The sequence below is a fragment of the Exiguobacterium sp. SL-10 genome (genome assembly GCF_004337025.1).
In the GTDB taxonomy this organism is placed as follows: domain Bacteria; phylum Bacillota; class Bacilli; order Exiguobacteriales; family Exiguobacteriaceae; genus Exiguobacterium.
Window position 1 is genome coordinate 1 of the sequence record NZ_SJUP01000012.1, and the last position, 56724, is coordinate 56724.

The following is a 56724-nucleotide window of genomic DNA, read 5'->3' on the forward strand; positions in this document are numbered from 1 at the left end:
CATCGTCCTTCGAAAAGAAAATACAGGATGAGGGCAAGGAAAAAGAGCGATCGTCCCGACTTGAGTCGGTCCAATCGCTCTTTTTTCTGTCCACGCTCGGATAGAGCGGAGGTTTTTCAGTGCCCTCCACTGACTGTAGGAGGGATTTATGATGAAAATTGAAGTTTGGTCAGACTACGTCTGCCCGTTCTGTTATATTGGCAAGCGTCGTCTAGAAGAAGCACTCGAACAGTTCCCGCATGCGGATAACGTCGAGGTGGAGTTCAAGAGCTTCGAGCTCGATCCGAACGCCCCGACGACGGACTCGCGTTCGATTTACGAAGCGCTCGCGAAGAAATACAGCATGCCGCTCGAGCAGGCGAAAGGCACGACGGCACAAGTCGCTGCCCAGGCCCGCACCGTCGGACTCGAGTACGATTTCGACAACATGGTCGTCACGGGCACACTCGACTCGCACCGATTGACGCACTATGCGAAGACGGTCGGCAAAGAGAAAGAACTGTCAGAAGCGCTCCTCAAGGCGTACTTCGTCGACGCGAAACATATCGGCGACCACGACGTCCTCGTCGAGATTGCAACAAGTGTCGGACTCGATGCTGACGCCGTGAAAGACGTGCTCGCTTCAGACGTATACACGGAAGACGTTCGCGCTGAAGAGAAGCGTGCAAGCGACCTCGGTATCACCGGCGTCCCATTCTTCGTCTTCGACGGAAAATATGGCGTCTCTGGCGCGCAACCGACCGAGGCGTTCACGCAAGTACTGGAGAAGACGTGGGCTGAATCGGCACCGACGCTTCAAGTGCTCTCGGGTGGCGCGACGTGCACGGATGATAACTGCGATATTTAATGCTAAACGAACAAAAGCAAAGCATTCGCCCATATTTGGACGAATGCTTTTTAGATTCAATTTACTTGTCTAAGTCCTTGACCATGGTTTCAAATGAAACTGCCTCGGAATGCTTCTGGTGCACGCTTATCGCTTCATTATAAAGTTTTAAGTCGTGCTCATCCTCGATTCGTTTCAAGACAGCATCGCGAACGAGAGTCGAGAGGGACAGGTTGTTAGACCTCGCATACGCTCTAATGAGGCGTTCATCCTCCTCATTGAGTCGTACAGATATCATTCCCACACGATTAGCCTCCTTTATACACATTGTATTACGAAATGAAATGCTCATACAGTCAGTTCGAAATCTTGGCTCCTTTTTGTAGCTTTCTAAATCGTTCTGAAGGATAATTATTATTACCTAATAAGAATCGAGGACTTAACCATATGTGGAAAAATCGCAACGTCTGGATTATCTTGACCGGTGAGTTCGTCGCCGGTCTCGGGCTTTGGCTCGGCATCATCGGCAACTTGGAGTTCATGCAGGAGAAAGTGCCGTCTGACTTCGTCAAGGCGCTCATCCTCGCTGGTGGATTGCTCGCCGGGGTCGCCATCGGGCCGCTCGCCGGCCGTCTCACCGATCAGGGCTCGAAAAAGAAAATTATGCTCATCTCAAGTATTGTCCGGGCGCTGAGCGTTCTATTCATGTTCGTCGCCATCGAGACGGGAAGCGTGCTGTGGATGGTCGTCTTCCTCGTCTTCTTGCAAGGGTCGGCCGCGTTCTATTTCCCGGCGCTCCAAGCGGCCATCCCGCTCATCGTCAAAGAACGAGAGTTACTCGCCTTGAACGGGGTGCATATGAACGTGTCGACACTGTCCCGGGTCATCGGGACGGCCATCGCCGGCATCTTACTCACGCTTATCTCGCTCCGGGACGTCTATGCACTCTCCCTCGTCGCCTATCTGCTCCTCGCCGTCGCGACGTGGTTCTTGAAAATCGACGAGACGACCGTCCCCTCTGCGAAGAAAGTGGACGCCAAGTCGTCCGGCGGGTTCAAGGACGTCTTCCCGATCATCAAATCGATTCCGGTCATCTTTATGACGCTCGTCATGACGCTCATCCCACTCCTCTTTATCGGCGGGTTCAACTTGCTCGTCATCAACATTAGCGAGCTGCAGGACTCGACGGCGATCAAAGGATGGATTTACACGGCCGAAGGAATTGCCTTCATGGTCGGTGCGTTCCTCATCAAACGGATCGGTGAGAAGTTCTCCGTGTTCTCCATCTTGTTCACGTTCTCGTTTTTGATTGGGGTCGCCCAGCTCATGCTCTACTTCGCGGACATCCCGGCCGTCTCGATCGCGGCGTTCGTCTTGTTCGGCTTCTCGGTCGGCTGCTTCTTCCCGACGGCGGTGACGATTTTCCAGACACGGATGCCGAAAGACTATCACGGTCGCTTCTTCTCGTTCCGGAACATGCTCGACCGCATCGTCTTCCAAGTCGTGTTGCTCGTCACCGGCTTCTTCCTCGACTTGATCGGCTTACAGCTCATGGTCGTCTTGTTCGGCGTCAGCTCAATCGCGATGACCGCTTCATTCCTCGTCTATACGCGAAAACACAAATTGCATATTGAAACGGACGAGACCGAACGAATCTCGTCGTAAAACAAGCGCTGACCGGACTCGGTCAGCGCTTGTTCATGTCTTCGATGTCACGCCACCACGCACGCGTGTCGTTGCGTCCGTCGAGCGTGATCCGTTCACCGATTCGCGGCGTGAGCACGTCCTCGCGTGGCAACAGCCCCACCATCTGCTCAGCTGGGTCGAACCAGGCATGGAACGATAACGTGAACGCGCCCCAATGAATCGGGAGCATCTTGTCGGCCCGCACGTCACGGAACGCCTGTGCCGTCTCAGTCGGTTGCATATGCACGTCCGGCCAACGCTCGTCGTATTGCCCGCACTCGAGCGCCGCGAAGTCGAATGGTCCGTATTCGTCCCCGATTTCTTTAAAGTGCGGTCCATATCCACCGTCCCCACTGAAGAACAGACGGTCCGTCTCACCGAGGACGACCCAAGACGCCCAGAGCGTCGCGTTGCGGTCCGTGAGCGATCGGCCCGAGAAGTGCCGGGCCGGCGTGCAGACGAACGTCCATGGACCGAAGTTGTACGTCTCACCCCAATCGCGTTCGACGATTCGTTCCGCCCCGACGCCCCATCGTTTCAAATGGCTACCGACACCGAGCGGGACGATGAAGACGGCAACTTTGTCTTTGATTGCTTGAATCGTCGCATAGTCCAAATGGTCGTAATGATCGTGCGTGAGTAGCACGACATCAATGTCCGGTAAGTCGTTGAGCTCGAATGGCAAGTCTTCACTGAACCGCTCGTTCTTCGCGAACGGGAGCGGTGACGGGCTTCGCCCGAACATCGGGTCGACGAGCATCGTTTTGCCGTCCATTTGGACGAGCAACGCCGAATGGCCGAGCCAATAGACACGCGTGAAGCTCGATCCGAGTTTCTCGCTAAAGTCGATCGGGACGACCGGTAACCGAACGCTCGGTTTCCGGAGCGAGTCCGGGTTCAAATATTCCTTCGACATCGAAATCATATCGTCCGATGAGAACCGCATCGGTGTATCGAGCTGATTCCGGAACTTGCCGTTCACGAGGTTCGGCGACCGGAGCGCTTTCGGCTTTTTACCAAGCGGTTTATATTGGGTGAGCACGGTCCCCGTCACGGCAGCCATGCCCATCAGTGAAAATAATAACGTCTTCTTCAAGTTCATCCACTCCTCTACGTTTTCATTATACTCCACTCGCACCGATTCCCCTGTTTTTGAATATGAAAAAGACGGCACGTGGCCGTCTTAAGACTTCTGTAAAATCTTGATATCGCTGACGATGTCCTCGATCGGCACGTCTTGGAATCCTTGATACGCTTTCATGATTTTCCCGTTCTGGTCGACGAGATAGAACCACGTCGCATGGTCGACTTGTGTGCCTTCATCAGGCTTTCGAACGAGCGCCTTGAAGTTCTGTTGCGCGAACGCCTCGATCTCGTCCTGCGAATAGCCCGTCAAGAACTGCCAGTCGGCCTGTGCCAAGTCGTAGTTTGCCATGAACTCTTTGATTTTGTCCGGCGTGTCGACGGTCGGGTCGACGCTAAACGATACGAACTGGACGTCTTCGACGCCTTCCTCGACGAGCGCCTCATTGAGCTTCGTCATGTTGTACGTCATCGGTGGGCAGACCGTCTCACAGCTTGTGAACACGAAGTCGGCCATCCATACCTTCCCTTTCAAATCATCGAGACTGACCATCTCTTCATTTTGATTCATATAATTGAACGACTCGATCTCCCAGTTGAGCGGGTCTTCAATCTCTTGGCCGCATGCAGCGAGCACCGCCATGAGGCTGATCAATCCGATGAGCATCCATTTCTTCACACGTTCCATCTCCTTCGTTGTCAGTTGCGTCTCACGCGCCAAACGAGGAGCGTGATTAAAGTAAATGCCGTCAAGGCGAGGAACGGGATTGTCACGAACCCGAACCAATTGATGTATTGCACGTTACACGGTACCCCTTGCACGCACGGTTTGATATCGGCGAACCCAGGTACTTTTTGAACTAAGTAATGGTACAAAGAAACTAGACCGCCGAGCATCGACAGCGGCAATACATACTTCTTCACCGCCCGGTCGTCCGTGAATACGGCGACCCCGAGCAAGATGACGAGTGGATACATAAAGATGCGTTGAATCCAACAGAGCTCACATGGAACGAACTCACGAATCTCACTGAAATAGAGACTGCCGAGCGTCGCCGTGAGAGCGACGAGCCAAGCGAGGTACAAGCCATAGCGGGTCAGGAATGACTGCTTCATGGCGTACCTTGCTCAATCAACCGCTCAATCGTCTCATAGTCGAACGGGTCTTCGAGCATGACGCCGTTAATCATGATTGATGGCGTGAACTGGACCCCGTGCTCTTTGACGAGCCCGTCATCGAGACTCACCTCGTCGAGCACCGTCGAGTTCTCACTCAAATCGTCCTCGAGCTTCGCTACGTCGACCGATGTCGTCTCGCTCGCAATCTCTGTCAACCGCTCGACCGTGACCCATGCCTCGTCGTGCTGCTGACTCGCCGGCTGTGCGTCATAAAGCGCCTTATGGAAGTCCCAGAACGCGTCCGGGTCTTGTTTATACACCGATTCTGACGCGAGCGATGCCAAGATCGACTCTTGCCCATGGAACAACACGTTGATGTAACTGAAACTGATTTTCCCTGTGTCGATGTAGTCTTGCTTCAACTTCGGATAGACCGTCTCGCCCCACTGTTTACAAGACGGGCACTTATAATCCCCAAACTCGACGACCGAGACCGGTGCGTCCGCATCGCCGAGCGTCGGTTGGCCTTCGGTTGATACATGCTCTGCCTTAGCCGGTGCAGCCGTCTCGGCTTGTTCGGCCGGCCGATTCAAGAGAACGACCACGACAGCAATGAGCGCAACCGCAAGGAGCGTCGCGACGACCAAAAGTTTGTTCTGTTTCATCTGTCTCACCTCTATTTGTATCGATTCGTCTTTCATTATAACGAAAGCGTTATCTGTTTCCACGAAATCGACCTTGTTTTTCACAACTTTGCTTCATGTCATGGAAAAGATGACGATGAACAGAGTGGAGATTGCTCACTCAAATCGGACAAGACATCATCGCATCCTTGTCCAAACCGATCGCTATTGAAAGCGGGACGACAGGCGTCGGGGCCAGTATCGGCGCCTCGCTCTGGCAGACAGAAATGGTACCTCACACCGCCATCGAACGGGAAACATCAAATCACGCTCGATGAATCGCTTACATAAAAAATCCATGTCGCGTCGGCGACATGGATTTTTGGCTTATGCTTCGAACAACAATTGTTCTGGATCTTCAATCATGTCTTTGATGTGCTTGAGGAACGTCACAGCCTCACGACCGTCGACGATGCGGTGGTCATACGAGAGGGCCACGTACATCATCGGACGGTTTTCCATCGTTTCCGCGTCGATGGCGATTGGGCGGAGTTGAATCGAGTGCATCCCGAGGATGGCGACTTGTGGTCCGTTCAAGATCGGTGTCGACAAGAGTGAGCCGAAGACGCCACCGTTCGTGATTGTGAACGTGCCACCTGTGAGGTCGCTTAACCCAAGCTTGTTGTTGCGGGCTTTATCAGCGAGGTGCAAGATGTCTTTCTCGATCTCACCGAAGTTCTTGCGATCCGCTTCGCGGACGACCGGGACGACGAGGCCGTCCGGAGCCGACACAGCGATGCCGATGTCATAGTATTTTTTCAAGACGATCTCGTTGCCTTGAATCTCAGCGTTCAAGTACGGCATCCGTTTGAGTGCCGCGACAGCCGCTTTCGTGAAGAACGACATGAAACCAAGTTTGACGTCGTTGTCTTTGATGAATTTTTCTTGGCGACGTTTGCGGAGCGCCATGACGGCTGACATGTCGATTTCGTTGAACGTCGTCAGCATCGCTGCCGTCTGTTGTACTTCGACGAGACGGTTGGCGATTGTTTGACGACGACGCGTCATCTTGATGCGCTCTTCTTCTTTTCCGCTCGCTGCCGGTTGTGGTGCCGTTGCCGGTGCTTTCGGCGCCTGTTGCTGTTGCGCTTGCGCCGGAGCTGGTTTGGATTCGTGGTTCGTCACATCGTGGACGTTGATGCGGCCGATCGGGTCGTTCGTTTGAATCGCTGACAAGTCGATGCCTTTCTCACGGGCCAATTTACGGGCCGCCGGTGTCGCGATCGGTCCTTTGCCTGGGCTCGCGACGTGTTCTTCACGGCGCTCGACTTTTTTCGCTTCACCGACTTCCTCGACTTTCGTCTCGGCTGGTGCCGGAGCAGCTTCTGTGGCTGTTTCCGTTTTCGTCTTCGTCGCGACGGCCGTGCCACCACCTGAACCTGAACTGAGGCGGGCGATCACTTGTCCGACTTGAACCGTGTCCCCTTCAGCCGCCAATTGCTCGTCGAGCGTGCCCGACTCATCCGCCGGCACTTCGATATTGACTTTGTCCGTCTCAAGTTCGACGATGGCTTCCCCTTTTTCAACGTGGTCGCCTGGCTGTTTGAGCCATGATGCGACCGTTCCTTCCGTAATGGACTCTGCTAATTCCGGTACTTTAATTTCGATCACAATGAGTTCCCCCTTAACTTATTTACGATCTTTTTGGTATGTGCTCGTGCCGGCAGCAGCCGAGACGGCGTCACGTGAGATGGCTTCACGGATGATGCGTGCTTGTTCTTGTTTATGGGCCGTCGGATTTCCTTCGGCCGGGCTCGAACGGCGGCGGCGTCCCACGTAACGGACGTTCAACCGGTTCGACGTGACCGCTTCGAGACGCGGTTCGATATATGTCCAAGCTCCCATATTTTTTGGCTCTTCTTGGACCCAAACGATCTCTTTCGCGTTCGGATAGCGGCTGATCACGTCACGGATTTCACGGACCGGGAACGGGTAAATCTCTTCAACGCGGATGATGTGCAAGAAGTCGAGTGACTCCTCTGACTTCATCGTTGCTTCTTGAAGGTCGATCGCCATCTTCCCTGAACAGAAGACGAGACGTTCGACTTTGTCCGGATTCTCGCCGAGACCGGTTTGCTCGATGATCGGGCGGAAGTTGTTGTCGGACAATTCCTCGACCGATGAGGCTGCAAGCGGATGACGAAGCAGGCTCTTCGGTGTCATGATGATCATCGGACGAACTTGTTCCGTACCGAGCATCTTCGCCTGACGACGCAAGATGTGGAAGTACTGCGCGGCCGTCGACAAGTTGGCGACCGTCCAGTTTTTCTCTCCGGCGAGCGTCAAGTAACGTTCCATCCGGGCGCTCGAGTGCTCTGGTCCTTGACCTTCATAGCCGTGCGGCAACAGCATGACAAGACCTGACTTCTGACCCCATTTGGCGCGACCGGCCGAGATGAACTGGTCGAACATGACTTGGGCCGAGTTGGCGAAGTCGCCATATTGAGCTTCCCACAAGACGAGCGTGTCTTGCGCGAACACGTTATAGCCGTATTCGAAACCGAGCACCGAACCTTCTGAGAGCGGGCTGTTGTGGACCGAGAACGAGGCGTTCGCTGTCGACAACTGATGGAGCGGCGAGAACTTCTTGCCTGTCTCGACATCGTTCAACATGATGTTACGTTGCGCGAACGTCCCGCGCTCCGAATCTTGGCCGCTCAAGCGGATTGGCGTGCCGTCCGAGATGATTGACGCATAGGCAAGCGTCTCGGCATGACCCCAGTCGACTTTTCCGTTGTCCGCGAACGCGTCACGACGACGGTCGAGCACTTTTTGCAGCTTATGGAACACGCCAAAGCCTTCCGGCCAGACGAGCAGTTCGTCATTCAATTGCTGGAGTACGTCACGTTCAACACCTGTCTCGACGAACGGGAAGCCTTTATGGACCGCTTCCGGCAAGATGATATCGGCATCTTCTTCTTCGGCCGGGACGAGGTCACGGGCCGACTTGAGACGGTCCTCGATTGATTGCTCAATCGTCGCCTTGTCTTCTTTCGTCATGACGCCTTCCGCTTCGAGTACGTCCGCATAGACGTGACGGACCGATTTGTGTTCTTTGATGGCCTTATAGAGCACCGGGTTCGTGTTCATCGGCTCATCCATCTCGTTATGACCGTAGCGGCGGTAGCCGACCAAGTCGACGAGGATGTCTTTATGAAACTTGGCGCGATACTCGCTGCACAGTTTGGCGACAGCGACACACGCTTCCGGGTCGTCTGCGTTGACGTGGAACACCGGAATCTCATACCCTTTGGCGATATCGCTCGCATAACGCGTTGAACGCGAGTCGCTCGGGTCGGTCGTGAAGCCGATCGTGTTGTTGGCGATGACGTGGACCGTCCCCGCCGTACGATACCCTTGCAAGTTCGTCATGTTGAGCGTCTCGGCGACGATTCCTTGACCTGGGAACGCGGCGTCCCCATGAATCAAGATCGATGCGGCCTTATCGTCATGTTGGACGGCCATCCCTTTTTCCGAACGATCGTCTTGCGCGGCGCGCGTATATCCTTCGACGACCGAACCGACAAACTCAAGGTGACTCGGGTTATTGGCTAGGTTCAAACGGACTTCTTTCTTCTCTTCTAACACTCTGCGGTCGAGACCGAGGTGGTATTTGACGTCGCCAGACCAACCGAAGTTGATGCCGATCGATCCTTCCGACGGAATCAATTCTTTGTTCGGGGCGTGTTGGAACTCAGCAAAGATCATCTCGTATGGTTTGCCGAGCACGTGTGCGAGCACGTTCAAGCGTCCACGGTGGGCCATCCCGATGTTGATATGTTCTGACCCGCTTGAGATGAGACCCCCGACCATGGCATCAAGGAGCGGCACCATCGCGTCGAGTCCTTCGATTGAGAAGCGTTTTTGTCCGACGTATGTCTTATGAAGGAACGATTCGAACAATTCTGTCTCGGCTAGACGCTCGAAAAGCTCGATTTTCTCGTTCTTCGAGTATTTCGTTTGGAGGGCGCCTTGCTCGATGCGTCGACGAATCCAACGTTTTTCTTCCATGTCGTCTAAGTGACGGAGCTCGATGGCGACCGTGCCCGTATAGACGTCAAGCAAGTGACGGACGAGTTCGAGCGCGTTCGCGCCCTGTTTCGGTACATCTTCTGATAACAAGTGGGCCGGTACTTGCTCGAGGTCGGCTTCACTCAATCCGTAGCGGTCAAACGCAAACAAGCCGTGTTCGCGCGGATGGTCTTTGAGCGGGTAAATATCGGCCGCTTTATGACCGAGTGCCCGAATGTCATTGACCAAACGTGTCGCTGCCACGACTTTTTCTAAATCAAACGAAGCGGCCGGCGCAACAGGTGCGCTCGTTTCAGGTGCTCCGTGTTCGTCAAAATATTGACGCGTCTCCGCGTCGACTGATTCTGGGTCTTCCACATATTGTTCGTACAATTCAACGATGTAGCCTAAGTTTGGACCATAAAATGCTTGTACTGCTTCGCGACCGTTCGACGACTCTCCCATTGAATAAATCCCCCTATCCGTTCCTGCGCGTCCGATGTGTGAACGCTTTCATTTTAACATTAAGGACGAAACAGTTCATCCATCTGATTCGACCTGCAAAAAGAGCCAATTCTTGCCTCTTTCTCTCCTCTTCATACTACACCTTTCGCTATGGAAAGACCCTTTCAAATTCACAATTCGTCCATACTATTTCAATAAGTTTTCCTTATCAACATATTGTGAAATCGACACTTTGTTTCATCAGTTTCAAAAAAAGGTGAAACCTTGTTTCAACCAAGCCCGTATATATGGGTGTCCAGGTGGAAAAAACTCTCAACGAAAGCAAGGTGACCTTATGTTATCCGTACAGAACGTACACAAAAAAATGGGCCAGACGAACGTCCTGACGAATGTCAGTTTTGACGTCACGCCCGGAGAAATCTTTGGCTTCCTCGGCCCGAACGGCGCCGGGAAGACGACGACGATCCGCATCATCACCGGCCTCATGCCAGCAACGCACGGCAAAGTGACCGTCGACGGATTCGACGTCTCGACAGAACGCCAACAAGCGCTCAGTCGCATCGGTGCCATCGTCGAAAATCCGGCCTTCTATCCGTATTTGACGGGCCGCGAGAATTTGATTCATGCGATGAACTTGATTCCTGGCTTAAAGAAAGTCGACTTGAATGCCCTCGGTGCTCTCGTCGGACTTGAGACAAAGCTCGATATGAAAGTGAAGCAGTACTCACTTGGGATGAAACAGCGGCTTGGCATCGCCCGTGCCTTGCTCCATAACCCGAAAGTCTTGATTCTCGACGAGCCGACGAACGGTCTCGACCCGGCCGGTATCGCTGATCTCCGTAACTACTTGCGCCACTTGGCCGACCACCGCGGCATCGCCATTTTAATCTCGAGTCACCTTCTCAGCGAGATGGAGTTGATTACGGACCGGTTCGCCATCATCGACCAAGGTCAAATCAAGTCGGTCCAAGGCGGCGACGGCGAGGCTAAAACGGAGAGTGTCATCCTCTGTAAAGTCAATCGCGAACAGATGAACGAGGCGCTCGATGTGGCGGCGCTCACTTTTGATGATGTGAAAATCATTCAACAATCAGCTGAGACGTTCATTGTCCCGCGTCCGGAATCCGATATCCCGCATTTGTTGAACCATCTCGTCGAACGTGGCATCGCCGTCTATCAGATTGGGATGAAGCATGAGACCCTCGAAGAGCAGTTCTTGAAATTGACAAAAAAAGAAGGAGGCACGAACAATGCGTTCATTACTAGCCAATGAGTTCATGAAATGGCGACGCACGATCAAACCGCTCGTCGCGCTCGGCATGTATACCGGGATTATCGTCTTGACGTACTTCATCGTCCGTAGCGGCAACAACCCAGGTGACGCGGAAACGTTCGTCAACTATGCGACGATGGCGGCGATGACATTCCTCGGTATCTTCACGATCGTCTTCACGGCCGAGATGATTGGGAACGAGTTGAAGTTTGATACGTTGAAACATTTACTCATGAGCCCGTACTCGCGTGACCGGATTTTACTATCGAAACTCGTGGCCGCACTTCTCATCATGCTCGCCCAGTTCGTGTTCATCCTTGCCGTCACATACGGCTTCGCCTTGACGCTCGACGGGGAGTTGACGCTCGAGCAGTTCCGCAACATCTTACTTAGCGTGTCGAGCGGTGTGTTCGTCATCTTCTTGACGCTCATGTTCTCGGTCGTCTTTAAATCAGTCGGCGTCGTGATCGGCTTCACCGTGCTCGCGAACTTCGTCTCGACGATGATCGGCGGTCTTCTCATCACATGGAAACCGGCCATCGCCAAATGGATTGTCTTCTTGCACACAGACTTGTCGATTTATTATCAAAGCCCAGGTTTCATGGAGACGATGGATGTGACGATTTGGTTCTCGGCGTTCTACGTCTTGATCCACATCATTGCCTTCTACATCATCACGGCGTTCATGTTCCGCAGTAAAACGTTCGCCGAATGACGCTTCATGTCTGAATGAGTGTGGGATTTGCTAGACACCGACACGTATATAACAAATACCAGGGTGTGATAAAAGCCTCTGACTGTTGGACACATAATCCCAACATTTCAGAGGCTTTTTCATCTTATATTCAGCTATGCTTGATATGAAGAAATCATGAAGGATGTGACAACATGTATCTCACAATTGGATTATCGCTACTCGTTTGCTTGATCGCCCTCGTCTTCACCATCATGGTCGGACTCGGGAAAGACAAATCAGACTATAGTCAAAAGAAAAGTTGGTCGATGGTGTCTTGGACGTATATCGTCTTGTTCCCGGTCTCATTTTTAGCGCTCGGCCTCTTATACTATTTCATTACCCGATGACCTCGTTCATCGGGGTTTTTTATGTCATCACGAGCGGACGAGTGTCGGCTTCACTGCCAAAGCAGCCGCTACGATACCAATGAGCGGAAAGACGAGCGAGTACCAAATAATCATCTCATAGTTCCCGAACAAGTCGTAGGCGATCCCGAATGGAAGCGGGCCGACCGCAGAACCAAGCACCATGACAGACGTCGCCAGCCCGCTGATACTGCCGAGCGCGGCGCGACCGAAGTAATACGGCCACACATAATTCAAGGCGATGCGTTCAAAACCGTTGCTGATCCCCCAAATGACCCCGAAGAGAATGGCGAGCGAGAACGTCGTCGTATACTGCAAAATAACCATGAAAACGATTTCTGTGACGAAAATCCCGATGAGCACGTAATTGATTTTCACGACATCGATGATCCTTCCGGCGATGAACGTCACCGGAAACCCGAGGATCGCCATCAAACTTAAGACAAGTGCCGCCGTGACAGGAGGCAGACTTTGCTCTTCAAAAATCGAAATCAGATGAAACGTGATGGCCGTGTTGACGAGTGCCGGGATTCCGATACACGAGAGAATCAGCCAAAACGCCCGTGTCTTGAGCGCTTCTTTGAACGTGAAGTCGACGTCGACGTGAATCGGTGCACCTGTCGTCTTTGGGCTCGGATGTGGGTTTGTCTCACCGTCCGGCAACAACCCCATATCCTCCGGTCGATTACGGACGAAGCGGTAAGCGAGCGGCGTGAACAAGACGAGCACGAGGAGTCCCCACACTTGCCACGTCGTCTGCCAGCCAATTAAACCGACGAGCCAGACGTTGAGCGGAGGAAAGACGGCCGAACTCAAGAAGCCGCCGATTGCCATATAGCTGAGCGCTTGTCCCCGCTTCGTGATGAACCATTGCGGGACGAGCGTGTTCGGGATGAGCGACATCGAACCTTGCCCGAACAAGCGTAGCATCCAAATCCCGAAAAAGAGCATCGTCAAGTTCGTCACATAACTATTGAACAAACAAGCGATGGCTAGAAGGATCGATGCGAGCACCATCATGATGCGTTGCCCGAACCGATCAATCAATCGTCCGACGAAGAATAGACACGCTGCCGAAGCGAGCGTTGCCGCCGAATAGATACTCGACACTTCTGAACGCGACCAACCGAAGTCGGTTATGTATTGATCGATAAACACCGAGATAAAATACGTCTGGCCCGGACCCGAGAAAAAGACGCCGAGCCCTGCAATCATGACCATGTACCATCCATAATAGGATGGTTTTTTGATTTTCCCCATATTGATTTCCTTTCCTGCTCTATGATTTCACAGCAACCACGATACCAATCGGATAATGGCGCGTACCCCGCTTCGGTTCGACGAGCACACCACGCTGGTAATAGAACTCGGTCGATGTGAACGGGGTGAACAGCGCCTCGAACTCGGCCTCCGTGAACTGGTGCGTGTGGAACGGCTCATTCGTCGGTTGCCCGACCCCTTGGCCGAATGGCGTCGACAACACCAAGATGCCGCCTGGCTTCAATAAGTCCCACACGTTCGCCATGAACGCCTCATATTCGGTCACATGTTCGATCGTCTCGAAGCTGACGATGCAATCAAACATTCCGAGTTTTTCCGGTAACGTCCGGTCGACGACATCACCGACGATATAGTTGACGTTCGGATGGTGATAGCGTCCTTTCGCATAGCGCGTCGCCTCTTCCGACAAGTCGAGGGCGACGACCTCGGTCACTTTCCCCTTCAAGTTCTTGGCGATCAATTGACTGCCATACCCGCTCCCGCTCGCAAAATCGAGGACGCGCCCGTTCATGTATAACAGAGCGAAATGATAGCGGGCGATATGTTCGAGCAATAAACCGTTCAATGGGTCCATGCGATCTGGGATGACCCGTTCTCCCGTATAGTCTAATGTCATAAGTTCTCCTTTTCTGATGTGCACTTCTTTCATCTTAGTCTTCCTAAGGCGCGACGACCACAAAAAAAGAGAAAAGATTGTCTCCAACCTTTTCTCTCCTCGTTATTGGTCTTGCTTGAAGCGGAGTAAATCTGAATAGATGAGTTGATCGTTCATCTCAAGGATTTTGTTCGCTTCTTCTTCAAGTGGCGTACATGCTGCACCATCTTCAGCGACTTCACCCGTCTCGGCGTCGTAACACATCGACTGCGTGAACAGATGGTCTTGTGTCACGACCGTCCCGTCGCGGAAAATCGCGCGGTCATAATGCTCTTTCGAGAACAAATCGTTCCCGAATCCGACCTGTTCAGACGTATCGATTCCGAGCAAGTGCTGAATCGTCGGGTTCATATCGACATGACTTCCGATCGTCTCGTGCACTTCACCTTTCTCTTGTCCCGGCAAATGGATTGCGAACGGGACCGCTTGAAGCTTGGCGACGTCATACGGCGTCAACTCGTCTTTCCCGAGCAGATCAGCCATGGCGGCGTTATGGTTCGTCGAGATGCCATAATGGTCACCGTAGACGACGAAAATCGTGTCTTCCCACATCCCGTTCGCCTTCAAGTCTTCGATGAACAAGCCGAGCGCGTAATCTTGATACGCGAGCGCTTGCGGGAAGTTGTTGAGCGTCGTCGAGTTCGTCTCAAATTTCGGGACGAGCTCATGCTTTTCACTCGGCATCGTGTAAGGGAAATGGTTCGTGAGCGTGATGAACTTCGCATAGAACGGTTCCGGGAGCTCTTCGAGCATCGGTACCGACTGGCGGAAGAACTCATCATCGAGCAGTCCCCACTCTGTCATGTCCTCTGGATTTCCGAGGTCATAGCTCGCTTCGTCAAAGAACTTGTCGACGCCGATGTTTTGATACATCTGGTCACGGTTCCAAAACGATTTGTTGTTGGCGTGGAACACGGCCGAGTAGTAGTTGTCTTCTTTAATGACTTCAGGTAATGCGTTGTATTCATTATCGGCGTTCGTGAAGTAGACTCCTCCACGCGAGAGGCCATACAGCGAGTTATCGAGGGCGAACTCGGCATCTGACGTTTTCCCTTGGCCGGTCGTATGGTAATAGTTCGGCCAGTAGTGGGACTCTTCAATCAGTTTGTTCAAGTTCGGCGTGATGTACTCACCGTTCGAAGCTTTCATGTTGTGCGTGAAGTTTTGGGCCGACTCGAATGAGACGACGACAACGTTCTTGCCTTTATACTTCCCGAACATCTCCGGGTCTGGAGCCGCATAGTTCTGACGCGTGAAGTTCTCGACTTCATCTAGTTCAGAACCGTCCGCGAGCGCTTTTTGGGCCGATGTCTTCGTTTGAAGCATGGCATCGTAGACATGGAAGTTGAACGTTCCTAAGTTTTTGACCAACAACTCCCGGTCAAACGAACGCGTGAGTAACTCCGGGCGCTCCGTCTCGGCAAGGACGAGGTTGAATCCGAACATAGCTGCTGCTGCCGTGAATGTGATCAACACACGGCGCTGTGACGCCTGACTCGTCTCGTTCATTTTCCATAACAGGAACGGAAGCACGACGAGGTCGCCTAACAAGAGCAAGTCTTTCCATTCGAGAAGCGACAGGAATGACGACGACAGCGTCTCCATGTTCGACGATTGGAACAAGACCGGTACGGTCAAGAAGTCCGTGAACTCACGGTAATACGTCGTATCCGCGAACAAGATGAGCGAAGAGACGAGATATAGGCTGTACAGTGCCCACTTCCGCTTATTCCCCCCGAAGAAGAAGCTGAAAGCGAACAAGAACAACGTGAAGCTGAGCGGGTTGATGATGAGAATGAATGCCTGGATCGCGTTCTCAGCCGGCATATTGAAGAAGAACTGATACGCAATCAGCGACTTCGTCCAAAGCAGGATCGTAAATATCCAGAACAGACGATGAGTCTTGAACGAGTCGAGCGTCGCCTGGCGGAAGCGGTCCATTTTTCCTTTCGGTTGATTCGTGTGATTCATGTAAACACTCCTTATATGAAATTCAAGTTGAAGGTTCGTTTTCTTTTTAGACGTATAACCTATATTTTAACGTTCCTGTGACCTCAATTCAACTAATTGACGTTTACAATTATACATAAACTTAACAATTTTATTGCAGGCTTTACACAAAAATGACCACCAAGTCGCCTCGGTAGCCATTTAACGTCGATTCGATTAACCGATGATGTCCATCCAAATTTTAACGGTGCTCGCTAAAATGAGGAGCGCCAAAATCATTTGAAGCGACTTCGTCTTCATGTTTTTACCTATATTCGCGCCAAGTGGTGCCGCAATCAAACTGGCGATGATCATGATGACGGCGGGTTCCCATACGATTTGGTCGGTGATGATTTTCCCGGCTGTCGAACCAATCGACGAGATGAACGTGATGGCGAGTGAACTTGCGATCGCCATTTTCGTCGGAATCCGGAGCACGACGAGCATGATCGGCATCAAGATGAACGCGCCCGCTGCACCAACGATCCCTGCGGCCACCCCGACGACAAACGCCGAGCTCGCCGCAATCAGTTTATTGAAAGTGACTTGGTCGAGCGGAACATCCTCGACATTCTTTTTCGGTAAGAACATCATGACCGTCGCAATGGTCGCGAGCACGGCATAGACGACGTTAATCAAGTTCTCCGACAAGAGCGTCGAACCATATCCGCCGATGAAACTCCCGATCAAGACGGCGACACCCATATACAAGATGAGCTGTTTGTTTAAGTAGCCGCCCTTCCGATACGCATAAATCCCACCGATCGTCGCGAAGAAGACTTGAATCGCGCTGATTCCCGATACTTCATGGGCGCTGAACGCCGCAAAACCGAGAAGCGGTGGAATGTACAACAGCATCGGATATTTAATAATCGATCCGCCAATCCCGACCATCCCTGAAATGAACGACCCGATGAAGCCGATCAAAAAAATGGTGATGATAAATCCTAGTTCCATGCTAACTCCTCCAATTCCCTACCCTCTATATAAGTAAGTTTTAGTTTTGTTCCCAGGCGATCATACCGCCCGAGACATCGTAAATTTCTGTGTACCCACGTTGTTTCAACAGTTGGGCCGCTTGGGCACTTCGATTCCCGCTTCGACAGATGACGTAAATCGGCTCGTCTTTCGAATAGGGCAATTCGATCTCATCTAATGAAGAAAGTGGTGCGTTCACCGCTCCTTCGATATGCCCCCCCTTGTATTCAGCCGCTTCTCGAACATCTAATAAGGATATTTCTTCGTTTTCCAATCTGTTTTGTAGTGTTTCGACGTCGATTTGAGTGATTCCACTCTCATTTGACGTAAAAAGAACGATTCCGATTGTCCCCAACACTAAAATGGATAAAAAAATGACGATTTTCTTCAATTTTCGACCTCCGATTCTTTTTCTTGCATTCAGTATACCTCAGGGGGTATATTAAAAACAACGAAAGAAACTCATTTCAAAAATTCGACAATCACAAAGGAGATTTCAAGCTTATGAAAACCATTTCGACAACTGAACTAGAAACGTTGCTTCAATCTGATGAGACGCTCAACTTGATTGACGTTCGGGAGACAGACGAATTTGCAGGTGGGCACATCAAGCAAGCGAAAAACGTTCCCCTCTCTGAATTCGGTACGAAAGTCGATGAGCTCGATCGTTCGAAACCGATTCACGTCATCTGTGCAGCAGGGGGACGAAGCATGAACGCTTCGGCTTACCTCGATTCACTCGGCTTCGATGTCATCAACGTCGATGGCGGCATGATGAGCTGGACGGGCGAAACCGTCTAACAATCTTCTATATATACATCTCAACAACCATAATCGTTTACAGTCAATTAATCTTAGGGGGTACTTTACATGTTATTACGTTATTTCTATGATCAAAAATTAGCACAAGCATCTTATATGGTCGGTTGCCAAATGACCGGCGAAGCCGTCGTCATCGACCCGGCCCGCAACATCACACCGTATCTTCAAGAAGCTGAAAAAGAAGGCATGAAGATTGTCGCGACGGCTGAGACGCACATCCATGCCGACTTCGTCTCAGGTTCACTCGAGCTTGCGAAACGTACCGGTTCAACGGCTTACCTATCAGACGAAGGCGACGCGTCATGGAAATATGCGTTCGCAAAAGACATCGACTCAAAACTCGTCAAAGATGGCGACACGTTCAAAGTCGGTAACGTCACACTCGAAGTCATGCATACACCAGGTCACACGCCAGAACATATCTCGTTCTTGCTTTACGACCGGAACCAGACACAACCGATGGGGATCTTCACAGGTGACTTCGTCTTCGTCGGTGATATCGGTCGTCCTGACTTGCTCGAAGAAGCAGCCGGTGTAAAAGGAACGACAGCCATCGGTGCCGAGCAAATGTTTGACTCACTCAAGAAATTCAAAGCTCTTCCTGACTTCGTTCAAGTCTGGCCGGGCCACGGTGCCGGAAGTGCTTGCGGTAAAGCGCTCGGCGCCATCCCGACATCGACGGTCGGTTACGAGAAAGCGACGAACTGGGCGCTTCAAATGACAGACAAAGACGCGTTCATCAAAGAGTTGACGACGGACCAGCCAGAACCGCCGAACTACTTCGCGATGATGAAGAAAGTGAACAAAGAAGGCATCCAAGTCACGAACGAAATCGCTCGTCCGGAAGTCGTCGGCACGGACCGCCTCGATACGCTCGTCGACGAGACACAAGTCGTCGATACACGTAAAGGGGAAGACTTCGCCAAAGGTCACGTCCCGGGCACAATCAACATCCCGTATAACACGAAGTTCGTCTCATGGGCCGGCTGGCTCGTCAACTTTGACAAAGACATCACGCTCATCGCAAGCGCGGAAGACGTCGATCAAGTGCAGACGGACCTCCAATCGATCGGTCTCGACCGTCTCCGCTTCGTCGTCCCAGTCGAAGAGCTCGGTCAAGAGTTGTTGACGGAAACGTACACGGACGTGACAGCGGAACAAGCGATTGAATCAGCTGAAAAAGGTGACGTCTTCATTCTCGACGTCCGGAATGCGACGGAATGGAACGCGAGCCACTACGAGAAAGCCGAACGTATCCTACTCGGTAAATTGGCACGCGACCACGAAGGTCTTCCAACCGACCAAACGATTGCCGTTCACTGTGCGTCAGGCGTCCGTTCACGGATGGCCGCGAGCGTACTTCAATCACTCGGCTACAAGGATATCCAAAACATCCTAGGTGGCTACGGTGCGATGAAGACCGTCCTCAATGCAACACAAATCGGCTAATGCTATACTACAAACAAAGAAAGCGCCCACTCGACTGGGCGCTTTTTCTCTAGGAGGGATTGTGTGATTGCGATCGGTCCATTGAACGTTCGACTCGATTTACTGGCCATGATGGCCAGCCTACTTATTCTCTATATCGGTTTTAAGAAAATCGGCTTGTCGGAAAAAGACCGCGACGCTGTCCTCGGCACCTGGTTCGCCGGTTTTCTCGCATGGAAAGGAAGCGCGATCGTCCTCGGTCTCGCCTCGACGGGGAGTTTGGCCTTATCCCTTTATGCGACCGGAGGCACGTGGTCGCTTCTCATCGCCGCCGGTGTGATCGCATTCTTCGTCTACCGGCTCGATGCTCACCTTCGCGGCTATTGGTTATTCTCGGCCTTGTTCCTTTGGCTGGCGATGACGCTCGTCGTCCCGAAATATGGGGTGCTCCCATTGCTTTCATCGCCACAACCGCTCCACATCTATATGGCCGTCCTCATCGCCTCGCTGCTCGTCATGACGTGGCGCTGGATGCGGACACCGACGCTCGGGGCGCTGCTTTGGACCGTGGTCGGTGCCATGGCGATTTGGTTGATCGGATCGACCGTCACCGGTACGTTCGAGTTGTGGTGGCTCATTCCGTTCTCCCTTCTCATCGCCGTCGCCATATATGCAGCGCGGCCATCTCAAAAGGCGGTTCAATATGGACTCGGGATTGTCGTCGTGCTCGCCGTCATCAACGCGAGCTTGCCGGACGAGACATTACGCCTCGAGGCAGACTCGTCTCAAACCGGGTTGAACATCGGTCAAGTGCCCCCGAACTTCGAACTGAAGCGGACCGACGGGACGACGTTCAACTTGAAAGATTTACGCGGTGAGCGGGTCGTCGTCAACTTCTGGGCATCATGGTGCCCACCGTGTCGGGCCGAGATGCCAGACATGGCCAAGTTTGCCCGTGAACAAGACGATGTGACCATCGTCGCCGTCAATACGACGACGAGCGAACGGGATGTCGAGGATGCGCGGACGTTCGTCGCCCCATATGAAGATGCGTTCAAGGTCGTCTATGACGAGGAAGGAATCGTCGGAAACGCCTACCGCATCCAGGCGATGCCAACGACGTACGTCCTCGATGAAAATGGAATTATCGTCGCCAAGCAGTTCGGCGCGATCGACCATGCCTGGCTCGATGCTCATACAAATTGAAAATAAAGAAGCGACTTTCTCTCGATCGAGAATAGCCGCTCCTTATTTGTTTCGCCGGTCATTCAACTCATCTTTTTTCGTAAGCTTCAAATTCTTTCGACCCTCGTTTTGGAGGATGTGAATCTTGTTGGATGGATAACCATCCTACGAGACCGGTGACAAGCGAGAACGGAAGGATTCCGAGTTGAGAAATCGACACAGACGTTATCAAACTATCAATGATGTTCAATACGATGAAAGGACTCGCAATGTGAAAGAACAAGGCTAGCAGCCCTGTATGTGATTGGATAAGATCGAGAGTCGTCAACGCCTTCAAGCATGCCGACAGAAATAAGTTGGTCGGAATCTCTGACATCCCATATACGAGGAAGAAGAGGAGGAGACTCCACAACGATTCATACTGTAAACCAAGTATCTTCAAAATTAGAAATTCAAGTGAGGTAAACACAATCAATATGATTGAAACGATCAACGTACAGATCAATATAGTTTTGCTTCCTTTTATTGTGATAGCCCCCTCCTGCTTAGACAGCGTGTCAAAACTAAAAACCGCCTAAGCGGTCCTTAGTGTTGCTTTGAGTAACCTTGCATCTTCAAGAAGTCTTTCACATCGAGCCGTGTCGGTTTCGACAACATCCGTCCCATCTGCCCGGTCCATGTGTCGTTTCGTTGGTTCGAGCCGCGTGCCGCGTAGTAGTCGTGAATCGTCGCATCATACGCATCGAGCTCTTGTTTGAGCTGCTCAGGACTCGCGGCGTATGTGTTCTCATGATAAATATGTTCGAACGGGAGGCGCGGTTTCTGACCTTCGACGTGTTCCGGTACACCGACGGCAAGTCCGAACAGCGGCAATACCCGCTCCGGTAAACCGAGTACTTCCTTCACGGCGAACATGTCGTTACGAATCCCACCGATATAGCAAATACCTAATCCCATCGATTCGGCGGCCACGACAGCGTTTTGGGACGCGAGCGCAGCGTCGATGACCGCGACGAGCAGCTTCTCATCCGTCTCAAGCGTCGCATTCACTTCAGCCTCACGCAGTTCCCCAATCAACTCGTGACGATACAGGTCAGCACAGAAGACGAAGAAGTGACCGTTATCGATGACGTACTGCTGGTTGCCAGCGATCTCGGCTAACCGTGCTTTCTTCTCCGGGTCGGTCACGCCGATGATTGAATAGGCTTGAATGAAGCTCGACGTCGAGGCGCGCTGGGCACTCTCGACGATGAGTCGGATTTGTTCGTCGGTCAACGCCTCATCCGTGAACGAGCGGACGGAGCGGTGATTTAGTAGTGTTTCGATGGCTTGGTTCATGTAGCATCCCCCTTTTTTTCTTATCTTGGCATATGGAAGAGCTCGGGACAATTTTGAAAGCTTCTAGTCAGACCTTCACCTCAAAAATTGCCCACGGTAGCCAAAGGACAGATTCTGTCTCAACGTCTTCTTGATTGCTGTATGTACAATAGCGTCCCGCTTCTTCAAGCGTCGAGACAAACCCATGTTTATTCAACTTGAAGGAGAATTGCTCGGCAAAGTCTTTTTCTAATCCATTACATAAATACGAATGAAACATGCCGTTCTCATACCCGAGCACCTCGTAACCGAGAAATTGTCCCGTCGGCTCGTCCCGTTCGTGCCCCAAAATGAATCGTTCGACACCGTAACGCTCGGGACTCTCTCCTTCGTCCCCTTGTGCTAAAAAGTCAGCAACATAAGACTCAGGTAGCCCAAGTTCAAGGATATCTAGTTCGATATGAGAGAGGAAACTGTCTTGAAATCTCTTTGCGAGTTCAACCGTCTGAAACGTTTGAGGATACCCGAGTTCCCCACTCTCCTGATGGACTTCCACCCATTCCGTGAGCTTGAGGAAATCTTCTTCGCTAAGTCGCAGTCGTTCTCGATACGTATTCTTACGATCTTTTGACGTCCCCCAAAGCACATCGAGCGTCGGATGTTGCTCACAAATACATTCACTCGCTGATCGGACGAGCTCCGGAAGTCGTTGCGCGTCCATATATTCGGCTCGTTTTGTACGTTCGATCAGCAAGTAGCCGCCACTTCGCACAGTCATCTCATCACCTCCACTTTCTAGTATACGCAAAAAAGCAGAGTGGCGTTTTCCCACTCTGCTTACGTACTTATTCTGTAACTTGACTCAAAAACGGTGTGATATCGACATTCAGCGCTTCCGAGAGACGCGCGCCGAGGTCGCGATCGGCCCGGTAGAAGTTGCAAATCAAGAGGAGCACCGTGTTCTCGTGGCGGACTTCTTTAATATGCGCCACCAAGTTGTTCACGAGCGCCGTCTTCTCTTCTTCCGAGTAGCGACGGTACACTTCACCTGCTTGACCGAAGTCGTTCGTCTTCTCGATTTTTTGACGACCGGCTACGCCTGTGAGCGGTTGTTCTGTCTCGATATAAGCCGCATCCGGTTTCGGTGCGTCCTCATAGCGGTTTGGTTCATAGTTGACCGGGCTCGTCTGTTGTTTGAACGGCATCGCCCCATCGCGCTGATTGTTCGATACTTGTGCGAACGGGCAGTTGATCGGGAGCTGCAAGTAGTTCGCTCCGATACGGTAACGTTGCGTGTCCGAATATGAGAACAAGCGGCCTTGGAGCATCTTGTCTTCAGACGGTTGAATGCCAGGTACGAGCACGCCAGGGTTGAAACCGACCGATTCCGTCTCGGCAAAATAGTTGTCGACGTTTTTGTTGAGCGTCATCGTACCGACGAGCTGATACGGGATGACATCTTCGAACCAGTCTTTCGTCGCGTCAAGCGGATCGAAATCGAAGTTGTCCATATCAGCCGGATCGAGAATTTGGACGTAAAGATCCCACTCCGGGAAGTCGCCTTCTTCGATGGCGTTAAACAAGTCACGTGTCGCATGGTTGAAGTCTTCGGCCTGTACTTTCGCCGCTTCTTCCATCGACAAGTTTTTAACACCTTGTTTCGGGACCCAACGGAGTTTTATGTACACCGTGTTTCCGTATTCGTTGACCCATTTGAATGAGTGGACTGAAGAACCGCGCATGTGACGATAGGACGCTGGAATTCCTTCATCGCTGAACAAGTGGATGAGCATGCTCGTCGATTCTGGTGTGAGCGACATGAAGTCGAAGAAACGGTCCGGGTCTTGAAGGTTCGTCCGTGGATCCGGTTTGAGCGAGTGGATCACGTCCGGGAACTTGATCGCGTCACGGATGAAGAAGACGGGCAAGTTATTTCCGACGAAGTCGTAGTTTCCTTCTTCTGTATAAAATTTGACCGAGAATCCACGTGGGTCACGGAGCGTCTCTGGTGAACCGAGACCATGGATGACGGTTGAGAAGCGAGCGAAGATTGGTGTCTCTTGTCCCTCTTCCTGCAAAAATTTGGCTTTTGTATATCGTTTCATGCTATTTTTAACTTTGAAGACACCGTGTGCTCCGGCACCACGGGCATGAACGACCCGTTCCGGCACGCGCTCACGGTCAAAGTGGGCGAGTTTCTCAATTAGCTGATAATCTTCGAGAAGTGTCGGGCCGCGGCGACCCGCTGTGATGGAGTTGGCGTTATCCCCGATTGGGACGCCTTGGTTAGTAGTTAGACGACGATGTTGATCCATATTGTTGCCTCCTCTTTATAATTATTCTTACAAAATTAATAATATTAAAAGATAATAATTATTACAAATAAAACGCTCGAGACAATCTCGCGCGTTTTTGCAATCGCTTTCACTTTTTGCGTTTCTTGTGTTGTTCTTTTCGGTGAATCTCGGTCACGAGCATGGCTGCAATGATGCCGCCAAGCGACCCCGCAACTATGTCGACCATCGTGTCATCATTCCCGTTCCCTTGCATCGTCGTGCTCAACACCAAATCCGACGTAAATTCATACATCTCCCAAAGTGCCGCCCCGGCCATCGAAAAGACGACGATATAGACGAAGACGAACCGCTTCGGCATCTCAAGCCGGATGTCCTCATCGAGCCTCGTCAAAAAGTCAAAGCCGAGAAATGCCAGAAAGACACCGCTCAACACGTGTAGAAACGTGTCCCACCAGCCATTCGAATACAAGCCGACAATCGATCCTAAGTACTGCGAGGCGAACAAGAATATAATATAGGCGACTTTCATTTTGGCATCGAACTCCGTTTTGAACGTTTTTTCGAGAATGAACGGAATCAAACCTGATATAATCCCCGCACCGGCGACGCTCGCGTCAAACCACTCTCCGCCGATGATCGACGTGACGAGGATAATCGCCATGAATAAAACGAACCCGAATTCCAGTACACGTCCCCGTGTCAGTTTCAATGTCATACGCCTTCTTTCGTTAGAATGTCTCATCTCTCTTCTTCCCGTTTCAGCAAACATTTCAACAAACCCGCCCGAAAATTCGTGATTTTGTCGGATTCTTCTAACGTGCATATGTTCCATACTGAAAAAAACGATTCGAGGAGGAACTTATATGTCGCTCCAAGAAACGTTTTGGAGAAAGGCGTACGGCATGGTCGAAGACCGTTTCGGTGTCCAATGGCAATTCAGTCACGAGCCGTGACCATGACAAAGACCCCATCGCAAGTTGCGATGGGGTCTCGTTTATTTCTGGGCGACAAAAAAGATTCGTTCTGCGTTCGGGCCCGGAGCTTGGTCCGAGAAGTCAGCGGTGACCGATTTCACATGGAAGCCTGCTCCGATGAGCCATTGCATATACTGCCCCGGCTCATACGTCCGTTGCTCATGCGTCTCTTCGACACGCTCATACGTGCCATCCTCAAGAGCGACAAAGAACGTCAAATCGTGAACGACCGAGAGCGGTGCTTCGCCCGGGTCGGCGAACCAGATGTACGAGCAATCTTCTCCGTTCGAGGCATACGTCTTCTGATTGAAGAGCGTCTGCATCTTGTTAGGCGAATGCACATCAAAGATGAACATGCCGCCCGGTTTCAATTGTTCGTACACCGCCTCGAACGTGTCGATGACATCCGCCTCATCCTCGAGATAGCAAAGTGAGTCACAGAGGATCGTGACGGCGTCGACCGGGTGTGGCAATTCAAGCTCCCGCATATCCTGTTGCCAGAGCGGTAGCGTGATGCCTGCCTCGAGCGCTTTCTCTTGGGCGACTTCGAGCATCGACTCGGATAAGTCGAGCCCGATCGTCTCGTAATGCTCCGCCAAGCGAATCGTCGCCGAGCCCGTCCCGCATCCGACGTCAGCAAGCGATGCACCGTCTTGGACGTGGCGGCGCACGAAGGCGACCCAGTCCTCATACGGGGCATCTTTCATTAACTCATCGTAGACGTAGGCGAACCCTTCGTACGCCATTAGCCGACTTCTACTTCCACTTGTGGCGCATCTGCCCACAATTTTTCAAGGTTGTAGTAGTCACGGTCGTCGCGATGGAAGATGTGGACGACGACGTTTTCGAGGTCAGCGAGTACCCAACGTGCCGAGTCCATGCCTTCGAATTTGTGGAGCGGTAGCTCATGCTCGCCGGCCACGTCTTTGATTTCGCGTGCAATCGCTTGGACTTGCTTCTCTGAGTTACCGTGGCAGATGACGAAATAATCTGCGACCGGTGAGATGCCTTCCATGTCGAGGACGACGATATCTTCGGCACGCTTATCGTCAGCGGCCTTCACGATCAATTCTAATTCTTCTTTTACAGTCATACTGTACCTCCTAGGGTGTTTTCACAAAATGGTTATACGTCTCAATTGTCAGCGGGAAAATCCGCACCGACTTGGTCAATAAATAAGAGATTGTCTGCCGTAGTGTCGCGACGACAGCCGCTTCGAGCGAATGGTCAGAAAGGTGACGCAACTCGTCGACGCCCGGATACGACCGATTCGGTTCGATCGCATCCGCAACGAATAAAATTTGGTCGAGCCGGGACATGCCCGGTTCTCCGGTCGTATGGTTTTTGATGGCCGATACGACGGCCGGGTCAAGGTCGTACGCCCGGTCTAACAGGATGGCCCCGACCGGTGCATGTAACAGTTCGTCGTCGAACACAAGCAAGGTCGGATCGAGGTTCTCTTCGACCACGACTTGCCGCATCATGTCGGCATCCAAATACTTCGCATAGTCGTGCAACATCGCCGCCAGTCGCGCCTGCTCCACATCAGCCCCGTATAAACGGGCCAATCGGTCGGCCGTCTCAACGACACCGAGCGTGTGGATATAGCGTTTCTCCGGTAACGTCGCCTCAATCAATGATTGTGCTTCCTCATACGTCATATAAGTCGCGCTCCTTGATATAAGTTTCGACATCGCGTGGGACAAGATATTTGATGGACTTCTCCCGCTTCGCCCGCTCCCGGATATCGGTCGATGAGATTTCGAGTTGCGGCATGTCGATCGTGCGCACATCTGCCTGTCTCGGGATACGGTACCGGCTTCCCGGACGCGCGACGGCCCCGAACGTGACGAGGGTGACGAGCGTGTCGTAGTCGTACCACTTCTCGAGCGACTCGAGCGAATCCGCCCCGATCAAAAAGAAGAACGTATCGTCCGGGTACATATCTCGCAACCGTCTCATCGTCTCGACCGTATAGGAAGGTTCGTCGCGTTCAAACTCGATCAAGCTCAGCTTGAAATCGGCTTGGTCCGCAATCGCCCGTCGTGTCATCTCGATCCGGTCTTCAGCCGGGCTGAAACCCGCCTTGTGGGGCGGGATCGCTGCCGGCAAAAACCAGACCTCATCGAGCTCGAGCTGTTCGCGCGCCTGCTCGGCAATCAACAAGTGACCGAGGTGAGGCGGATCGAACGTGCCCCCCATCAGACCGATGCGACTCATGGGAGTTTGATATGGCGATTTTCTTTCTCGTTCGCCTGTTTGTACAAGACGATGACTTTTCCGATGACTTGAACGACTTCGGCTTTCGTGCCCTCAGCCAATTCTCCGGCTACGTCTTTCGGCGTATCGAGACAGTTTTGGAGCACTTGAACTTTCAAAAGCTCACGTTTTTCGAGCGCGTCGCCGATGTCTTTGCACATCGCTTCGCTGACTCCATTTTTCCCGACTTGATAGATCGGTGAAAGGTGGTGTGCTTCAGCACGTAAAAAGCGTTTTTGTTTACCTGATAACATACTATTTATTCCTCCAATAAGCTTTCAATTAACTTCATTCCGACAAGTTGATCCGGTCTCACACCTGTCCAATATTCAAACGCCAAAGCGCCTTGTCCGACGAACATGGCAGTTCCGTAGACGATTTTCGCGTCTGTTTTGGCGGCTTCTTTTAAAAACGGTGTGACGAGTGGACGATATATGATATCACAAACGACGGTGTTTTGTCGTAAACCTTTTAACGATATCGGGGAATCGACCCCGTTCATGCCAACTGATGTTGTCTGGATGATGACGTCATACCTTGACAGATCGACATCGGTGAGTGCCAACGCTTCGATCCCGAACGCGGCCGCGAGGCGTTCCGCTCGCTCCATCGTCCGGTTCGTGACCGTGACAGAACGAGTCGGCAAGGCACTGATGATGCCGCGTGCTGCCCCGCCAGCTCCGATGACGAGCACACGGCCCGTCCAATCGGTATGACGGTCGAGCGCGGCGACAAGGCCCGCACCGTCCGTGTTCGTCCCGATTAGCTTCCCATCTCGCCTATACACCGTGTTGACGGCACCGGCAGCTTCAGCCGCATGATCGAGCGCATCAAGGTACGGGATGACCGCCTCTTTATACGGGATCGTGACGTTGAAACCGTCCCAGTTGCCGTCACGCATCGTTTGAAACAAGTCCGCGAGTTCGTCCGCGGCGACGTCAAGTGCCTCATAGCGCCCGAAAAGCCCAGACGCTCTCAGCCACTGCTCATGCAGGACGGGAGAGAGCGAATGAGCAATCGGGTGACCGATGACGGCCAGTCTCATACGAGCGCCTCACGCAAAGTGACGGCAACTCCTTTTGGAGCCCACGCGGCGATGCGTCCACCTTTTCCGTGAATCGCGACCCAACCGAGTCCGCTAAAGACGATGTCGGTCTTGACGCCGTCACGGAGACTGAACTCGTGACGCACGAGTGGAGGCAATAGTTGCAATGTCTTCTCGTTCGGCGGGTTGAGCATCTTACCGATATGGTTCTCATATAGTTCATCTGCTTTGTCGAGTTTCGTCCGGTGTGTCTTCAACTCATTCGACATGTAGACAACGAACGAGCGCTTGTTGCCTTCCATGTAGTCGAGACGAGCGAGTCCACCGAAGAAGAGCGTCTGCTGCGGGTTCAACTGGAACACGTGTGGCTTGATCTCTTTTTTCGGCGTAATCGTCTTCAAATCTTTCGCATCAACATAATGCGCCATTTGATGACGGTTGATAATCCCCGGTGTGTCGTACAAGTTCGCATCATCGTCGAGTGGGATGTCAATCAAATCGAGCGTCGTTCCCGGGAAATGACTGACCGTGATGATGGCTTCGTCCTCTGCCCCGAAACGCTTGATCACTTGGTTGATGAGCGTCGACTTTCCGACGTTCGTACAACCGACGACATAGACGTCCTTGCCTTTCCGGTAATATTCAATCTTTTCAGCGAGCTCATCGATGCCGTGACCTTTTTTCGCACTGATCAAATGGACATCGATCGGGTTCAAGCCGAGCTCTTTCGCTTCAGCCTTCATCCAGTTGGCCATCCGGTTCGGGTTGACCGACTTCGGCAACAAGTCGACTTTGTTCCCGACCAAGAGGACAGGGTTCGTGCCGACCGAGCGTTGAAGCCCTGGCAACCAGCTGCCGTTGAAGTCGAAGATATCGACGATTTTGATGACGAGCGCTTCTTTCGCGCTGATGCCGTTCAAAATGCGCAAGAAATCGTCATCTGTCAGTTCGACGTCTTGGATCTGGTTGTAGTGCTTCAATTTGAAGCAACGTTGGCAAATGACGATCTCGCGATCGAGTGCTGATTTTGGTGCATAACCGACACCGGTCGGGTCTTCCGTTTGAATGGCGACACCGCAACCGGCGCAATAACGTTTTGTTTCTTCCATAGTGTTGTCTGCTGTCATTTAAGTTGCCTCTTCTTCATTCACTGTAGCGCCTCGCCGCTACTCCTGAAGCGTTAATTCCGACGCCTTACGCGCCGTACATGGACAGCCTCCTTCTTCCTGTGCGTTCGAGGTCCTTATTCATCTTTTTTATGTGAATCTTCGGAACGCGAGTGCATCGCCTCACCGATTTTCTCAGCGACCGCCACTTTGGCGCGCTTCGCATCGACAGCGATTTCCTCAACTTTTTTCGTGATCAACACGTACTTCCCGCGACGTTTCATATGGGCGAACACAACTTTTTCAAGCATGCGATTGAACTTCGTGACGAGTCCGTCCGTCTTGACGACCGGTTGCACGTGAATGACGTGAATTCCGGCCATATTGGCGCCGAGCACGTCCGTGAACAATTGATCGCCTAAGAAGATGGCTTCTTTCGTCGAATAGCCATATTTTGCGAGCGCCTGTTTGAATCCAGACGGCAACGGCTTTTTCGCACGCGCCACATAGTGAAGGCCGAGCGGTTCCGTGAACGTACGTACGCGGTTCTCGTTGTTATTCGAGACGACGATGACATCGAGTCCGTGTGATTTCACTTTTTCAAGCCATAGCAAAAGAAGCTCCGGTGCTTGCGGGACGTCCCAGGCCACGAGTGTATTATCAAGGTCCGTCAAAATGACGCGAACCCCACGGTCTTTCAATTCTTCAAGGTCGATGTCAAAAACTGACGCGACGAACTGTTTCGGATAAAGTCGATTAAACACGTTTAAATTCCTCCAATTAGCTAAAGCGATTCAACTACTATACATGTAGTGATATCCCTTCTATGGTAAACGAAAACCGACCAAACGACTAGTGTATCGTTCGGTCGGCCTGAAAAAGTTTTTAAAATCAATCGTTTTGCATCGTTCCGATGACTTCTCCGAGTCGAACCGGACCGATTTTTGCCGGGTCAATCGTGACGCGACCTTTCTCAAAACAGAGGATGACGGTCGAACCGAACGAAAAGTATCCGACCTCTTCGCCTTTGGCAGCGCGGTCGCCATCGAGCGTCCATTCAATCGTGTTGACGTTCAACGCACCGACCATGATGTGCTCGTAAAGACCGGTCGCCGTCTCAAAACGTGTAACGCGACGATAGTTGCGCGAGAGCGGACGAACCGTCTCCGTCAAGCCGATGTCATTGACCGGGGCCGAACGGTCCCCGAGCTCGTAATGGCTGAGCACCCGTCCAGTAAGTGGGACGTGGACACGATGATAGTCACGCGGGCTCAAATAAAGGACACAGACCGTGCCGCCGGCGTAGCGTCTCGCTTCTTGTTGTGACCCGAGCAGCTCGGCGAGTGTGTACGATTGCCCCTTCACCTCGAAGCGGCTGTCGTCCGTGATATCGGCCACAATCGATAGTTTGCCGTCACATGGCGAGACGACTGAGTCCGGACTTGCATCAATCGGCCGGACCCCTTCTTTCAAGTGACGTGTGAAAAAGGCGTGCAGGCTCGGATAAGCCTCGATCGGCTCCGCCGCTTCATCAAGATTGATTTGATACGTTTTCGCAAACGAAGGGATGAAGGACCGGCTCGCTGACGATTCAGCGAAGGCACGGAGTCGTTTGGCAATGACCGGGGTCGCGTTCAACTCAAACAAAGTCTGATACAAGCGGCTTTTGATCACTGTGCGCCCTCCTCGTTTTTAAAGAACGTTTCGTATTGTTGCTCCGACACGGCGCCTTCGACACGACCGACTTCTTTTCCGTCTTGGAAACGAATCATTGTCGGAGTCCCGTTGATGCCGTAAGTCGTCCAGACGTTATGGTCGGCCAAGTTGATCGAGACGGCGTCATTTTCTTCGATGAGCGGCTCAACGTAAGGTTTGACTTGCTCACAGTATTCGCAGCCAGTCTGCCAGAAATAGACGACGACTTCTTCCTCTTCGGAGATTTTCGTCTCCAATTCATCCGCTGTGACGGCGTTGACGCCCGTCTCTTCGTTCGCATTGTTCAAGAAGAACAATAGAGCGATTCCGACGACAATGATGACACCGATGATGGCGAACGTAATGAAGTTGGCTCGTTTGGCACTGTTTTTCATATTCGATTCCTCCTAAACATATAAAAAGAACTGACTCGGATATGAGCCAGCTTGGTTGTAGACGTCTTACTTCTCTTGTGCGACGTCGCTAATCCCCATATCTTGGTTAAGCGTGTCCAAGAGTACAATAAAAATCGTGATGACGACGCCAAAGAATGTCGCGAGCATCGCGTTGAACGTCACGCCATCGACAGCAGAAATGATAAAGATCGCTGTATTCGAAAGCAAGATCGCCCAGAACAATGTGACTAAGTAACGCATCGATAGTCCCCTCCATCTCACAGATGATTCATGAAAAATTCATACGACCTTAGTATAGCATTGTTACCGTAAAATGTGCGACCTCGATTGTATATTCTTTCCGTCGAAACGGGAAATATGGTACGGTTTGAGAAATAAGCATCTCGTAGAAAAGAGGAACCTTTTATGTCACGGTATTTAATCGCAGTCGATTTGGATGGAACATTGTTGCGCGACGACAAGACGATCAGTGAGCGCAACGTGCGCGCGCTTCAGGCAGCCCGTGAGGCCGGTCATGAAGTGATGATCGCGACCGGACGCCCACAACGTCATTCGATCATGTATTACGAACAGCTCGGGTTGACGACACCACTGATCAACTTCAACGGGGCGCTCGTCCATCACCCGAAAGATCCGTCATACGAAGTGACGCACCGGCCAATCCCCCTCAAAACGGCGCACGAGATTATCGAAGAAGTCTCGGACACGAAAGCGCATAACATTGTCGTCGAAGTGACCGACCACGTCTACTTCCATAAAGACCCGCAAGAGTTTTATAGCCCCTACGCCGAGCGCGCGCTCAGCGTCACGTCAGGCAACTTGCTCAAACATTTGCAGGATGAGCCGACATCACTCCTCATCCATGCGACGAAAGAGCACGTCGACAACGTTCGCGCTCGATTGAATAAAGTCCACGCCGAGGCCGTCTTGAACCGTCAATGGCGCATGCCGGAACACATGATCGAAGTCATGAGCCAGAACACGTCGAAAGCGCTCGGGTTGCGCGAAGTGTCGAAACATCTCGGCATCAACCGTAAAAACATCATCGCGTTCGGTGACGAGGAAAACGACCTCGAGATGCTCGACTACGTCGGCACCGGCGTCGCGATGGGCAACGCCATTAGCCAGTTGAAAGCCGTCGCGGATGAAGTGACCGCGTCGAACATGGAAGACGGCATCGCCATCTACCTCGAAGAAAAACTCGGCATCAAAGCATAAGTAAACTCCTGCTGAGCGTTCAGCGGGAGTTTTTTGCTCTGACCTACAATTAAACAAAACGCATGAGATAGTCATCAAAAATCTTGGTCATCACTTTTGGGGTGTTCGCCACGTACACATTGATTTGCTCCGCGTTCGATTCGACTGGATTCGCGCCGCGCTCATCCGTCGGGAAGTCGGATATCCCCTTGATGATGATACACTCGATGGCATTCTTCTTGCAGATATACGCGATGGCGCCTGCTTCTGTATCCGCGACGGTGATGTCGTGTTTCTTTAATTCCAAATAGTCGTTCCACATCACGACCGCTCGATCGGCTGTCGCGATGGTACCGGTCAAAAAATCGTCCCCGTAGTTCGCTAATTCAATGTCAACGATAAACGATGACTTGATGAGCGGCTCTACTTCTTTGACCGTACAATCGTATTGAACGGCACGACGAGGGATGACAATGTCCAACAGGTTGAACGTATCGTCGATTCCAGCACACGTTCCAGCCACAATCACTTTCGTTAAATTGAAGCGAGATAGCATATATTGATTGGCGCCCACCCCGTTCGCTTTCCGCACACCCGTACTGTAGAAAACGAGCTCGGCATCATCAAGCGTCGTCATGAAATACTCACCATACGGATAGCTGCACCGCTCGTGGTCTTTCACATCATAGTAGTCCAATGTCGCTTCATATTCCCATTTCGTCGCAATGCTGACTCCAATCATTACGCATCCCCCTCACACTCGTTTTATCTCTACTTATACAATAACCCCCGCTGAGCGTTCAGCGGGGGTTTATTTTAGCGTCGGAACGCACCTTCGACATCTTCAGTTGGGACCATATTGATAAAGACAGTCGGGTCGGCATCTTTACAGATGCGCGTGATTTCTCGCACTTCGTGGCGTTGGGCGACCATCATGAGCGTCGCTTTCTCTACTTTCGAATACGTACCGATTGCCGGCATGAGCGTGATGCCACGGAAGACGTGCTGATGCAGTTCTTTCGTCACTTCGTCCGGGTGGCTCGTGACGATGAAGAGCGTCTGGCGCTGCGTATTCGTATAAATCTCATCGATGACTTTTGACGTCACATATAAGAAGACGATCGTGTAGAGCGCGGTCTGCCAACCGAACAACGCACCGGCCCAAAGCGCGATCATCATGTTCATCAGGAACAAATAGACGCCGACCGAGTTGTTCGTGAATTTCGCCAAGATGAGGGCGACGATATCGAATCCGCCGGTTGAGGCACCGAAGCGAATCGTGATACCCGAACCAATGGCGAGCAAAACCCCGCCGAACACGGCGTTCAACAGCGGGTCGTCCGAAATGATGGACGACTGCGGAAGCACGCGAATGAACACGGTGACTGCCGCGACACTAATCAACGTATGAATCATCATGTTCTTGCCGAGCATGAAGTAGCTGACGATCAAGAGCGGTATGTTTAAGACGAAGAACCAAATTCCTTCCCCTAGCTCAAACGGCGTCCCCGCAAACAGTTTCGTAAAGATTTGGGCAAGCCCTGTAAATCCGGTCGAGTATACCCCAGCCGGGATTAAAAATAATGTCATGGATAATGCTACGAACACTCCCCCGATAATCGAAACGATCCCGATGCGTGCGTGTTCTTTAACGGCTTCCGTCAAGTTTTGTCTCCCCTTTCAAAAATAGCTAAGAATCAAGATAACATAGTTTTCTAGCGCTGCATACCACAAAAATAGTGAGATGTGCCCACACTCTTCATAAAAAAACAAGCCGGCCGAAGCCGACTTGTTGAACTGATGCGTTTGATCACGCTTTCACGGTCTCGATGGTCACCGCATCGTTTGCCGGGACCGTGACGACGTTTCCGTAAACGCGGATGGAGACGTCCGTGCCACCTGTCTGTTTGATTGTCACTTGTTCACGCGTCGATGTGACCGTCAAGTGATGGCCACGCCAGAGCATGTTGAACGAGTAGCCATTCCAACCTTTCGGGATCATCGGGCTAAACGTGAGTTCCGTCTCAAGGGCGCGCATGCCTGCGAAACCGTGAACGATTGACATCCATGAACCGACCATTGACGTGATGTGAAGCCCGTCTTCTGTATCATTGTTATAGTTGTCGAGATCTAGGCGCGCCGAACGTTGATACAATTCGACAGCCTTGTCTTCGTAGCCGACTTCGGCCGCAATGATTGAGTAAACGCAAGGTGACAAGCTCGACTCATGGACCGTACGCGGCTCATAAAAATCGAAGTTGGCACGTTTCTGTTCGACTGTGAAGCGGTCACTGAACGTATACAGTCCTTGGAGCACGTCCGCTTGCTTGATGAAGTTCGAGCGGAGGATGCGGTCCCACGACCAGTTTTGGTTGAGCGGCAAGTGTTTCGGATCGAGGTCTTTCACCAAGATCTGTTCTTTATCCATGAAGCCGTCCTGCTGCATGAACACGTCTGGGACGAGGTCATCTTTCGGATAATACATCTTCGTTTGGATATCGTTCCACTTCGCGAGTTCTTCGTCTGAAAGACCGAGCGTCGCGACGAGTTCTTCAAGGCGCGCCGGCTCTGCTTCTTTCAAGTAGTTGTACACTTCTTGCGTATACTCGAGCGTCCAAGCGGCAATCAAGTTCGTGTACCAGTTATTGTTGACGTTGTTGTCGTATTCGTTCGGACCTGTGACGCCTAGGATCATATACACGTCTTTGTGCGGGACAAAGTTGACGCGGCTTGCCCAGTAACGCGAGATCTCGACCAATACTTCAAGTCCGTATTGACCTAAGTACGACTTGTCGCCTGTGAAGTTCGTATAGTTGAAGATGGCGTGGGCGATGGCACCGTTCCGGTGAATCTCTTCATGCGTGATTTCCCACTCGTTGTGGCACTCTTCCCCGTTCATCGTCACCATCGGATAGAGGGCGCCTTCCATGCCGACGTTCTTGACCGAATTCTCTTTTGCTTGCGGCAATTGGTTGTGACGATATTTGAGCAAGTTCCACGAGACTTCAGGTTTCGTCGTCGCCAAGTAGAAGTGGAGGCAATATGCTTCCGTATCCCAGTACGTGGCGCCGCCGTATTTCTCGCCGGTGAATCCTTTCGGTCCGATGTTGAGACGCGAATCTTCGCCTGTGTACGTCTGATACATGTTGAAGATGTTGAAGCGGATGCCTTGCTGGGCCTCGGCGTCACCGTCGATGCGGACGTCAGCGTCTTCCCAACGAGCGAGCCATGCTTCTGTCTGCTCAGCGAGAAGTGTTTCAAACCCTTTTTCGAACGCCATCTCGACACGCTGCATACCCGTCGATTGTAATTCCTCGACCTCGTAGTCACGGTTCGTGACGACCGAGACATATTTGTACGCCGTCGCCGTCTCACCGGCTGCCGCTGTGACCGTGAACTTGTTGGCAACGAAAAGGTCCGTCGCTTCGAGCACTTCACAACGTGCCCCTTCGACGTCCGCGATCATCGATGCCGTGACATGCCAGTCGAGCTTTTTCGTTTTCGTTGTCACGAACCCGAAACGTTCTTCGACGCCATGCTCGACCGGCAACCAGAACTTCTCGTCATAGTTCGAGTCTTCGTTGACGACATCCCCGTCCAAGTAAGGCGTGAATTCAACTTTCGCTTCATAGTTCACCGGAGTGACATTGTAACGGATCGCTAAAATCTCTTTATCGACGATCGAGAAGAAGCGGACGACTTCAACGTTCGTCTCTTCCGTCCCGTTCATGAGTGTAAACGTACGTGTGAGAACGCCACGTTGCATATCGAGCTCACGCGTGAAGTCTTTCACTTCCCACTTCGCCAAATCGACCGGTGTCCCGTTGATGACGACACGAAGACCGACGACGTTCGTCGCGTTCAATACTTTTGCGAAGTACTCCGGATATCCGTTTTTCCACCAACCGACACGTGTCTTATCCGGATAATAGACGCCGGCCACGTAGAAGCCTTGGTGCGTATCGTTCGAATAATCTTCTTCAAAGTTACCGCGCATCCCCATATGACCGTTACCGAGCGAGGTAATCGATTCTGCGAGGCGGTTTTCTTTCGGATGTAGGCTCTTTTCCGTTACTTTCCATTCATCGACTGCAAACAATCGTTTCATCTGTCTGCCACTCCTTTTTCTCTACAAGGCTACTCGTCATCAGACAATCGATTCATGCAACCGTTTGTCTATGAAAGCGCTGTATTTCAATCTCACCTCTCATTTTACACGACTCACCTGAGAATGCAATCGTTTGCATAAACTTTTTTCTTTGTTTTTTTCGTGACATTTAAAAACAAAAACCTGCCAAGCCACTAAAGGGCCAAGCAGGTCAAACTCTCGTCACTTCTTCTGATCGTTCCCGAACGCTGCGTTCGCTTCGTGCCCTTCGAACGCTGGGTTGTTCCCGTCATTGAATCCCGTATCTGGTTCGTCGAGGATGAGGGCATAACCTCCGCTTAAAATATCGCCATACGCCCGATTGACGTCGTCGTCAGCGAGACCGAGGTCGAGCAAGGCTCGTTTCACTTCTTCTTCACCTTCCGCGACGCCGCTGAACTTCTGCATCCAGTTCGCGCTCGCTTCTTCCACTTTTGCATCGGTATTCCGTTTGACGAGCGAGACATCGTCTTGATCTTTCGCAACGACATACAAGTCACTTTCGTCGTAACCCTCTTCGGTCAATTGATCGATTTTGGCGACGAGTGCCGCCTCCTCTTGATACGTGTCTACAAATCGACGTTTGCTCATTGTGTCTCATCCTTTCGCGTTGTATGGTCTTCGACCGTGAGATTGGGTTGCCCGACCTCGGTCACTTCGATTTCTTCTTTGCGGAGCGTTTCTGTCATCGTTTTGACGTCTTTGGTCACTTGTTTCCGGACGATGATTTCTTCGACGACGACAGGACGCTTCACGATGAAGGCCCGTTCCTCGATGACTTGGATTCGTAAATGGTCCCCTTCATCAATTGTTCGAATACCCGGTTGATCGAAGTCGTAATCTTCGACCACATCCTCCGACCCGTTCACCCGCTCCACATGAACCTGTTCCCTACGAACGGGGACTTCAATCGCTTGTTCGGTCTCCGATATGTGACGATTGATGACGACTTCTCCCGTTTGGACTGGTTGTTTCTCGATTATCAAGCGTTCCTCGTGCAAGGCGAGCGTCTGTTCCTCGGTCTGCGGCGTAGGTTTTACCTTCCGATTCGTAGCATCAATCTGTTGTTCGCTTCGGTCCGCATCGACGTAAAGAAAGAGCCTACCGTGCTCGACTTCCTTCTCAAAACGATTTTGTTGCTCTGACGTCAAGCGCATACTTTTGAGCCAGCGCTCAATCGGCCGTTCACTCGACGTGACGAGTGAGGCGACCGTTCCCGGTTCATCGGTGACGAGGACGTAGAGGTTCGAGTGACGACGGATGACGTCCGCTACATCAACCTGTTTGACGAGAACGTACATGTCTTCTTCTTCATACCCTTCTCGTTTTAAATCGATCGTTCGATCGAGCAACGCTTCGGGTTGGTCAAATACTTCTGAGATGATCGCATGTTTCATGGCGTTCGTTCCTCCTTTGCTCAATTGGCGAAAAAAAGGATGGTCCCTCAGAGAGAGCCATCCTTGTCGAGGTACTTGTTCAATCGATTAGAGACGATCGCGCTCATCACGACGTGTGTGGTCACGGTCATGATCACGATGGCGAAGGTCATCTTCCCCTTCGATGTGTGCCTCTTCTTTCCGCAACGTCTCACGTACTGTTTCCGTATCTTTCACTTTATCTTTGCCGACGACGATTTCTTCAGCCACGACATCCTTCTTCGTCACGTCGACACGTTCTTCTGTGACCGGTACGCGAATCTCATCGCGGTCTGTCGTCGCGTCAAATGAGTGACCTGTCGCTGATCGGTCTTCGTCTACACGACGTCGCTCCACGTACACTTCGTCACGTTCTACTTCAACGTCGACGCGCTCTTCGTGTTCGACGACATCTTTCTCGACGTGAACTTCTCCGGTTTGCACGCGCTCTTTGTTCACTTGAAGACGCTCTTCGTGCAATTCGAGTTTTTGTTCATCTGTCAAATCGGTACGGTTACGAATATCTTGATCCATATCGTTTGATCGGTCCGTCGGAATACCAGAGCTTGAAGCTCCTGTCATCCCGACCTCACGCGCGGTCATATTCCCCGCCTCATTACCTTCTGAACCGTAACCGGCTGATGTGCGACCACCTTCAAACGTGTCGTTCCGACCATCATCTAAAATGCCGTCGTTCGAATCTAATAGGAGGACGAACCCACCGTTTTCAATATCTTGATGGTGACGTGCTGTCTCTTCTTCCGAGAAGCCGAGTTTATCAAACGTGCGACGTACTTCATCTTCGCCGTCCGCGACTCCAAAGAAGCGGTCGAGCCATGACGCTTTCGTTTCTTTTACTTCCGCATCCGTTTCGCCGCGAACCATCGAAAGGTTTGATTTATCTTTCACAACAACGTACAGATCATCTTCGCGATGCCCCTCGGCGCGAAGCTCATCAATTTTTGACACGAGCTCTGACTCCTGATAGTAAGTGCCTACATAACGTTTGTTATCCATGATTGTATCTCCCTTTCACATTCTGTATTTTTTGGTCATAAGCTGGACGAATACGTAATGATCTGCCATTCGGCCGGTAATGTAAATGTTCCCTTGCAATTCCGTTTCATGCGTTTCTTTCACGATTGTCATCTGTTTGTAACGTCACGACTTTTGGCCGATTGATTCTTCCTTCAATATATGCATGCGAATTGCATACAAAAAAACCTTCCGCATGATACGGAAGGTTTACACTCATTCAACGATTTCCATTTTCTTTTTTTGACCGCACGACTGACGCACGACCAAATAATGAGGGACAATGACGCGCTTTCCATAAGGCGGCGCACTATCACCGATTTGTTCAATCAGACAGTTCGTCGCCTCAAAACCGAGCCCGAAGATGTTGATTTCGACCGAAGTGAGCGGCGGATTCGAGTGCTCGGCGATATAGACGTTATTAAAACTGACGACGGCAACGTCCTCAGGTATTCTTAGCCCCATCTCACTGAGCGTACTGATGACACCGAGCGCCATCATATCGTCACTGACGACGACGGCCGTTGGCGGTTCTTCTAATTGAAGCAATTCGCGTACGGCTTTGGCGCCGCCTTTCGTCATGAACTCGGCTCGCGCAATATAGTCTTCACGAACCGGAATGCCTGCTTCCATGAGCGCCGTGGCGTAACCGTTACGACGGTCTTGCGTGACAGCGAGCTTATCCGATCCCCCGATGAAGGCGATACAGCGGTGACCAAGGTTATATAAATGTTTCGTCACTTCGCGACCGGCCAAATAGTTGTCCGTGTCAACGTACGTAATGGACGAGGCATCCCCGAACGGCTTCCCGACGACGACGAACGGGAATTTCGTCTGACGCAAATATTGAACGACTTTGTCATCCTCACGTGAATACAAGACAATCACCCCGTCGACGCGGCGTCCTTGGACCATCTCGATCACGCCAGATAATACTTCTTCTTCGGTGACACCCGTCGTCATGTAGAGCGAGTAGCCGTTTTGATGGGCTTTCGTACTGATTCCACGCAACACTTCTGGGAAAAATGGATTTTGTAGCGTCTTTGTCGCTGCGCTCGGCATGACGAGACCAATCGATTGCGTCGAGCGGTTGGCGAGGCTTCTGGCGTGAATGTTCGGATGGTACCCGAGTTCTTCCATCGAACTACGCACACGTTCTTTTGTTTTCTGACTGATTCGCGGACTGTTGGCGATGACGCGAGACACGGTCGACGGTGCGACGTTGGCATGTTTGGCGACATCTTTAATCGTGATTTGCATAATGCTCCCCCTTGCTTCCGTTAGTTCAAAGTTCCCTATGACAGGGTATTGTCAGCTTGCGCTCTTGCGACGCTTCCACATGACCAATCCAGTCAAGAAAATCGGGATGGCGACGACGAGTAGACCAATCGTCCACATGTTCACTTCCGATTTTTCGACGATGTAGGCGTTTGCACTTTCTCCTGCGAGCTTGACAGTGAACGTGCCACGGCTGTCCGTGACAAGTTGTGAGAACAAGAGACCACGAAGGCGAGTGTCTTCCCCGACTTCGCTTACCTCGAATTCAATCTCTCGGTCCTCGGCGTTCATATTGATGGCGTACAAGGCGACAGCGTCGCCGTCACGACGCTCGAACACGGCCATGCCGTCTTTCGAGGCAATCATCCGTTGTTCGCCGGTCGCAAACACCGGGTATTCGGCCCGCATCCGGTTCATCGTCGCGACATATTCGTGGAGCTCTTCATTTCCAGGGAAATCGGTCATGACCCGGTTCGCCGGATCGGCCCCGCCCTTTTGTGCATTCTCCGTGCCTTGGAAGACGATTGGCATCCCTGGTGATGCATAAAGTGCAAATAATCCAAGTCGTAAACGACGCTCGGCCGACTCGGCACCCCCTAGTTCCGCGACATGCATGAAGCGTTCGACGTCGTGGTTATCTAAGAAAGTCGCCATTTGATTCGGATCATTAAAGAACGTCTCGGCGTAGCTCGCGGCCACGTCGATTTCGTCGACGTTCGCCGTCTTTTGCGTCATCGTTTTCGAGACGCGGTCATAAAACGTGAAGTTCGTGATGCTGTTGAAACCTAAGTCATCATACTCCGCGACGTACTGTGGGTCTGGGTCGAACACTTCGGCCAAGAGATAAAAGTCAGGATCGACTTCACGGACCGCTGTGACGAAGTCTTCCCAAAACGGCTTGTCCACATGTCGTACCGTATCAAGGCGATAGCCATCGATTCCGGTCTCTTCGATCCAATACGTGGCCGCTTCGAGTAAGTAATCTTTTACTTCTGGGTCCTCGGTCTTAAAGTCGGGCAAGTCGAACAACCAGTGCGTCTCGACTTGTTCTTGATCGTTCCATAGCACGATCGGCAACTCGTCATGGAACCAGTCCGGTCGTTCCTCGACCCACGGATGGTTCGGCCCGACGTGGTTGACGACAAAGTCGAGGATGACTTTCATATCCCGTTTGTGCGCCTCGTCGACGAGTTCCTGTAAATCTTCTTTCGTCCCGAATTGGGGATCGATGTTGTAAAAATCTTTGATCCAGTAGCCATGGTAACCGTCCGGCATGTTTTCAAACACCGGTGTCAACCAGACGGACGTGAATCCGAGCGACTCGATGTAATCGAGCTTTTCAATCACGCCGCGGATATCGCCCCCGTGAAAGGCTTTCGGGTCATTTTTATCGACCTGGTCATTGTTATCGGGATTCCCGTCAACGAACCGGTCGACCATGATAAAGTACATGCGTTCTTGTTCCCATGATGCTGCTTCTTTCGCTCCGACGACTGTTGGAAACAAAAGAAGCGACAGAAGAACGAGCACGACGCCTCGCCTCATATCGCTTCCCCCTTAAGTGAGTATTATCCTTTCGTACCACCGGCAGTGAGACCCGAGACGAAGTAACGTTGGAACACGAAGAACAAGAGAACGATTGGAAGGGCCGAAAGGACGGCGCCTGCCGCGAACAACGTGAAGTTGTTGTCGAACTGTCGAGAGATCATGTTGTAAAGACCAACCGCGAGCGTCTGTTTCTCTGGTGAACGAAGGACGAGCGATGCCAAGATGAAGTCGTTGAACGGGCCCATGAAGTTAAACAAGGCGATCGTTGCGACAATTGGCTTCGCGAGCGGCAAAATGATTTGCCAGAAGATACGGAGGTGACCGGCACCATCCATCCGAGCGGCTTCATCGAGCTCTTTCGGAATCGTATCGAAATAACCTTTTGCGAGATACGTGTTCATCGGAATCGCGCCACCGGCATACAGCAGAATGAGCGCTGTGTGCGTGTCGAGGAGACCGAGCATATTAAGAAGCACGAAAATCGCGATGATGGCGACGAATTGCGGCACCATTTGTAAGACGAGGAACAAGATGAGCGAGTTCTTCCGTCCGACAAAGCGGTAACGCGAGAAGACATAGCCAGTAATCGTAACGAGAATGACTGAGAGCGCCATCGTGATGAAAGCGATTTTCAGTGTATTCACATACCATAAACTATAATCTGAAATCGTCAAATCAAACAAGTTTTTATAGTGAATAAACGTTGGATTTGCAGGAATGATCGTCGATGTGATTGTACGTCCCGGGTTAAAGGACGTCCCGACCACCCAAAGCATTGGATAGAGAATGATGATCGACGCAAGCGTCAAGATGACATAAGAGATTGCCAAATTGATTCGTTTTTGTTTTTTCATATCAGATCATATCCTCGTCTTTGAAAGATTTTGTCCGACGGAACTGGATGACGGCAAGTGTCATGATGAAGAATGACAAGATGAGCGTGATCGCAGCCGCAAGTCCGTATTGCGGGTTGGCTCCGAGAGACAATTTGTAAATCCATGAAATCAAGATATCGGTACCGCCGGCAGTTTGTCCCGGTACAGCCGGTCCACCGCCGTTAAAGAGATAGATGATGTTGAAGTTGTTGAAGTTGAATGTGAACTGCGTGATCAAAATCGGTGCTGTTGCGAACAAGAGCATCGGCAACGTGATCAAACGGAACTTGTCAAAGATAGTCGCGCCGTCAATCGTCGCCGCTTCATATAAGTCGCCAGGGATCGATTGCAAGACCCCAGTCATGAGCGTCATGATGAACGGGAAGCCGAGCCACCATTGAATCAAGATGAGCGCGCTTCGTGTCGCCGTCGGATCGGTCATCCAGTTGATCGGATCTAGTCCGAACGCCGGAAGGATCGTCGTGTTGAACACACCGAACGATTCGTTGAACATCGAACGGAAGATCAAGATCGTGATGAACGCTGGAACGGCCCATGACAAAATCAAAATCGAACGGAACAAGCGACGGAAACGAAGACCTTCTTGGTTCAAGAGAACCGCGAGGAAAATCCCGATCGCGATGACACCGACCGTCGAAGCGACCGTCCAGACGAGTGTCCAGCCGAGAACGCCGACGAACGTGTCGCGCCAGATATCGATTTCAAAAATACGTGTGAAGTTTTCAAATCCGATCCACTCGACGAGTTTCGCCGGTGGCGCGTTGTTGTAACGATAGTTCGTGAATGCGATTAAGAAAGTGAAGATAAGCGGTAATACGACTGTGAAAACGAGCAAGATGAGCGACGGGATTAACATCAAGTATGGGAATCCATGGTCGCGCAAGTTGCGGAGCTGCACTTGGAACGTTGGGACGTTTAGGTGCTGATCACGAATGCGACCGACTCGGTAGGCGTCACGAATGTTCCAGATGTAGAACGCGATCCCGAAGAAAAGTAAGATTAATGCGACAATCCCTTCTACCATCAAGAAGATGGAGTGGTCGTTACGAGGTCCTGCCACTTCGCCAAGCGTGATCAATCCCCAAAGGCCACCACGGTCGCCAGGTCCTGCGCCCGCTCCTTTGAAAAAGAGATCGTAGTTTACTGCAAAATAAGACATGATGACGATAAAGAAAGCGATCGCTTTCGCTTTTTGATTGTTATAGAATTGACCGGCTCCCGGAATGATTGAAAGCAATGCGGCGTTCCGAGCGTGATTGGTCGGTTTTTCCGGACGTTGTTCCGGCGTTTTAGGGTTCGCAATTGAAGCCATCCTCAATATCTCCTTTCAATTTGAGCAAATCAATCGAGCAAGCGTTTGCTCAATTCTAGAAAATGAGGGGGAACGCCAGTCGGCGTACCCCATCATTTCATATCCTTATTGGTTGTTCGCTTGGATTTGTTGCTCGATGACTTTAACAGCATCGTCAGCTGATTTTTGTGCATCTTGCTTGCCAGTTGCTACGAGCTGAAGCGCTTGTGCCATTGGCTCCCAAACTTGTCCCATTTCAGGAATGTTAGGCATTGGGATTGCGTTCGTTGCTTGATCGAATACCGCCTTCGCAACTTCGTTCGACGTGATTGTCTCGTTCGACTCGAGGGCTGCTACTGGTGGGATCTCGTTGTAAGCTTCAAACATCTTCAATGCGTTCTCTTCGTTCGTGAGTTCTGCGAGGAACATTTCAGCCCACTCTTGGTTCTCCGTGTAAGCAGAAAGTGCATATGTCTTCACGCCCATGAACGTCTTGATTGGCTCACCGTTTGGAAGTGTCGGCATTGCAGACGCTCCGAGGTTGATGCCAGCGTCTGTGTAACCAGCTACTGCCCACGGTCCGTTCATGACTGTGTGTGCTTTCTTCTCAGTGAAGAGTTGGTCCATCGCCTGGCCGCCAGACTCGCCAATCAACCCTTTAGGGAAGAGGCCTTCTTCGTACCATTTGCCGATATAGTCAAAGCCTTCGACTGCGCCTTCGTTGTTCAAGCCGATGTCAGTTGGGTCGAGCGCGCCGCCGTCTTCTTTGAAGACGTAACCGCCGAAGCCAGCCACGACACCGTGTGCGAAGTAGAAGTTATCCCAAAGACCGAGGAAGCCGTACTCGCCTTTGTCTTTAAGATCTGTAGACAACTTGTACAAGTCATCCATTGAAGCAGGAGCTTCTGATACCAAATCCTTGTTGTACATGAGGACTGGCGTTTCAACTGATTTCGGGTAGCCGTAAGCTTGTCCGTCGAACATGACAGCCGACTGCGAAGCGTCTGTGAACGCATCGAGCGCACCTTCATCAGTGAGCGGTGCCAAGTGACCTTGGTCAGCGATCGTTCCGATTTGGTCATGTGGTACGAGAACGATATCAGGACCTTTTCCAGCTGGGCCGTCAAGCGCCAACTTGTCCTTTTGATCCGTCATTTGGACTTCAACGACTTCAACTGCGACGCCGTGTTCTTCTTCAAACGCCTTCGCAACTTCTTTCGTCGTTTCCGACTTTTCAATATCTTCCCAAATTACGATTTTTTCTGGCTTGTTCTCGCTAGTAGAACCGCCTTCGTTAGTAGAACCATTGTCCGTACCGCCACCACATGCAGCAAGTGCACCGAAAGCGAATACTGCCGTTGAAAGTCCTGCTACCATTTTTTTCATCTTCATGATGAAAAACCTCCCCAAGGAAATAGTATGGTCAGATTTGCGCAATCGCACTGGCCTACTGATTGAATCAACTCCGCTACAGAATCAGTAGGTTAGTGAAAACGTTTGCATCCTCACCTCAATTTTTATTATACAGTTGTGTAAGCGTTTTACAAGTCTTTTTTTTCGCTTTTTTTATTGCCGTTGTCCCATTTATCTCTTTTTGAATTTTTTATGGCCCTATTTCGCAAAAAATGATGAATCGGACGATTGACAAAATGTAAACGCTTTATTAACCTTTGCTTGAGCAAACGTTTTCACAACTGTTGTTTCTTTTCTGGATAGACAGTGTAAAATGGTTATAACCCTCACTAAAGAAAGGAATGCAAACCCATGATCAAAGAAGCTATTTACCATCGCGCCATGTCCCCTTTCGTGTACAAGTACGACCGGGAAACGATACATATTCGCTTCCATACGAAAAGAAATGATATCCACTCTGTTGACTTAATTTGGAATGATCCGTACGACTGGCATTCTGAAGATCCGGCCATGTGGAACTTCGATCCCGACAAGCCGAGTTTCTGGCGTACGTTCGAGACACCAATGGAAAAGATCGGTCACGACGATCAGTACGACTACTGGTTCATCGCCATTAAACCGCCATTCCGTCGCCTTCGTTACGGCTTCCGTCTCCATGATGGAAATGAAACGGCCGTCTATACGGAAAAAGGCTGGTTCGAAGACAAACCGCTCGACGACACGGGCTACTATTTCTGTATCCCGTTCATTAACCCGGTCGATATCTTCCACGCCCCGGCATGGGTGAAAGACACGGTCTGGTATCAAATCTTCCCAGACCGGTTCGCGAACGGTGATCCTTCCAACGATCCGGCAGGCACGCTTCCATGGAATAGTACGGAACCGACAATCACGAACTTCTTCGGCGGCGATTTCCAAGGGATCATCGACCATATCGACCATATCGTCGACCTCGGGATCACCGGGATTTACTTCTGCCCAATCTTTAAAGCGACGACGAACCATAAATACGACACGCTCGATTATATGGAAATCGATCCACAATTCGGCACGAAAGAGCAGTTCAAGCAACTCGTCGACTTGCTTCATGAAAACGGCATCAAAGTCATGCTCGACGCCGTGTTCAACCATGTCGGTTACAACCACCCATGGTTCTTGGACGTCGTCGAGAACGGACCACAGTCGGAATATCGTGACTGGTTCTATCTTCGCGACTTCCCGATCGAGACGACACCGAAGCCGAACTACGACACGTTCGCTTTCGAGAAAAACATGCCGAAAATCAACACGGAGCATCCGGCGTTAAAAGCTTATCTATTAGAAGTGGCCCGCTATTGGGTCGAAGAGTTCGGCATCGATGGCTGGCGGTTAGATGTGGCGAACGAAGTCGATCACGCCTTCTGGCGCGACTTCCGTAAAACCGTGAAGCAAGCGAACCCGGAAGCGTATATCCTCGGCGAGATTTGGCATGATGCGCAACCATGGCTCAAGGGCGATCAGTTCGACGCGGTCATGAACTATCCGTTCACGAACGCGAGCCTCAACTATTTCGCGCTCGACCGGACGTCCGCTTCCGAGTTCCGCAATGAATTGACGCGCGTCGAGATGATGAACACGAAGAACGTGAACGAAGTGACGTTCAACTTGATTGACTCGCACGACACGCCGCGTGCCCTCACCCGGACGAAAGGACATAAAGGGAAGTTCAAACTACTCATGATGTCGATGCTCACGTATACAGGCAGCCCATGTATCTATTACGGGGACGAGATTGGCCTCGAAGGTGAACAAGACCCGGGTTGCCGTCGCTGCATGCCATGGGACGAAGCCGAAGAAGATCGCGAGTTGTTCCGCTACGTGCAGAAGTTGATTCGACTCCGTAAAGAGCACCCGGTGCTCGCCAACGCTGGCTCGTATCGCTTCAATCTCGTCGACGATGAAGACAACGCCCTCATCATCGAGCGATGCACGAAAGATGAGACGTATTTGATTTATTTCAACAACTCAGATTCTGTCTCGAAACTCAACCCGCTCGGCCATACCGGAAGTGCTTACGACTTGCTTCACGACCGTGATGTAGACTCTCTTGAAATCGAACTCGCACCTTATAGCGCCACGATTTTAAAAATGAAATAAATTCCGTTTTACACCCGTTTCGGCGGGTGTTTTTTTTGTTGAAAATAATTTACCAAATCCCTTTCTTTTTCATTTCAAAAGGAGTAACATGACCCTTGTGATTTTGACAACGTAAATATTTCATATAAAGAATTGTAGAAACAAGGGAGAATACACCATGCCGACAAAAGACACCGAACAGCTCAGTTTATTTAAAATCTCGTGGCCGATTTTCATCGAACTCGCGCTCCATATGGGGACCGGGATTATCGCCACGCTCATGCTCGCCCATTACTCCGATGCCGCCGCTTCCGCGGTCGGCGTCGCCAACCAAATTTTGAACGTCTTCTTAATCGTCTTCAGCGTCACCTCGGTCGGTGCGACCATCTTGATCGGTCAAGCGATCGGCGCCAATCGGATGAAGAAGAGCCGCGACTTCGCCCGCTCTGCCGTCAGTCTGAATATGTGGCTCGGCGTGCTCATGGTCGCTGTCGTGTTCTTGTTCGGTGAGACGTTCCTGCGCCTGTTCGGTTTATCGGATGAGCTGTTCGCCCACGGGTTGTTGTTCTTGCAAATCGTCGGGTTGTCGCTGTTCACCGAAGCGCTCATCATGGCGCTCAGTTCCGTCCTCCGGAGCCATGGGATGACGAAGCATGCGATGCTCGCCACACTCTTGATCGATATCATCACAGCCATCGGAGCGATGGTCGCCGTCATGGGCTGGTTCGGTCTCCCTGTCACAGGTGTCGCCGGTGTCGCCTGGGCTATCGTCATCGCCCGTTTCTCGGCAATGGTGCTCTTGTTCTGGATCGTCAAGAAGCGGCTCATGCTAAGCTTCCCGCTCAAGGAATTGATGAAGCCGCAACGCGACGATATTCGCGCTTTGCTCCAAATCGGGGTCCCGTCGGCTGGAGAAAACTTATCGTACCAGTTCTCACAAATTATCATCACCGGCTTTATCGCCACGATGGGCGAGGCTTCCCTCGCCGCTCGGGTATACGTCATGAACTTGTCGATGCTCGCCTTCTTGTTCACGGTCGCCGTCGCGCAAGGGACGCAGCTGTTGATTGCTCGAGATATCGGCGGGAAACGGTTCAAAGAAGCGTATACCCGCGCCGTCAAAACGTTGAAGATTGCCATGTTCGCTTCACTCGTGGCGTCGCTCGGACTCGCGGTGTTCGGCAAGTCGTTACTCGGCCTGTTCACATCGAATCCGGACATCATCGCCGTCGGCGTACCAATTTTATGGGCGACGCTCATCCTGGAGCCAGGTCGCGCTATGAACATCGTCCTGATGGGTTCACTCAAGTCGGTCGGCGATGTTCGCTTCCCGGTCATGATTGGAATTGCCTCGATGTGGGGCGTGGCCGTCGTCTTCAGTTATTTGTTCGGACTCCAGATGGGACTCGGCGTCCTCGGCATTTGGCTCGCCTTCTCACTCGACGAGTGGTTCCGCGGTTTCTTCGCTTTCCGTCGTTGGAAGTACGGCACGTGGCAACAAAAAGGCTTCCAATTCGAACCGAAGCCAACTTCATAATTAACCAAAAAGAAGCGGTCGCTGTGACCGCTTCTTTTTTCATCGATTGAGGAACGCCTGCATCGCCTGGCGATGAACGTCCGTCTGACCACATTTCCGTTGCCAGATGATCTCTTGCTCGAGACCGTCCTCGAACGAGTCGGCCCGGAATAACGCCTTCATGCCTTGCACCGCTGTCGGTGATTTGGCCGCGAGCGTCTCGGCATAGGTCGTCAACCGCTCCAAGTACGCCTCATCTTCGACGAGCTCGGTGACGAGACCGACCGTTTCGGCCTGTTCGGCGTCGATTGTGCTGCCGCTCCACATCCAAGCGAGCGCGAGATCTGGCCGCATCAAGCGTCGTAAATGGTACGGTCCCCCGGCGTCGGCGACAAGGCCAATCTTGATGAAGGCGGAACTAAATTTCGTCGACCTTGCGACGAGGCGAACGTCCGCCGCAAGCGCCAGACTCAAGCCCGCCCCCGCGACGACCCCGTGAATGCCGGCGATGATTGGTTTCGGACAGTCAGCAAGCGCCCGCACGAGTGGATGATACACCTCTTCTAAATAGAGACCATAGTCGGCGTCACTCTCAATCGTCAAGTCCTGTCCCGATGAGAAAGCACGCCCTTGCCCGACGAGCACGATGACGTGGACAGTTTCATCCGCCACGATCTCTTCGATGGCTTCCCTCGCCTCGCGTAGCAACGTCTCATTCAGCGCGTTTAGTTTTTCCGGTCGGTTCCACTTGAGCCAGCCGACCCCGTTCCGCCGTTCTAGTTGAATCGTTTCCATCCTATCTCCCCCTTTATTAAAATGAATCACTATTCATTTCTATATCGTGGATTCTGTTTCCTTCTTGTCATAGAAACTTTCCGAGTTCGATTGCCCGACGCTACCACTATTTGCTATTCTTAAAAGAGTCGTTCAACGAAAGGGTGGGACTGATGCAACTGACGAATGCCGCAAGACAATTGAAACAACGGAACATCCCGTTCACGTACCACTCCTATGAGGTGGACACGTCCGATGTCTCCGCCAAACATGTCGCCGCGGCACTCGGTAAACCGCTCGACCAGCTCTATAAAACGATTTGTCTCGAGAATGAGCAGCGGCGCTACGCCTTTTTCCTCATCTCAGGAGAGTTAGATATCGATTTGAAAGCGGCCGCGAAAGCTTGGGGCACCAAAAAAGTCTCGCCCGTCCCCATGAAAGAGCTTGAGGCGCTGACCGGCTATATCCGCGGCGGTGTCTCACCAATCGGAGCGAAGAAACGGTTTCCTGTCTACTTGCATGACAGCGCTAAACAAAAAGACACAATCATCATCTCGGCCGGCAAGCGCGGCTATCAACTCGAACTCACACCGGCCGATTTGCTCCGGTTCACGGACGGTCACTGGTTCACTCAATGACAAAGATGGAGGCAATACCTATGTGGAAAGAACGAATCCGCTCATGGATTCCTAACTCGTTTACGTTCGGCAACTTGTTCTGCGGCGTTTTGGCGATCGTCTATGCGGCACGCGGCGACTTCTCGAACGCGACGTTACTCATCATCATCGCCATGATGCTCGACAGTTTGGATGGACGGCTGGCCCGTATGCTCGGGGTGGCCGGTGATTTTGGAAAAGAACTCGACTCGCTCGCCGATGTCGTCACGTTCGGGGTCGCCCCGGCGTTACTCGCTTACTATACATTCTTTATCGATTACGGCAATTACGGCCTCTTCTTCGCCGCCTTATTCCCGTTGTTCGGCGCCTACCGCTTGGCCCGCTTCAACTTGTCGGCGACGAACGTCACAGCCAGCTACTTCTCGGGTGTGCCGATCACTGCGGCCGGCGGCTTGCTCGCCGTCGTGACGACGTTTGGAGATCGAATCAGCGAGCTGCTCACCCCAATTTTCTTCACGGGTCTCGCTCTCCTCATGGTCAGTCGCGTCCGCATCCCGAGCTTTAAAGACGTACCGCTCCCACGCCACTCGTTCATCATCACAGTCAGCCTCGTCTATTTGACGTACATGATTTTTGCCCGGTGGAAAGAATGGCCGTCGTTCTGGTTCATCGCCGTCACGTTTTATGTCTTATTTATCGCCTTCTCGTTCGTCAAAAAGCGAAAACGGATGGCAAATTGATGAGTCCCCTCTCGAGGGGCTCTTTTTTTTACATGCATTTATTAGACGGATGTCAAAAACCTCTCTAGAATGAAAGGTGAGGTGATGTAATGAAAGTGTATCCATGGATTTGGAAATGGTTTTTAGTGTGGTATGTCATCGGGGTCGTCCTCGTTGGCTTTGATTTGTTGCCGAGTTGGCTCGAATGGGCGAATCCGGTCTTCTTATGGCTCGCCGGGGTCATCGGCGGTTGGGTGATCGCGGACGGCGTCCGCCACGCCCGCTGGATCGTCCCGTTCATCTTCTTCGGCTCGATCGCTGTCGAGACGCTCGGTGTTAAAACCGGGTTCCCGTTCAGCGAATACATTTATGCCGAGGCGTTCGGTCCGACCGTCTTCGGTGTACCGGTCACGATCGGGGCAGCATGGCTCGCCGTCATCGGCTCGAGTTTTGCCGTCGCCCGCTTGTTCTCGTTCAAGAACCGGACGCTCTGGCTCGTCCCGTTCCTCGCCGTTTGGCTCGATATGGCGATCGACCCGGTCGCCGCGAACGTGAAAGGGTACTGGGAATGGGCCAATGGCGGTCTGTATTATGACATCCCGACGCAAAACTTCGTCGGCTGGTTCGGACTGTCGCTCATTTTCTCGTGGTTGCTCGACCGGTTTGAAGTCGAGGCCGAGCCGATGTTGCTCGGACACGGTCGTTATTTGTTCGTCATGCTTCACGCCTTGTTCGGTGTCACGGCAGTCAACGCCGGTCTCTATGGAATCGGTGTACTCAGCGTCGTGACAGCCGCAGGCCTCATCTTGATAGAACGGAGGAGCCGACATGATCGAAGCGGGCAAAAAGAAATGGTTCAATAATCTGTTCTCGACGTTCGTCAAAGAACGTCAAATCCGTCCGTTTTTCCATACCATTCACGTCCGGACCGATGACGTGCCGACACCAGGGTTGTTTTTAAGCACACATAGTTCTTGGTGGGATGGGATGATTTTACTCATGTTGAACGAATACTACTTGCGTCATGACGTTCACGTCTTGATGGATGAGGATGGGTTGCGCCGCTTCCCGTTCTTCCGTCACTTGGGCGCATTCTCCATCCAGAAAGGCAAGTTGTCCGACGTGCGCGCCTCGCTCGACTATGCCAATCGTCTCTTGTCTGAAGGCAAGTCCGTCTGGGTGTTCCCACAAGGACGCGAATATCCGCAAGAACAACGTCCGCTTGAGATTGGCACAGGTGCGACGATGCTACTTCAAAAACCAGAAGTCCGTTTATGCGCCATCTATTATACGTTCGCATCGCACGCGGCCCCACTCGTCTATGTGCGCTTCCGCAACCATACGGTCATGTCTGAGACGAGGCGGCTTCAAAAGCAAGAGCTCGCCGAAGCACTCGAACGGCTATATGACGATACGCGCGACGACGTGATCAATCAATCCGACCGCTATATCGCCTTGTTCCCTCCGAAACGCAGCCTCGCGGATTGGACGGAGCACTTGCTCCAAATCGGGAGAGGCCGCTGATGGTGATTCTCGTGCTCACGTTCTTGATGTTTGTCTTCACGTTGGTGAACTTACTATTCCTGCGCCCACTCACTGCGCCCATCTCTGCCCCTCCGACTGCGGTATGTATTCCGCTACGGAACGAAGAGCGGAACGTGCCGAAACTCATCACCAGTTTGAAGCCCGCCTTGACGGATGGATGCCATGTCTATTTATATGAGGACCGGTCCGAGGATGATACATACGAAGCACTCGTCCGGGCAATCGAAGACGATGCCCGCTTCACCATTTTCCGTGGCGTGCCGCTTCCTGAAGGTTGGGCCGGCAAAGTCCATGCGTGTCATCAGTTGGCGACCCAAACGACCGAGCCGTACGTGTTGTTCCTCGATGCCGACGTCACGGTCGACCCGACGTTCATCGGGCGATTACATGGCACACTCGCACGCGAAGGAGCGGTCTTCTTGTCGGGCTTCCCTCGTTTTCCGACACCGACATGGCTCGGGAAACTGTTGATTCCGATGCAGCACGTCTTGATTGCCCAGCATTTGCCGTTGTTTTGGCGAAAAGTGCGCCATCCCGCTTTCGCCGCCGCCAACGGGATGAACGTGCTCGTCGAGCGTGAAAGTTATGACGACGTCGGTGGACACGCCTCGATTCACGATTCGTTGATTGATGATATCGACCTATGCCGTGAGTTCAAGCGACGCAAAAAAGTCACCTCGCTCGTCAACGTCTCCCCCTATATTACGTGTGACATGTATGCGACGAACGAAGAAGTCTGGAACGGGTTTTCAAAGAACGTATTCAAGGGAATGAATGAAGCAGTGGGCATCGCCCTTTATTTCTTCTTATACTACGGTATCCAGCTATCTGCTTTCATCGCATTCCTCGTATATATGGATTGGACTTCGTTTTTGGCGTGCGTGTTCGTCATACTCGCTCGGTTGGCGATTGACATCAAGTCGGGAGGACGCCACTTTTGGCTCCATCCGTTCAGTCTCATCGCCTATTTGTTGCTCTTGTCGAGCGCGGTCGTACGCAAATGGCGACGAAAGCCGATTTCATGGAAAGGCCGTACGTATCAATAATCTTGCTAGGAGGCACAACATGAAACATATCGCTATTATCGGGGCCGGGCTCGGCGGCTTGAGTGCCGCCGTCACCCTTGCCGCTCGCGGTTACGATGTGACCGTCATTGAAAAGAATGAACACGTCGGCGGAAAGCTCATGCCGATCATCACCGATGGACACCGTTTCGATTTTGGACCAAATACGATCACGATGCCGGACGTGTTCCGTTCTGTCATCCGTAACAGTGGCGCCAACCCGGACGACTATTTCGATCTCGTCAAACTTGATTCGCACACGGTGAATCAATTCTCGGACGGTTCGACGTTCACGTTCCATTCAGACCGTGAAAAAATGGAGGCTGAGGTACGTCGGCTGACGGGCGACAAGGCCAACAAAAATCAATTGACCGACTACTTGGACGAGGCGGAAAAACTGTTCGAGATCGCCAACAATCGTTTCTTCACACGGATGGACTCTAAAATCGATACTGGGCTTTGGGCCGATATGATGAAAGTGCATCCGCTTAAGAGCCTTCATGCGCTCCATAAGAAATACTTTAAAGATCCGCGCATCATTCAGGCGCTTGATCGATATGCGACGTATATCGGTAGCAGCCCGTATGTCACACCGGGCACGTTCGCATTGATCTCGCATTTGGAACTCAATGACGGCGTCTATTTCGCGAAAGGCGGGAATTGGACGATTGCGAAAGGTTTCGCCAAACGTGCCAGTGAACTTGGCGTCGAATTCCGTCTCGGCCATGAGGTCACGAAAATCGAAGTGACGAACGGGAAAGCACACGCGGTCGTTATCGACCATGAAGAAGTCATGTCTTGTGATGCCGTCTTATTGAACGGAGAATTGCTGACGCAATATCCACGGCTCGTCGATGCTACCGACCGCCCTTCGTTCCCTGTACCGACGCGCGATACAATCGAACCATCCGTGTCCGCTTTCGTCATCATGGTCGGCTTGAACAAGCGATTGAACTTGGCACATCATAACGTCTATTTCTCAGACGACTACGAAGCGGAGTTCCGGGCACTGTTTGACGAAGAACGGTATGCGGATGAGCCGACAATCTACATCTCGAACTCGGCCCATACGGACGCATCGATGGGAGAAGCTGGTGACAACTTGTTCATTCTCGTCAATGCACCGGCCCATATGACCGAGATCGATGCCGAGACGTATGAACATTTGATTCGTCGACGCCTCCGGAAGTTTGGCGTCGATTGGGAAGACCGCGACGTCCTATTCCACCGTCGTGTCACCCCGCTTGACTTGACGCGTGATTTTTATGCGTATTACGGATCGTTGTACGGCACGTCAGCCAACTCGAAAAAGGGAGCGTTCTTCCGCCCATCCGCTCGCTCAGAAGATGTGTCGAACATTTGGTTTGCGGGTGGTTCGACCCACCCGGGCGGTGGTAGCCCGATGGTGACGCTTTCAGGACAGTTTGCGGCCCGTTCGATGTTAGAGGACATACCTCTGACAATTTGAACATTTTGTGAACAGAAGATTCGACACTTGTCGACACCGGATAGACGTGATAATATCATATTCGAGTTCAAGCAGTTTTGTAACGTTTGTTACACCTGTAGCGATCGAACGGCTTCCCCGAGCCTATCGCGTTTTGAACTTGTCACACCCGAGAAAAAAGTGATGAGCGAGTTTCCCCACTCGTATCCCGTGGCTGGAACAGCATGCATTATGATGTTCCCCCTTAGTCCATCAAGCATCCTGCTTCAGCGAAGATGCCCCATCGTTTCATTCCCCATGAGACGAGGCACATCTTTAGGGTTCATCACGTCCGATTCGTTCGTTTCCCCGATGAACGAATCACACAACGCTTACACCACTTTTGGTCCCCCGCCAAAAGTGGTTTTTTTGTGCGCAAAAAAGGCAGCCGTCTCGTGACGGTTGCCTTCTCTTATAGTTTGGCCAACAGTTTTCCTTTTTGAATCGTCGAGACATACGCTCGCTTCGTGAAGACGTCGTGTCCGTTCTGCCGGGCCGCGTCCAAAATCCCTTCATAGAGCAGCCCCGCCGCACTGACTGGCTTCCGGCTCGTCACAGGGTACAAGTGATGTGTCTCCCGGGCTCTGGTATATAGTTGTTCGGCCCGGCGCGCCATCGTCTCCCAGACGTCTACAAACGCCGGTGTCACTTGTCGCGCGAACAAGACTTCTTCTGAGATACCAAACTCCTTCAGTAACGATTGTGGCACATAAATCCGATCGCGGTCGAGGTCTTCGCCGACGTCACGCAAAATGTTCGTCAATTGCATCGCGATCCCTAAGTCGATGGCGCCTTGTTTTAACTGATCCCGCTCTGTCGCATCCACGTCCGGCGCGAGAATGGGCAACAACATCAAGCCGACGGTACTGGCCGCATAGTAACTATATTGTTCCGTCTCCTCAAGCGTCGCATAACGCGTCTTATGTAAGTCCCATTTCATACCTTCCGCCAATTCGAAGAACGGATCGACGTCC

Annotated in this window: 59 protein-coding genes (1 of these 59 only partly in view); 18 read left to right on the forward strand and 41 right to left on the reverse strand. The window is 51.8% G+C overall.

The window, feature by feature from the left end; genetic code table 11:
- The first annotated feature begins 151 nt into the window (after positions 1-151).
- On the forward strand, positions 152-847 hold the full coding sequence (locus EVJ33_RS12200; RefSeq protein ID WP_131437502.1) for a DsbA family oxidoreductase: 696 nt from the start codon (positions 152-154) through the stop codon (positions 845-847).
- Between the two features lie 61 nt (positions 848-908).
- Here EVJ33_RS12200 and relB read toward each other — a convergent pair whose 3' ends face one another.
- On the reverse strand, positions 909-1178 hold the full coding sequence (gene relB, locus EVJ33_RS15665) for a type II toxin-antitoxin system RelB family antitoxin (protein WP_330857572.1): 270 nt from the start codon (positions 1176-1178) through the stop codon (positions 909-911).
- A 95-nt stretch (positions 1179-1273) separates the two neighbouring features.
- On the opposite strand from relB, the gene EVJ33_RS12210 reads away from it, so the two are divergent.
- A complete protein-coding gene (locus EVJ33_RS12210; RefSeq protein WP_131437511.1) occupies positions 1274-2491 on the forward strand; it encodes an MFS transporter in 1218 nt (405 codons plus the stop codon).
- A gap of 22 nt (positions 2492-2513) precedes the next feature.
- On the opposite strand, the gene EVJ33_RS12215 is transcribed toward EVJ33_RS12210, so the two are convergent.
- The 4 genes from EVJ33_RS12215 to EVJ33_RS12230 all read right to left on the reverse strand — a co-directional run bounded on the left by EVJ33_RS12215 (position 2514) and on the right by EVJ33_RS12230 (position 5379).
- Positions 2514-3614, reverse strand: coding sequence for an MBL fold metallo-hydrolase (locus tag EVJ33_RS12215; RefSeq protein ID WP_483297313.1), 1101 nt, complete (start codon positions 3612-3614; stop codon positions 2514-2516).
- An 81-nt stretch (positions 3615-3695) separates the two neighbouring features.
- A complete protein-coding gene (locus tag EVJ33_RS12220) occupies positions 3696-4283 on the reverse strand; it encodes an SCO family protein (RefSeq protein WP_131437513.1) in 588 nt (195 codons plus the stop codon).
- Between the two features lie 11 nt (positions 4284-4294).
- Positions 4295-4711, reverse strand: coding sequence for a disulfide oxidoreductase (locus EVJ33_RS12225; protein WP_131437515.1), 417 nt, complete (start codon positions 4709-4711; stop codon positions 4295-4297).
- A complete protein-coding gene (locus EVJ33_RS12230) occupies positions 4708-5379 on the reverse strand; it encodes a DsbA family protein (RefSeq protein WP_131437517.1) in 672 nt (223 codons plus the stop codon). Before EVJ33_RS12230 ends, EVJ33_RS12225 begins: the two co-directional genes overlap by 4 nt.
- Positions 5380-5510: 131 nt before the next feature.
- On the opposite strand from EVJ33_RS12230, the gene EVJ33_RS15460 reads away from it, so the two are divergent.
- Positions 5511-5675 carry a hypothetical protein gene (locus tag EVJ33_RS15460; RefSeq protein WP_161566935.1) on the forward strand — a complete coding sequence of 55 codons (165 nt, stop codon included), beginning with the start codon at positions 5511-5513 and terminating at the stop codon, positions 5673-5675.
- A gap of 49 nt (positions 5676-5724) precedes the next feature.
- Here the strand turns inward: EVJ33_RS15460 and odhB are convergent, their stop codons facing one another.
- A complete protein-coding gene (gene odhB, locus EVJ33_RS12235) occupies positions 5725-7008 on the reverse strand; it encodes a 2-oxoglutarate dehydrogenase complex dihydrolipoyllysine-residue succinyltransferase (protein ID WP_131437519.1) in 1284 nt (427 codons plus the stop codon).
- 18 nt (positions 7009-7026) lie between these two features.
- The gene (locus EVJ33_RS12240) at positions 7027-9873 is read right to left on the reverse strand and encodes a 2-oxoglutarate dehydrogenase E1 component (RefSeq protein ID WP_131437521.1); all 2847 of its coding nucleotides are present in this window, start codon (positions 9871-9873) and stop codon (positions 7027-7029) included.
- A gap of 334 nt (positions 9874-10207) precedes the next feature.
- Between EVJ33_RS12240 and EVJ33_RS12245 the strand changes: the two genes are divergently transcribed.
- From EVJ33_RS12245 to EVJ33_RS12255, 3 genes are all read left to right on the forward strand, one after another.
- Positions 10208-11146: an ABC transporter ATP-binding protein gene (locus EVJ33_RS12245; protein WP_131437523.1), complete on the forward strand. Its 939-nt coding sequence runs from the start codon at positions 10208-10210 to the stop codon at positions 11144-11146.
- Complete coding sequence (locus tag EVJ33_RS12250; RefSeq protein WP_131437525.1) at positions 11124-11861, forward strand: ABC transporter permease; 738 nt, start codon at positions 11124-11126, stop codon at positions 11859-11861. The genes EVJ33_RS12245 and EVJ33_RS12250 overlap by 23 nt, the downstream gene beginning before the upstream one ends.
- Positions 11862-12034: 173 nt before the next feature.
- The gene (locus tag EVJ33_RS12255; RefSeq protein WP_131437527.1) at positions 12035-12229 is read left to right on the forward strand and encodes a hypothetical protein; all 195 of its coding nucleotides are present in this window, start codon (positions 12035-12037) and stop codon (positions 12227-12229) included.
- A gap of 27 nt (positions 12230-12256) precedes the next feature.
- Here the strand turns inward: EVJ33_RS12255 and EVJ33_RS12260 are convergent, their stop codons facing one another.
- The 5 genes from EVJ33_RS12260 to EVJ33_RS12280 all read right to left on the reverse strand — a co-directional run bounded on the left by EVJ33_RS12260 (position 12257) and on the right by EVJ33_RS12280 (position 17541).
- A complete protein-coding gene (locus EVJ33_RS12260; protein WP_131437529.1) occupies positions 12257-13507 on the reverse strand; it encodes an MFS transporter in 1251 nt (416 codons plus the stop codon).
- A gap of 19 nt (positions 13508-13526) precedes the next feature.
- Positions 13527-14144 carry a class I SAM-dependent methyltransferase gene (locus tag EVJ33_RS12265; protein ID WP_131437531.1) on the reverse strand — a complete coding sequence of 206 codons (618 nt, stop codon included), beginning with the start codon at positions 14142-14144 and terminating at the stop codon, positions 13527-13529.
- 102 nt (positions 14145-14246) lie between these two features.
- A complete protein-coding gene (locus EVJ33_RS12270; protein WP_131437533.1) occupies positions 14247-16154 on the reverse strand; it encodes an LTA synthase family protein in 1908 nt (635 codons plus the stop codon).
- Between the two features lie 195 nt (positions 16155-16349).
- Positions 16350-17129 (reverse strand): sulfite exporter TauE/SafE family protein, encoded by a 780-nt coding sequence (locus tag EVJ33_RS12275; RefSeq protein WP_131437535.1) that lies wholly within the window; start codon positions 17127-17129, stop codon positions 16350-16352.
- A 40-nt stretch (positions 17130-17169) separates the two neighbouring features.
- Complete coding sequence (locus EVJ33_RS12280) at positions 17170-17541, reverse strand: rhodanese-like domain-containing protein (protein WP_236634617.1); 372 nt, start codon at positions 17539-17541, stop codon at positions 17170-17172.
- A gap of 113 nt (positions 17542-17654) precedes the next feature.
- On the opposite strand from EVJ33_RS12280, the gene EVJ33_RS12285 reads away from it, so the two are divergent.
- From EVJ33_RS12285 to EVJ33_RS12295, 3 genes are all read left to right on the forward strand, one after another.
- Positions 17655-17951 (forward strand): rhodanese-like domain-containing protein, encoded by a 297-nt coding sequence (locus EVJ33_RS12285; RefSeq protein WP_131437537.1) that lies wholly within the window; start codon positions 17655-17657, stop codon positions 17949-17951.
- 69 nt (positions 17952-18020) lie between these two features.
- The gene (locus tag EVJ33_RS12290; protein ID WP_131437539.1) at positions 18021-19421 is read left to right on the forward strand and encodes an MBL fold metallo-hydrolase; all 1401 of its coding nucleotides are present in this window, start codon (positions 18021-18023) and stop codon (positions 19419-19421) included.
- 63 nt (positions 19422-19484) lie between these two features.
- On the forward strand, positions 19485-20606 hold the full coding sequence (locus EVJ33_RS12295; RefSeq protein WP_131437541.1) for a TlpA disulfide reductase family protein: 1122 nt from the start codon (positions 19485-19487) through the stop codon (positions 20604-20606).
- A gap of 67 nt (positions 20607-20673) precedes the next feature.
- Here the strand turns inward: EVJ33_RS12295 and EVJ33_RS15760 are convergent, their stop codons facing one another.
- From EVJ33_RS15760 to EVJ33_RS12380, 16 genes are all read right to left on the reverse strand, one after another.
- Positions 20674-21090 (reverse strand): YrvL family regulatory protein, encoded by a 417-nt coding sequence (locus EVJ33_RS15760; protein ID WP_369122215.1) that lies wholly within the window; start codon positions 21088-21090, stop codon positions 20674-20676.
- Positions 21091-21170: 80 nt separating this feature from the next.
- Complete coding sequence (gene nfsA / locus EVJ33_RS12305; protein ID WP_131437543.1) at positions 21171-21923, reverse strand: oxygen-insensitive NADPH nitroreductase; 753 nt, start codon at positions 21921-21923, stop codon at positions 21171-21173.
- A 67-nt stretch (positions 21924-21990) separates the two neighbouring features.
- A complete protein-coding gene (locus tag EVJ33_RS12310; protein WP_131437545.1) occupies positions 21991-22680 on the reverse strand; it encodes a hypothetical protein in 690 nt (229 codons plus the stop codon).
- Between the two features lie 67 nt (positions 22681-22747).
- Complete coding sequence (locus EVJ33_RS12315) at positions 22748-24217, reverse strand: catalase (RefSeq protein ID WP_131437547.1); 1470 nt, start codon at positions 24215-24217, stop codon at positions 22748-22750.
- A gap of 109 nt (positions 24218-24326) precedes the next feature.
- On the reverse strand, positions 24327-24908 hold the full coding sequence (locus EVJ33_RS12320; protein ID WP_236634618.1) for a DUF2238 domain-containing protein: 582 nt from the start codon (positions 24906-24908) through the stop codon (positions 24327-24329).
- A 285-nt stretch (positions 24909-25193) separates the two neighbouring features.
- Entirely contained in the window at positions 25194-25919 is a 726-nt protein-coding gene (locus EVJ33_RS12330) for a class I SAM-dependent DNA methyltransferase (RefSeq protein WP_131437549.1), read from the reverse strand.
- Entirely contained in the window at positions 25919-26266 is a 348-nt protein-coding gene (rsfS, locus tag EVJ33_RS12335) for a ribosome silencing factor (RefSeq protein ID WP_021066647.1), read from the reverse strand. Before rsfS ends, EVJ33_RS12330 begins: the two co-directional genes overlap by 1 nt.
- A gap of 10 nt (positions 26267-26276) precedes the next feature.
- Positions 26277-26834 (reverse strand): bis(5'-nucleosyl)-tetraphosphatase (symmetrical) YqeK, encoded by a 558-nt coding sequence (gene yqeK / locus EVJ33_RS12340; protein ID WP_131437551.1) that lies wholly within the window; start codon positions 26832-26834, stop codon positions 26277-26279.
- Positions 26824-27393 carry a nicotinate-nucleotide adenylyltransferase gene (locus EVJ33_RS12345; RefSeq protein WP_131437553.1) on the reverse strand — a complete coding sequence of 190 codons (570 nt, stop codon included), beginning with the start codon at positions 27391-27393 and terminating at the stop codon, positions 26824-26826. The genes yqeK and EVJ33_RS12345 overlap by 11 nt, the downstream gene beginning before the upstream one ends.
- Positions 27390-27686: a ribosome assembly RNA-binding protein YhbY gene (gene yhbY / locus EVJ33_RS12350; protein ID WP_131437555.1), complete on the reverse strand. Its 297-nt coding sequence runs from the start codon at positions 27684-27686 to the stop codon at positions 27390-27392. The genes EVJ33_RS12345 and yhbY overlap by 4 nt, the downstream gene beginning before the upstream one ends.
- A gap of 5 nt (positions 27687-27691) precedes the next feature.
- A complete protein-coding gene (aroE, locus tag EVJ33_RS12355) occupies positions 27692-28477 on the reverse strand; it encodes a shikimate dehydrogenase (protein ID WP_131437557.1) in 786 nt (261 codons plus the stop codon).
- Positions 28474-29586, reverse strand: a complete 1113-nt coding sequence (gene yqeH / locus EVJ33_RS12360) for a ribosome biogenesis GTPase YqeH (protein ID WP_131437558.1) — start codon at positions 29584-29586, stop codon at positions 28474-28476. The genes aroE and yqeH overlap by 4 nt, the downstream gene beginning before the upstream one ends.
- A 134-nt stretch (positions 29587-29720) precedes the next feature.
- Positions 29721-30347, reverse strand: a complete 627-nt coding sequence (locus tag EVJ33_RS12365) for a YqeG family HAD IIIA-type phosphatase (protein ID WP_131437560.1) — start codon at positions 30345-30347, stop codon at positions 29721-29723.
- 127 nt (positions 30348-30474) lie between these two features.
- Positions 30475-31257 (reverse strand): phosphatidylserine decarboxylase, encoded by a 783-nt coding sequence (locus EVJ33_RS12370; protein WP_131437562.1) that lies wholly within the window; start codon positions 31255-31257, stop codon positions 30475-30477.
- Positions 31254-31673, reverse strand: coding sequence for a thioredoxin family protein (locus EVJ33_RS12375; protein WP_131437564.1), 420 nt, complete (start codon positions 31671-31673; stop codon positions 31254-31256). The genes EVJ33_RS12370 and EVJ33_RS12375 overlap by 4 nt, the downstream gene beginning before the upstream one ends.
- A gap of 66 nt (positions 31674-31739) precedes the next feature.
- Complete coding sequence (locus EVJ33_RS12380) at positions 31740-31934, reverse strand: YjzD family protein (RefSeq protein WP_021066656.1); 195 nt, start codon at positions 31932-31934, stop codon at positions 31740-31742.
- Between the two features lie 165 nt (positions 31935-32099).
- On the opposite strand from EVJ33_RS12380, the gene EVJ33_RS12385 reads away from it, so the two are divergent.
- Entirely contained in the window at positions 32100-32912 is an 813-nt protein-coding gene (locus EVJ33_RS12385; RefSeq protein WP_131437566.1) for a Cof-type HAD-IIB family hydrolase, read from the forward strand.
- 49 nt (positions 32913-32961) lie between these two features.
- Here the strand turns inward: EVJ33_RS12385 and EVJ33_RS12390 are convergent, their stop codons facing one another.
- From EVJ33_RS12390 to EVJ33_RS12440, 11 genes are all read right to left on the reverse strand, one after another.
- Complete coding sequence (locus tag EVJ33_RS12390; protein ID WP_131437568.1) at positions 32962-33633, reverse strand: 5'-methylthioadenosine/S-adenosylhomocysteine nucleosidase family protein; 672 nt, start codon at positions 33631-33633, stop codon at positions 32962-32964.
- A 74-nt stretch (positions 33634-33707) separates the two neighbouring features.
- Positions 33708-34556, reverse strand: coding sequence for a YitT family protein (locus EVJ33_RS12395; RefSeq protein WP_131437570.1), 849 nt, complete (start codon positions 34554-34556; stop codon positions 33708-33710).
- Positions 34557-34701: 145 nt separating this feature from the next.
- A complete protein-coding gene (locus EVJ33_RS12400; RefSeq protein ID WP_131437572.1) occupies positions 34702-36999 on the reverse strand; it encodes a glycoside hydrolase family 65 protein in 2298 nt (765 codons plus the stop codon).
- 222 nt (positions 37000-37221) lie between these two features.
- Entirely contained in the window at positions 37222-37629 is a 408-nt protein-coding gene (locus EVJ33_RS12405; protein WP_131437574.1) for a general stress protein, read from the reverse strand.
- Positions 37626-38435 (reverse strand): YsnF/AvaK domain-containing protein, encoded by an 810-nt coding sequence (locus tag EVJ33_RS12410; RefSeq protein WP_131437576.1) that lies wholly within the window; start codon positions 38433-38435, stop codon positions 37626-37628. Before EVJ33_RS12410 ends, EVJ33_RS12405 begins: the two co-directional genes overlap by 4 nt.
- A gap of 87 nt (positions 38436-38522) precedes the next feature.
- Positions 38523-39470, reverse strand: a complete 948-nt coding sequence (locus tag EVJ33_RS12415) for a YsnF/AvaK domain-containing protein (RefSeq protein ID WP_131437578.1) — start codon at positions 39468-39470, stop codon at positions 38523-38525.
- A gap of 234 nt (positions 39471-39704) precedes the next feature.
- The gene (locus tag EVJ33_RS12420) at positions 39705-40748 is read right to left on the reverse strand and encodes a LacI family DNA-binding transcriptional regulator (RefSeq protein WP_131437580.1); all 1044 of its coding nucleotides are present in this window, start codon (positions 40746-40748) and stop codon (positions 39705-39707) included.
- 51 nt (positions 40749-40799) lie between these two features.
- Positions 40800-42311 (reverse strand): alpha-amylase family glycosyl hydrolase, encoded by a 1512-nt coding sequence (locus EVJ33_RS12425; RefSeq protein WP_131437582.1) that lies wholly within the window; start codon positions 42309-42311, stop codon positions 40800-40802.
- Positions 42312-42334: 23 nt separating this feature from the next.
- On the reverse strand, positions 42335-43168 hold the full coding sequence (locus tag EVJ33_RS12430; protein WP_131437584.1) for a sugar ABC transporter permease: 834 nt from the start codon (positions 43166-43168) through the stop codon (positions 42335-42337).
- 1 nt (position 43169) lies between these two features.
- The gene (locus tag EVJ33_RS12435; protein ID WP_052090084.1) at positions 43170-44522 is read right to left on the reverse strand and encodes a carbohydrate ABC transporter permease; all 1353 of its coding nucleotides are present in this window, start codon (positions 44520-44522) and stop codon (positions 43170-43172) included.
- A gap of 105 nt (positions 44523-44627) precedes the next feature.
- Complete coding sequence (locus tag EVJ33_RS12440; RefSeq protein ID WP_131437586.1) at positions 44628-45893, reverse strand: extracellular solute-binding protein; 1266 nt, start codon at positions 45891-45893, stop codon at positions 44628-44630.
- Positions 45894-46265: 372 nt separating this feature from the next.
- On the opposite strand from EVJ33_RS12440, the gene EVJ33_RS12445 reads away from it, so the two are divergent.
- Both EVJ33_RS12445 and EVJ33_RS12450 read left to right on the forward strand, forming a co-directional pair.
- Positions 46266-48050: a glycoside hydrolase family 13 protein gene (locus EVJ33_RS12445; RefSeq protein ID WP_131437588.1), complete on the forward strand. Its 1785-nt coding sequence runs from the start codon at positions 46266-46268 to the stop codon at positions 48048-48050.
- Positions 48051-48207: 157 nt separating this feature from the next.
- Complete coding sequence (locus EVJ33_RS12450; RefSeq protein WP_131437590.1) at positions 48208-49566, forward strand: MATE family efflux transporter; 1359 nt, start codon at positions 48208-48210, stop codon at positions 49564-49566.
- Positions 49567-49605: 39 nt separating this feature from the next.
- On the opposite strand, the gene EVJ33_RS12455 is transcribed toward EVJ33_RS12450, so the two are convergent.
- The gene (locus EVJ33_RS12455; protein ID WP_131437592.1) at positions 49606-50340 is read right to left on the reverse strand and encodes an enoyl-CoA hydratase/isomerase family protein; all 735 of its coding nucleotides are present in this window, start codon (positions 50338-50340) and stop codon (positions 49606-49608) included.
- A gap of 152 nt (positions 50341-50492) precedes the next feature.
- Between EVJ33_RS12455 and ybaK the strand changes: the two genes are divergently transcribed.
- The 6 genes from ybaK to EVJ33_RS12485 all read left to right on the forward strand — a co-directional run bounded on the left by ybaK (position 50493) and on the right by EVJ33_RS12485 (position 55732).
- A complete protein-coding gene (gene ybaK, locus EVJ33_RS12460) occupies positions 50493-50957 on the forward strand; it encodes a Cys-tRNA(Pro) deacylase (RefSeq protein ID WP_131437594.1) in 465 nt (154 codons plus the stop codon).
- A 20-nt stretch (positions 50958-50977) separates the two neighbouring features.
- Complete coding sequence (pssA, locus tag EVJ33_RS12465) at positions 50978-51676, forward strand: CDP-diacylglycerol--serine O-phosphatidyltransferase (protein WP_131437597.1); 699 nt, start codon at positions 50978-50980, stop codon at positions 51674-51676.
- An 89-nt stretch (positions 51677-51765) separates the two neighbouring features.
- Positions 51766-52518, forward strand: coding sequence for a carotenoid biosynthesis protein (locus EVJ33_RS12470; protein WP_131437599.1), 753 nt, complete (start codon positions 51766-51768; stop codon positions 52516-52518).
- Positions 52484-53179: a lysophospholipid acyltransferase family protein gene (locus EVJ33_RS12475; protein WP_131437601.1), complete on the forward strand. Its 696-nt coding sequence runs from the start codon at positions 52484-52486 to the stop codon at positions 53177-53179. Before EVJ33_RS12470 ends, EVJ33_RS12475 begins: the two co-directional genes overlap by 35 nt.
- A complete protein-coding gene (locus tag EVJ33_RS12480; RefSeq protein ID WP_131437603.1) occupies positions 53179-54246 on the forward strand; it encodes a glycosyltransferase family 2 protein in 1068 nt (355 codons plus the stop codon). Before EVJ33_RS12475 ends, EVJ33_RS12480 begins: the two co-directional genes overlap by 1 nt.
- Before the next feature lie 19 nt (positions 54247-54265).
- Positions 54266-55732: a phytoene desaturase family protein gene (locus EVJ33_RS12485; protein WP_131437605.1), complete on the forward strand. Its 1467-nt coding sequence runs from the start codon at positions 54266-54268 to the stop codon at positions 55730-55732.
- Positions 55733-56162: 430 nt separating this feature from the next.
- On the opposite strand, the gene EVJ33_RS12490 is transcribed toward EVJ33_RS12485, so the two are convergent.
- Positions 56163-56724, reverse strand: the 3' portion of a protein-coding gene (locus EVJ33_RS12490) for a phytoene/squalene synthase family protein (RefSeq protein ID WP_131437607.1). The gene runs 278 nt beyond the window's last position; the window shows 562 of its 840 coding nt (coding positions 279-840); its start codon lies off the right edge, out of view — the gene reads right to left on this strand; it ends in the stop codon at positions 56163-56165.

What these genes read in the sequence shown, in the direction of transcription:
- EVJ33_RS12200 (WP_131437502.1), top strand. Translation starts at nt 152, where the DNA reads ATGAAAATTGAAGTTTGGTCAGACTACGTCTGCCCGTTCTGTTATATT.
- relB (WP_330857572.1), bottom strand. Translation starts at nt 1,178, where the DNA reads ATGAGCATTTCATTTCGTAATACAATGTGTATAAAGGAGGCTAATCGT.
- EVJ33_RS12210 (WP_131437511.1), top strand. Translation starts at nt 1,274, where the DNA reads ATGTGGAAAAATCGCAACGTCTGGATTATCTTGACCGGTGAGTTCGTC.
- EVJ33_RS12215 (WP_483297313.1), bottom strand. Translation starts at nt 3,614, where the DNA reads ATGAACTTGAAGAAGACGTTATTATTTTCACTGATGGGCATGGCTGCC.
- EVJ33_RS12220 (WP_131437513.1), bottom strand. Translation starts at nt 4,283, where the DNA reads ATGGAACGTGTGAAGAAATGGATGCTCATCGGATTGATCAGCCTCATG.
- EVJ33_RS12225 (WP_131437515.1), bottom strand. Translation starts at nt 4,711, where the DNA reads ATGAAGCAGTCATTCCTGACCCGCTATGGCTTGTACCTCGCTTGGCTC.
- EVJ33_RS12230 (WP_131437517.1), bottom strand. Translation starts at nt 5,379, where the DNA reads ATGAAACAGAACAAACTTTTGGTCGTCGCGACGCTCCTTGCGGTTGCG.
- EVJ33_RS12240 (WP_131437521.1), bottom strand. Translation starts at nt 9,873, where the DNA reads ATGGGAGAGTCGTCGAACGGTCGCGAAGCAGTACAAGCATTTTATGGT.
- EVJ33_RS12245 (WP_131437523.1), top strand. Translation starts at nt 10,208, where the DNA reads ATGTTATCCGTACAGAACGTACACAAAAAAATGGGCCAGACGAACGTC.
- EVJ33_RS12250 (WP_131437525.1), top strand. Translation starts at nt 11,124, where the DNA reads ATGCGTTCATTACTAGCCAATGAGTTCATGAAATGGCGACGCACGATC.
- EVJ33_RS12255 (WP_131437527.1), top strand. Translation starts at nt 12,035, where the DNA reads ATGTATCTCACAATTGGATTATCGCTACTCGTTTGCTTGATCGCCCTC.
- EVJ33_RS12260 (WP_131437529.1), bottom strand. Translation starts at nt 13,507, where the DNA reads ATGGGGAAAATCAAAAAACCATCCTATTATGGATGGTACATGGTCATG.
- EVJ33_RS12265 (WP_131437531.1), bottom strand. Translation starts at nt 14,144, where the DNA reads ATGACATTAGACTATACGGGAGAACGGGTCATCCCAGATCGCATGGAC.
- EVJ33_RS12270 (WP_131437533.1), bottom strand. Translation starts at nt 16,154, where the DNA reads ATGAATCACACGAATCAACCGAAAGGAAAAATGGACCGCTTCCGCCAG.
- EVJ33_RS12275 (WP_131437535.1), bottom strand. Translation starts at nt 17,129, where the DNA reads ATGGAACTAGGATTTATCATCACCATTTTTTTGATCGGCTTCATCGGG.
- EVJ33_RS12285 (WP_131437537.1), top strand. Translation starts at nt 17,655, where the DNA reads ATGAAAACCATTTCGACAACTGAACTAGAAACGTTGCTTCAATCTGAT.
- EVJ33_RS12290 (WP_131437539.1), top strand. Translation starts at nt 18,021, where the DNA reads ATGTTATTACGTTATTTCTATGATCAAAAATTAGCACAAGCATCTTAT.
- nfsA (WP_131437543.1), bottom strand. Translation starts at nt 21,923, where the DNA reads ATGAACCAAGCCATCGAAACACTACTAAATCACCGCTCCGTCCGCTCG.
- EVJ33_RS12310 (WP_131437545.1), bottom strand. Translation starts at nt 22,680, where the DNA reads ATGACTGTGCGAAGTGGCGGCTACTTGCTGATCGAACGTACAAAACGA.
- EVJ33_RS12315 (WP_131437547.1), bottom strand. Translation starts at nt 24,217, where the DNA reads ATGGATCAACATCGTCGTCTAACTACTAACCAAGGCGTCCCAATCGGG.
- EVJ33_RS12330 (WP_131437549.1), bottom strand. Translation starts at nt 25,919, where the DNA reads ATGGCGTACGAAGGGTTCGCCTACGTCTACGATGAGTTAATGAAAGAT.
- rsfS (WP_021066647.1), bottom strand. Translation starts at nt 26,266, where the DNA reads ATGACTGTAAAAGAAGAATTAGAATTGATCGTGAAGGCCGCTGACGAT.
- yqeK (WP_131437551.1), bottom strand. Translation starts at nt 26,834, where the DNA reads ATGACGTATGAGGAAGCACAATCATTGATTGAGGCGACGTTACCGGAG.
- EVJ33_RS12345 (WP_131437553.1), bottom strand. Translation starts at nt 27,393, where the DNA reads ATGAGTCGCATCGGTCTGATGGGGGGCACGTTCGATCCGCCTCACCTC.
- yhbY (WP_131437555.1), bottom strand. Translation starts at nt 27,686, where the DNA reads ATGTTATCAGGTAAACAAAAACGCTTTTTACGTGCTGAAGCACACCAC.
- aroE (WP_131437557.1), bottom strand. Translation starts at nt 28,477, where the DNA reads ATGAGACTGGCCGTCATCGGTCACCCGATTGCTCATTCGCTCTCTCCC.
- yqeH (WP_131437558.1), bottom strand. Translation starts at nt 29,586, where the DNA reads ATGGAAGAAACAAAACGTTATTGCGCCGGTTGCGGTGTCGCCATTCAA.
- EVJ33_RS12375 (WP_131437564.1), bottom strand. Translation starts at nt 31,673, where the DNA reads ATGAAAAACAGTGCCAAACGAGCCAACTTCATTACGTTCGCCATCATC.
- EVJ33_RS12380 (WP_021066656.1), bottom strand. Translation starts at nt 31,934, where the DNA reads ATGCGTTACTTAGTCACATTGTTCTGGGCGATCTTGCTTTCGAATACA.
- EVJ33_RS12385 (WP_131437566.1), top strand. Translation starts at nt 32,100, where the DNA reads ATGTCACGGTATTTAATCGCAGTCGATTTGGATGGAACATTGTTGCGC.
- EVJ33_RS12390 (WP_131437568.1), bottom strand. Translation starts at nt 33,633, where the DNA reads ATGATTGGAGTCAGCATTGCGACGAAATGGGAATATGAAGCGACATTG.
- EVJ33_RS12400 (WP_131437572.1), bottom strand. Translation starts at nt 36,999, where the DNA reads ATGAAACGATTGTTTGCAGTCGATGAATGGAAAGTAACGGAAAAGAGC.
- EVJ33_RS12405 (WP_131437574.1), bottom strand. Translation starts at nt 37,629, where the DNA reads ATGAGCAAACGTCGATTTGTAGACACGTATCAAGAGGAGGCGGCACTC.
- EVJ33_RS12410 (WP_131437576.1), bottom strand. Translation starts at nt 38,435, where the DNA reads ATGAAACATGCGATCATCTCAGAAGTATTTGACCAACCCGAAGCGTTG.
- EVJ33_RS12415 (WP_131437578.1), bottom strand. Translation starts at nt 39,470, where the DNA reads ATGGATAACAAACGTTATGTAGGCACTTACTATCAGGAGTCAGAGCTC.
- EVJ33_RS12420 (WP_131437580.1), bottom strand. Translation starts at nt 40,748, where the DNA reads ATGCAAATCACGATTAAAGATGTCGCCAAACATGCCAACGTCGCACCG.
- EVJ33_RS12425 (WP_131437582.1), bottom strand. Translation starts at nt 42,311, where the DNA reads ATGAGGCGAGGCGTCGTGCTCGTTCTTCTGTCGCTTCTTTTGTTTCCA.
- EVJ33_RS12430 (WP_131437584.1), bottom strand. Translation starts at nt 43,168, where the DNA reads ATGAAAAAACAAAAACGAATCAATTTGGCAATCTCTTATGTCATCTTG.
- EVJ33_RS12435 (WP_052090084.1), bottom strand. Translation starts at nt 44,522, where the DNA reads ATGGCTTCAATTGCGAACCCTAAAACGCCGGAACAACGTCCGGAAAAA.
- EVJ33_RS12440 (WP_131437586.1), bottom strand. Translation starts at nt 45,893, where the DNA reads ATGAAGATGAAAAAAATGGTAGCAGGACTTTCAACGGCAGTATTCGCT.
- EVJ33_RS12445 (WP_131437588.1), top strand. Translation starts at nt 46,266, where the DNA reads ATGATCAAAGAAGCTATTTACCATCGCGCCATGTCCCCTTTCGTGTAC.
- EVJ33_RS12450 (WP_131437590.1), top strand. Translation starts at nt 48,208, where the DNA reads ATGCCGACAAAAGACACCGAACAGCTCAGTTTATTTAAAATCTCGTGG.
- EVJ33_RS12455 (WP_131437592.1), bottom strand. Translation starts at nt 50,340, where the DNA reads ATGGAAACGATTCAACTAGAACGGCGGAACGGGGTCGGCTGGCTCAAG.
- ybaK (WP_131437594.1), top strand. Translation starts at nt 50,493, where the DNA reads ATGCAACTGACGAATGCCGCAAGACAATTGAAACAACGGAACATCCCG.
- pssA (WP_131437597.1), top strand. Translation starts at nt 50,978, where the DNA reads ATGTGGAAAGAACGAATCCGCTCATGGATTCCTAACTCGTTTACGTTC.
- EVJ33_RS12470 (WP_131437599.1), top strand. Translation starts at nt 51,766, where the DNA reads ATGAAAGTGTATCCATGGATTTGGAAATGGTTTTTAGTGTGGTATGTC.
- EVJ33_RS12475 (WP_131437601.1), top strand. Translation starts at nt 52,484, where the DNA reads ATGATCGAAGCGGGCAAAAAGAAATGGTTCAATAATCTGTTCTCGACG.
- EVJ33_RS12480 (WP_131437603.1), top strand. Translation starts at nt 53,179, where the DNA reads ATGGTGATTCTCGTGCTCACGTTCTTGATGTTTGTCTTCACGTTGGTG.
- EVJ33_RS12485 (WP_131437605.1), top strand. Translation starts at nt 54,266, where the DNA reads ATGAAACATATCGCTATTATCGGGGCCGGGCTCGGCGGCTTGAGTGCC.